48 protein-coding genes (1 of these 48 only partly in view) are annotated in these 57,671 nt (G+C 34.0%); 30 read left to right on the forward strand and 18 right to left on the reverse strand.

Features of this window, described 5'->3' with window-relative positions:
- Positions 1 to 24 precede the first annotated feature (24 nt).
- The 5 genes from AW729_RS06895 to AW729_RS06915 all read left to right on the forward strand — a co-directional run bounded on the left by AW729_RS06895 (position 25) and on the right by AW729_RS06915 (position 11,624).
- Entirely contained in the window at positions 25 to 1,638 is a 1,614-nt protein-coding gene (locus tag AW729_RS06895; protein ID WP_112124415.1) for a DUF530 domain-containing protein, read from the forward strand.
- Positions 1,639 to 1,656: 18 nt separating this feature from the next.
- The gene (locus AW729_RS06900; RefSeq protein ID WP_112124416.1) at positions 1,657 to 2,151 is read left to right on the forward strand and encodes a helix-turn-helix domain-containing protein; all 495 of its coding nucleotides are present in this window, start codon (positions 1,657 to 1,659) and stop codon (positions 2,149 to 2,151) included.
- 66 nt (positions 2,152 to 2,217) lie between these two features.
- Entirely contained in the window at positions 2,218 to 3,114 is an 897-nt protein-coding gene (locus AW729_RS06905; RefSeq protein ID WP_112125255.1) for a glycosyltransferase 4 family protein, read from the forward strand.
- 870 nt (positions 3,115 to 3,984) lie between these two features.
- On the forward strand, positions 3,985 to 7,236 hold the full coding sequence (locus AW729_RS06910; protein WP_112124417.1) for an Ig-like domain-containing protein: 3,252 nt from the start codon (positions 3,985 to 3,987) through the stop codon (positions 7,234 to 7,236).
- 110 nt (positions 7,237 to 7,346) lie between these two features.
- Positions 7,347 to 11,624, forward strand: coding sequence for a hypothetical protein (locus AW729_RS06915; protein ID WP_112124418.1), 4,278 nt, complete (start codon positions 7,347 to 7,349; stop codon positions 11,622 to 11,624).
- Between the two features lie 80 nt (positions 11,625 to 11,704).
- On the opposite strand, the gene AW729_RS06920 is transcribed toward AW729_RS06915, so the two are convergent.
- Both AW729_RS06920 and AW729_RS06925 read right to left on the reverse strand, forming a co-directional pair.
- Positions 11,705 to 12,178: a hypothetical protein gene (locus AW729_RS06920; RefSeq protein ID WP_112124419.1), complete on the reverse strand. Its 474-nt coding sequence runs from the start codon at positions 12,176 to 12,178 to the stop codon at positions 11,705 to 11,707.
- A 47-nt stretch (positions 12,179 to 12,225) separates the two neighbouring features.
- Positions 12,226 to 12,645 carry a hypothetical protein gene (locus AW729_RS06925; RefSeq protein ID WP_112124420.1) on the reverse strand — a complete coding sequence of 140 codons (420 nt, stop codon included), beginning with the start codon at positions 12,643 to 12,645 and terminating at the stop codon, positions 12,226 to 12,228.
- A gap of 119 nt (positions 12,646 to 12,764) precedes the next feature.
- On the opposite strand from AW729_RS06925, the gene AW729_RS06930 reads away from it, so the two are divergent.
- Entirely contained in the window at positions 12,765 to 13,274 is a 510-nt protein-coding gene (locus AW729_RS06930) for a hypothetical protein (protein ID WP_112124421.1), read from the forward strand.
- Between the two features lie 242 nt (positions 13,275 to 13,516).
- Here the strand turns inward: AW729_RS06930 and AW729_RS06935 are convergent, their stop codons facing one another.
- Entirely contained in the window at positions 13,517 to 14,716 is a 1,200-nt protein-coding gene (locus AW729_RS06935; RefSeq protein WP_162685834.1) for an MnmC family methyltransferase, read from the reverse strand.
- Positions 14,717 to 15,022: 306 nt separating this feature from the next.
- On the opposite strand from AW729_RS06935, the gene AW729_RS06940 reads away from it, so the two are divergent.
- Positions 15,023 to 15,670, forward strand: a complete 648-nt coding sequence (locus tag AW729_RS06940) for a hypothetical protein (protein ID WP_112124423.1) — start codon at positions 15,023 to 15,025, stop codon at positions 15,668 to 15,670.
- 163 nt (positions 15,671 to 15,833) lie between these two features.
- Positions 15,834 to 16,760, forward strand: coding sequence for an NUDIX hydrolase (locus tag AW729_RS06945; protein WP_112124424.1), 927 nt, complete (start codon positions 15,834 to 15,836; stop codon positions 16,758 to 16,760).
- A 36-nt stretch (positions 16,761 to 16,796) separates the two neighbouring features.
- Here AW729_RS06945 and AW729_RS06950 read toward each other — a convergent pair whose 3' ends face one another.
- The 4 genes from AW729_RS06950 to AW729_RS06965 form a co-directional block, all read right to left on the reverse strand.
- Positions 16,797 to 17,441 carry an exopolysaccharide biosynthesis protein gene (locus AW729_RS06950; protein WP_112124425.1) on the reverse strand — a complete coding sequence of 215 codons (645 nt, stop codon included), beginning with the start codon at positions 17,439 to 17,441 and terminating at the stop codon, positions 16,797 to 16,799.
- 90 nt (positions 17,442 to 17,531) lie between these two features.
- On the reverse strand, positions 17,532 to 18,470 hold the full coding sequence (locus tag AW729_RS06955) for a carbohydrate kinase family protein (RefSeq protein WP_112124426.1): 939 nt from the start codon (positions 18,468 to 18,470) through the stop codon (positions 17,532 to 17,534).
- 28 nt (positions 18,471 to 18,498) lie between these two features.
- On the reverse strand, positions 18,499 to 19,383 hold the full coding sequence (locus AW729_RS06960) for a formylmethanofuran--tetrahydromethanopterin N-formyltransferase (RefSeq protein ID WP_112124427.1): 885 nt from the start codon (positions 19,381 to 19,383) through the stop codon (positions 18,499 to 18,501).
- Between the two features lie 11 nt (positions 19,384 to 19,394).
- Positions 19,395 to 20,414 (reverse strand): hypothetical protein, encoded by a 1,020-nt coding sequence (locus AW729_RS06965; RefSeq protein WP_112124428.1) that lies wholly within the window; start codon positions 20,412 to 20,414, stop codon positions 19,395 to 19,397.
- Positions 20,415 to 20,515: 101 nt separating this feature from the next.
- On the opposite strand from AW729_RS06965, the gene AW729_RS06970 reads away from it, so the two are divergent.
- The 6 genes from AW729_RS06970 to AW729_RS06995 are packed head-to-tail and all read left to right on the forward strand — an operon-like array spanning position 20,516 to position 26,513.
- On the forward strand, positions 20,516 to 20,947 hold the full coding sequence (locus AW729_RS06970; RefSeq protein WP_112124429.1) for a DUF1616 domain-containing protein: 432 nt from the start codon (positions 20,516 to 20,518) through the stop codon (positions 20,945 to 20,947).
- A gap of 17 nt (positions 20,948 to 20,964) precedes the next feature.
- The gene (locus tag AW729_RS06975) at positions 20,965 to 21,915 is read left to right on the forward strand and encodes an NAD-dependent epimerase/dehydratase family protein (RefSeq protein ID WP_112124430.1); all 951 of its coding nucleotides are present in this window, start codon (positions 20,965 to 20,967) and stop codon (positions 21,913 to 21,915) included.
- Positions 21,916 to 21,957: 42 nt separating this feature from the next.
- Positions 21,958 to 23,259 (forward strand): flippase, encoded by a 1,302-nt coding sequence (locus AW729_RS06980; protein WP_236951212.1) that lies wholly within the window; start codon positions 21,958 to 21,960, stop codon positions 23,257 to 23,259.
- A gap of 25 nt (positions 23,260 to 23,284) precedes the next feature.
- Positions 23,285 to 24,454, forward strand: a complete 1,170-nt coding sequence (glf, locus tag AW729_RS06985) for a UDP-galactopyranose mutase (RefSeq protein ID WP_112124431.1) — start codon at positions 23,285 to 23,287, stop codon at positions 24,452 to 24,454.
- The gene (locus AW729_RS06990) at positions 24,451 to 25,059 is read left to right on the forward strand and encodes an acyltransferase (RefSeq protein WP_112124432.1); all 609 of its coding nucleotides are present in this window, start codon (positions 24,451 to 24,453) and stop codon (positions 25,057 to 25,059) included. Before glf ends, AW729_RS06990 begins: the two co-directional genes overlap by 4 nt.
- 8 nt (positions 25,060 to 25,067) lie before the next feature.
- Positions 25,068 to 26,513: a flippase gene (locus AW729_RS06995; protein WP_112124433.1), complete on the forward strand. Its 1,446-nt coding sequence runs from the start codon at positions 25,068 to 25,070 to the stop codon at positions 26,511 to 26,513.
- 75 nt (positions 26,514 to 26,588) lie between these two features.
- Here the strand turns inward: AW729_RS06995 and AW729_RS11540 are convergent, their stop codons facing one another.
- From AW729_RS11540 to AW729_RS07015, 4 genes are all read right to left on the reverse strand, one after another.
- Positions 26,589 to 27,086 (reverse strand): transposase, encoded by a 498-nt coding sequence (locus tag AW729_RS11540; protein ID WP_112124434.1) that lies wholly within the window; start codon positions 27,084 to 27,086, stop codon positions 26,589 to 26,591.
- The gene (locus AW729_RS11545; protein ID WP_112124435.1) at positions 27,047 to 27,433 is read right to left on the reverse strand and encodes a hypothetical protein; all 387 of its coding nucleotides are present in this window, start codon (positions 27,431 to 27,433) and stop codon (positions 27,047 to 27,049) included. The genes AW729_RS11540 and AW729_RS11545 overlap by 40 nt, the downstream gene beginning before the upstream one ends.
- The gene (locus AW729_RS07010) at positions 27,396 to 27,893 is read right to left on the reverse strand and encodes a helix-turn-helix domain-containing protein (RefSeq protein ID WP_236951213.1); all 498 of its coding nucleotides are present in this window, start codon (positions 27,891 to 27,893) and stop codon (positions 27,396 to 27,398) included. The genes AW729_RS11545 and AW729_RS07010 overlap by 38 nt, the downstream gene beginning before the upstream one ends.
- Positions 27,894 to 28,045: 152 nt before the next feature.
- Positions 28,046 to 28,780 (reverse strand): V4R domain-containing protein, encoded by a 735-nt coding sequence (locus AW729_RS07015; RefSeq protein WP_162685835.1) that lies wholly within the window; start codon positions 28,778 to 28,780, stop codon positions 28,046 to 28,048.
- 432 nt (positions 28,781 to 29,212) lie between these two features.
- Between AW729_RS07015 and AW729_RS07020 the strand changes: the two genes are divergently transcribed.
- The 12 genes from AW729_RS07020 to AW729_RS07075 all read left to right on the forward strand — a co-directional run bounded on the left by AW729_RS07020 (position 29,213) and on the right by AW729_RS07075 (position 44,324).
- On the forward strand, positions 29,213 to 30,229 hold the full coding sequence (locus AW729_RS07020; RefSeq protein ID WP_112124438.1) for a phosphorylcholine transferase LicD: 1,017 nt from the start codon (positions 29,213 to 29,215) through the stop codon (positions 30,227 to 30,229).
- Between the two features lie 363 nt (positions 30,230 to 30,592).
- Positions 30,593 to 31,588 (forward strand): NAD-dependent epimerase/dehydratase family protein, encoded by a 996-nt coding sequence (locus AW729_RS07025; RefSeq protein WP_112124439.1) that lies wholly within the window; start codon positions 30,593 to 30,595, stop codon positions 31,586 to 31,588.
- Between the two features lie 85 nt (positions 31,589 to 31,673).
- On the forward strand, positions 31,674 to 32,900 hold the full coding sequence (locus AW729_RS07030) for a glycosyltransferase (RefSeq protein ID WP_112124440.1): 1,227 nt from the start codon (positions 31,674 to 31,676) through the stop codon (positions 32,898 to 32,900).
- Between the two features lie 33 nt (positions 32,901 to 32,933).
- Entirely contained in the window at positions 32,934 to 34,076 is a 1,143-nt protein-coding gene (locus AW729_RS07035) for a glycosyltransferase family 4 protein (RefSeq protein ID WP_112124441.1), read from the forward strand.
- Positions 34,073 to 35,242, forward strand: a complete 1,170-nt coding sequence (locus AW729_RS07040) for a glycosyltransferase (RefSeq protein WP_112124442.1) — start codon at positions 34,073 to 34,075, stop codon at positions 35,240 to 35,242. The genes AW729_RS07035 and AW729_RS07040 overlap by 4 nt, the downstream gene beginning before the upstream one ends.
- 68 nt (positions 35,243 to 35,310) lie before the next feature.
- Positions 35,311 to 36,003 (forward strand): glycosyltransferase family 2 protein, encoded by a 693-nt coding sequence (locus AW729_RS07045; RefSeq protein ID WP_112124443.1) that lies wholly within the window; start codon positions 35,311 to 35,313, stop codon positions 36,001 to 36,003.
- A gap of 22 nt (positions 36,004 to 36,025) precedes the next feature.
- Positions 36,026 to 37,180, forward strand: a complete 1,155-nt coding sequence (locus AW729_RS07050; RefSeq protein ID WP_112124444.1) for a glycosyltransferase family 4 protein — start codon at positions 36,026 to 36,028, stop codon at positions 37,178 to 37,180.
- A 137-nt stretch (positions 37,181 to 37,317) separates the two neighbouring features.
- Entirely contained in the window at positions 37,318 to 38,436 is a 1,119-nt protein-coding gene (locus AW729_RS07055) for a glycosyltransferase family 4 protein (RefSeq protein WP_112124445.1), read from the forward strand.
- Positions 38,433 to 39,620: a glycosyltransferase family 4 protein gene (locus AW729_RS07060; protein WP_112124446.1), complete on the forward strand. Its 1,188-nt coding sequence runs from the start codon at positions 38,433 to 38,435 to the stop codon at positions 39,618 to 39,620. The genes AW729_RS07055 and AW729_RS07060 overlap by 4 nt, the downstream gene beginning before the upstream one ends.
- 108 nt (positions 39,621 to 39,728) lie before the next feature.
- Complete coding sequence (locus tag AW729_RS07065) at positions 39,729 to 42,116, forward strand: DUF2206 domain-containing protein (protein WP_112124447.1); 2,388 nt, start codon at positions 39,729 to 39,731, stop codon at positions 42,114 to 42,116.
- 26 nt (positions 42,117 to 42,142) lie between these two features.
- Positions 42,143 to 43,273, forward strand: a complete 1,131-nt coding sequence (locus AW729_RS07070; RefSeq protein WP_162685836.1) for a glycosyltransferase family 4 protein — start codon at positions 42,143 to 42,145, stop codon at positions 43,271 to 43,273.
- 22 nt (positions 43,274 to 43,295) lie between these two features.
- Complete coding sequence (locus AW729_RS07075) at positions 43,296 to 44,324, forward strand: exonuclease domain-containing protein (protein ID WP_162685837.1); 1,029 nt, start codon at positions 43,296 to 43,298, stop codon at positions 44,322 to 44,324.
- A gap of 8 nt (positions 44,325 to 44,332) precedes the next feature.
- Here AW729_RS07075 and AW729_RS07080 read toward each other — a convergent pair whose 3' ends face one another.
- The 6 genes from AW729_RS07080 to AW729_RS07105 all read right to left on the reverse strand — a co-directional run bounded on the left by AW729_RS07080 (position 44,333) and on the right by AW729_RS07105 (position 51,891).
- Positions 44,333 to 45,727 (reverse strand): glutamate--cysteine ligase, encoded by a 1,395-nt coding sequence (locus AW729_RS07080; protein ID WP_112124450.1) that lies wholly within the window; start codon positions 45,725 to 45,727, stop codon positions 44,333 to 44,335.
- 114 nt (positions 45,728 to 45,841) lie between these two features.
- On the reverse strand, positions 45,842 to 47,584 hold the full coding sequence (locus tag AW729_RS07085) for an Ig-like domain-containing protein (RefSeq protein ID WP_162685838.1): 1,743 nt from the start codon (positions 47,582 to 47,584) through the stop codon (positions 45,842 to 45,844).
- Between the two features lie 841 nt (positions 47,585 to 48,425).
- Complete coding sequence (locus AW729_RS07090; RefSeq protein WP_112124452.1) at positions 48,426 to 49,388, reverse strand: glycosyltransferase family 2 protein; 963 nt, start codon at positions 49,386 to 49,388, stop codon at positions 48,426 to 48,428.
- Positions 49,381 to 50,631, reverse strand: coding sequence for a glycosyltransferase family 4 protein (locus tag AW729_RS07095; protein WP_112124453.1), 1,251 nt, complete (start codon positions 50,629 to 50,631; stop codon positions 49,381 to 49,383). Before AW729_RS07095 ends, AW729_RS07090 begins: the two co-directional genes overlap by 8 nt.
- 111 nt (positions 50,632 to 50,742) lie before the next feature.
- On the reverse strand, positions 50,743 to 51,684 hold the full coding sequence (locus tag AW729_RS07100) for a glycosyltransferase family 2 protein (RefSeq protein WP_112124454.1): 942 nt from the start codon (positions 51,682 to 51,684) through the stop codon (positions 50,743 to 50,745).
- Positions 51,685 to 51,891 carry a hypothetical protein gene (locus AW729_RS07105; protein ID WP_112124455.1) on the reverse strand — a complete coding sequence of 69 codons (207 nt, stop codon included), beginning with the start codon at positions 51,889 to 51,891 and terminating at the stop codon, positions 51,685 to 51,687.
- Between the two features lie 131 nt (positions 51,892 to 52,022).
- On the opposite strand from AW729_RS07105, the gene AW729_RS07110 reads away from it, so the two are divergent.
- Together AW729_RS07110 and AW729_RS07115 are read left to right on the forward strand one after the other, a co-directional pair.
- A complete protein-coding gene (locus AW729_RS07110) occupies positions 52,023 to 52,352 on the forward strand; it encodes a hypothetical protein (RefSeq protein WP_112124456.1) in 330 nt (109 codons plus the stop codon).
- Positions 52,353 to 52,360: 8 nt separating this feature from the next.
- Positions 52,361 to 53,461 carry a glycosyltransferase family 4 protein gene (locus AW729_RS07115; RefSeq protein WP_112124457.1) on the forward strand — a complete coding sequence of 367 codons (1,101 nt, stop codon included), beginning with the start codon at positions 52,361 to 52,363 and terminating at the stop codon, positions 53,459 to 53,461.
- Positions 53,462 to 53,464: 3 nt separating this feature from the next.
- On the opposite strand, the gene cobI is transcribed toward AW729_RS07115, so the two are convergent.
- Positions 53,465 to 54,163, reverse strand: coding sequence for a precorrin-2 C(20)-methyltransferase (gene cobI, locus AW729_RS07120; RefSeq protein ID WP_112124458.1), 699 nt, complete (start codon positions 54,161 to 54,163; stop codon positions 53,465 to 53,467).
- Between the two features lie 235 nt (positions 54,164 to 54,398).
- Here cobI and AW729_RS07125 point away from each other — a divergent pair, with 235 nt between their 5' ends.
- Positions 54,399 to 56,153 carry a helicase C-terminal domain-containing protein gene (locus AW729_RS07125; protein WP_112124459.1) on the forward strand — a complete coding sequence of 585 codons (1,755 nt, stop codon included), beginning with the start codon at positions 54,399 to 54,401 and terminating at the stop codon, positions 56,151 to 56,153.
- A 707-nt stretch (positions 56,154 to 56,860) separates the two neighbouring features.
- Positions 56,861 to 57,671, forward strand: partial view of a hypothetical protein gene (locus AW729_RS07130; RefSeq protein ID WP_112124460.1) — the 5' portion only. It continues 80 nt past the right edge of the window; 811 of the gene's 891 nt are visible here — the first part of the coding sequence; the start codon lies at positions 56,861 to 56,863; its stop codon lies beyond the right edge, outside the window.

Below are 57,671 nucleotides of genomic sequence, written 5' to 3' on the forward strand. Positions count from 1 at the left end.
CAAACAAATATAAGGTGAAGTTAAATGAGTGAAGTGCTAGTAAAGCATGCAGAGACGTTTCTTAAGGATATCCAGAAAAAGCCCGTCATAGCAGAGGGCATTGAGGACTTTGACAGTTACATAGAGATATACTCCTATCTTTATGATAACCTCACAAAGCTTCAAAACCTAAGAAACAAGATGGAGATAAGAGGTTTTACCTCACCATTTGCTGCCATTAAAAGGTTTAATAAGGGAGCCAATACCGGAAATGCACCCGAGATTATTCCTGATGATGTCCATGACCAGTCACGTCATGCTCAGTATTTTAGGATTAAGGCATCCAATAAGAAAAATATATTGGATCAAGTTAAATCTGCTATCGCTTCACATAAAATAGCAATCGGACACCTTGAAGAGTATGGTACATTCAAATGCAACGAATGCAAACAAAAATATACAAAAAACCATATCCAGGATTTGTTAACATACGACGATGACTACGATGTAACCGGATTCATGTGTGAATGCGGAAACAGTGACTTTACATTTGAGGAGACAGTCAGTGGTATCTGCCGACTGGAATTAATAAAATACCTGCCACTAGGTGGAGAATACCTTCTTAAAAGATCACAACTTACCCGGTATAGCCTGGAAGCATACCGTGACATTACAAAGATTATGAAACAGGAAAAAAGAGGTCGTGTAAAGAGTGTTACAGTCATTGCTAAGGTAAAAGATGAAAAAACAGGCAAATGGGTTAGTAAAAAGGCAAACATTGACTATGCAGATGAACACAACTATGAATTAGAACTTCGTAAAAGATACGGATCCAATGCCCGAATCGAATTATTGCAGTTTAATCATAAAAAGCCATCACTGATTAACGATAAATACGTTCAAAATGCCCTGGCCATAGCATACCTGCAATATACCGAAAATATAGTGAACAACCAGATTGATGACATCATACCCCTGCACATCCGGAATATGGACAAGGTAAACAAATACAACAGAATACTTGAACAGGCAAGAAGCGATGCCAGCAGACTGGCAAGGGAAGCTGATGAACGTATAGAACTGGAAGAGGAATTAAAGTACCTGAAACTTAAAAAGGAGAATTTGATTAATTCAAACCATGAATTGGACAGGGGACTTAAAGAGGATCTGGCACGAGAGGTAAAGATTAGAAAACATTATTATATTGATACTACAAAGACAATCATACTATGGGATTTGTTCAAGTATTACATGACAACATCCGAAAACAGACGAAACAATTACTCGGGACCATTTCCCAACCTCAGGCCAACTCTTGACTCCAATCAAATAAAAGTCTTCGACAGGGTATTTTCAAAGGACATCATCCAACTATTACATGACAACGATGAAAACATAGCCATCATTGAAAATATGAAAGAATGCATACAATACAAACAAGACCTGGAAAACAAACGTAAAAATCTACACTTAAAGTCCAATCAAGCAGCCTGTGGAGCGGTCGTCTTAAATAAAAAATCAAACATATCCCTGAATAAAGCTGCGGATTTATTATATGTTGATTATGAAGAGGCATCCAAAGAAAAAGTTGAATTAAACAGAATTGAAAAGCCTAGCACGAAAAAAGCTAAGAAATTCCTAGAATTAATTAACAAGTAATTATTGAAGGTGATAACCATGGCATCAACAGTACATGTAAACAAACCATTATCATCCAAATATATTTTAGAACTATTAGATGAAAATCCGGACTTGGAAGTAATAGAATGTCCTCAAAGTCTATATGAAAGAACATCAGACACCTATTTAGATGCTCTTCGTGAGTTAGACATTGAAATAAAAGTGCTTGAAAGCAGGGGTAGACCTAAAAAATACGACAGCAGCTTGGTCAAGAAGATTAATGAAATGATAAACTCAGGATTATATCCAAAGGCAATAGCTAAAAGGTTACATATAGACTTGAAAACTGTTTATTACCTTAAGGATAAGAAGTTAAAGCAAGGCCCTAAATCAAAGTACTCCGATGATACGAAACAGGAAATTGTAAAGTTAAAAAATAAGGGTATCAGTGTTAAGAAGATTTCATCAATGATGAACATACCAATAAGAACAATATATCATATACTTCAAAAGGAAAGAGAACTGATAAACAAACAAACAAAAGGAGTGTAGACATTGCTGAACAATTCCACCTACCTACTTGTCACTTCTGGTATATGTGGCCTGGTAGCATTTCTAATGACATTCGGAGTAATGCCTACCCTGATTAGAAGACTGAAAAATGCCGATATTGTAGGACGTGACATACACAAGTTTACCAAGCCAGAAGTTGCAGAGATGGGAGGTATTGGAATACTCTTCGGATTTGCCATAGCAATAATGCTGGGAGTATACCTTTATCCGCAATGGCAAAGCCAGCTGACAATAACCCTGATAGTCATATTGCTGGTGGGCATCATCGGAATGGTGGACGACCTTATAATGCTATCCTCCAAGGAAAAGCTGGTCCTATTATGGATAGCGGGTCTGCCTATAATGTGGGTAACACCACCCAACGTTAGCATAATCTATATGTTAAGCATTCCAATAGCAGTTACTGTTGCATCCAACCTTACCAATATGCTGGCGGGTCTGAACGGTATAGAAACAGGACTGGGCGTAATAGCCTTGACATCACTTACCCTAAGCTGTATAATAATGAACAAATATGACGTGGCCATAATATCATTTTCCATGCTTGGAGCTTTAATAGCATTTCTATTCTATAACAAGTATCCTGCAAACGTATTTCCGGGTGATGTTGGAACCCTTATTATCGGTGCAAGCATAGCGATTATAGCATTTATAGGTAGGGTAAAGATTATCGCATTTATCGTACTTCTTCCCAACATTATAGATGGAATACTAAAGTTCAGAAGTGCAGGTGTAATGGAACGACAAAAACATAAGCCTACACAGGTAAAGGAGGACGGATTGCTTGTAGTACCGCAGGGTGGATTCAACTCACTCATCAGATCCATACTGAAAAAGCCTATGAAGGAAAGCCAGGTAGTTCATATCATATGGCTAATCGGTATCATATTTGGACTTATAGGAATAATAATAGCATACACGGCAAGTAATGCTATTATATAACATAATATTGGAATTGTATTGTCCAATATTACCTTCACCACCCCTCACACAATTTACTTTATAATACATACTTATTTTAGAGATAATTATATACTGTTAGTTAACCTTTATTCAAATCAAGGTATGAACTGATTTTAGAAAGTTATCCCCAAATCATTAATGAAAATATACGACTTATTTTGCCATACAAATTATATGCCTTATTAGCATATATCAAACAGGATATCACTACAATTAACACATATCTACACAGTAACAACTTCATGAGAGTCCTAAAACTGAATTTTTAAACACTTTTTAATAGAAAAAAAACATACAACAAACACCATACTCTTATTTTAGAGATTAAACAATGATTTTTAAACAATAGCATTTAAATAAAATTTTATGATAAGCATATGCCAAAAAAGTAATTTTAAATAATTCTAATAATTTTGAATAAAAAACAAAATATAATAATTACCTTTTAGATAAACATATACAGTAATGAAGATTTATATCAATTTATTAATTGATTTAAAAATACATATAATCAAAAGTATTAAAATATTAAATATAATCTTTAAAAATTTAATATACAGTCATACGTTGAATTATAAAGATTATCTTGGCATCGATTAACGAAAATAAATCCTCATTACTACTCAAATAAGATAATGATGAAAATGTAACAATCACGTGCATATGTGAAAAAAAACATATTCAACATCACATATACTAGAACAATGTTTCTATATCTGGTAAAACATCTAAAAAAACAAAATCAATATAGAAAAAATAAATTGTTACACATTATCCATCATAAAAACAACCTATTAACCATATAAAAAGTATATGATTAATAAAAAAATTCAAAAATGGTGACACATAATGAATAAAAAGAATATATTCATATTTGTCTTAATACTACTTGTTGGTATGACAGCAGTTAGTGCAGCTGACATTGAAGACGATGACACGACAACAGCAGCAACTATTGAAACGCCACAAGTAGAACAGACAAATACAGAACCAATAGCACAACAAGAAGTGCAAGAAGTAAAGAAAGAAAAAACATTGAAAGAAGACTCAAATGATGAATTACCCGCACCACGTGTAATTGATTCGGATTTAACAATTGATGATGATAATTTTGCCGATTTCAATAATGTTAACTGGACTGTTAATGGTCAAGTTACAGTAAATGGTGCAGGATATCAATTTACTAATGTAGCAATAAATGTTGTAGGAGATTATGTAACATTAAACAATCTTAAAATTACTACAAATAATGATACAAAGTTAATTGATGCTACTGGTGTCAAAAACCTTACAATAACTAATTCAATATTAAATTTACGAAACGAAGGAACATCTAGTAACAACCAAGCGATAGGTATTGACTTAACTAATACTGAAAATATTACAATTAGCAGTACAACTCTTCAAGTAGAAGCACCATCTCAAACCCAACAGTGGTACAATACCACCCCCGAAGACTGGTATAGCGTGCTTGAAGTTTCAGCCATACTAATAAATAATGCTGATAATGTAACTATTAATCAAAACACTATTCGAATAATAAACACTACTGAAAAGGTAGTTAATTCAACAATGCCCGCTATTACTATTAAAAATGGTACAGAAAACATTAATGTAACATTTAATGATATATACGCAACTGGAGCTCACTTCGTTTATGGTGTGATGATGAACGATGGTGTGACAAATGCTGCAATAAAAAACAATACTGTTACTTGTGTTGGTCCATTATATGTGGCTGGAATTGATGCTTCAACAGCAACTGATTCAGTAGTATCAGGAAACCTAATAAATCCACAAAGTACTGGTCAGGCAACATATAATCCAGACAACAGTGAAGAATCATTAGCATATGGAATAATTTCCAATACTTACATTACAGGCAACCAAAACAATCGAATCTGTAAAAACACCATTAATCCACAGGCAAATGTAATATATGCAATTGAAGTATACAGAGGAAATAACATCACAGTATGTTCAAATCATATTAATGAATGGTATAATGCTGTAAAATCCATTGGTGTGGCATTTGCATTTACCAACAACAGTAAAATAATCAATAACTTTATAAGAGTAGACGGTACAACAGGAACTACTCATTCATTCTATGAAGAAATAGCCCCGGTTAATACTGGAGTAATATTAACAAACCAATCAAATAATAATTTGATTCAGGGGAATGACATTCGAGTTACCGCTATGGGTGATGCTGCTGCCAGAAGTGTAAATATTACAAATGACACAGGCAATACTGTAACTGATAATAGATTAGAATATCAAGTAAACGAAGGTATTAGTGTAGGTAGTGAAACTGCCCTAGTGGAATCAGGAAATACAATTTCCAATAGTGTAACTCCAGTATTATACCCTTGTGATTGTGGATGTATGAGTACTGAAAACCAGAATATGGGAATCACTGAATTCAAAAGAATATCAGTCAAAAAATCATTGAAAAAAGATTTGCCTGATAATTTACCTGATGATGTGACGATAATTGATGACAGTAATATAAGCACATATGCAATGGTTATGGATTGGAATCCAGTAATCAGTTTTTATAGTGCTAATGCAATAAGAAATAAAAAAATAATTTTTAATATAAGTATGGATAAAAACATAAGTTTTACGGGACTTTCTTCAGCCAACTGTACAATATTAGGTGACTATTCAAATGTTAGTAGAACAATAACCATTGGTGGTGCAAATATAGATAATTTTTATGGGCCTAAAGTTACACTCCTGCAAGTGTACAATTTGACAAATTCAGTAATTGGAAGTGTAGCTAATTTCTATGGTAGAAATAATATTGCTGAAAATAATACAATTATCAATAATAATCTAGGTACTTCTTTAGCAATTAATTCTTATGACGTTAACACAAAGAATAATTATATAGTACGTATTAATGGAAATACAGTGCAATTTTCAAAAGGCCTTCGAATTAATGGAGACAATAATACACCAACTTATGATGATGGATATGCATTGAATAATAGTAACTATGATACATATTTTGACGAAACAAATACCTTAAAAAGTGAATATGCAGATTCTGTTTTATTTGCAACTGAAACAATTACAAAACCAGTAATTATTAACAGTAAAGTAACTTTATCCGCTTTACGTGATGTTGGTGGATTTTATAGTGTAACATTTATTGAAGGATCAGATTATTCACTAGTAGAAGATGCAACAATCAATAAGCTTACATTAAATGGTGTTAATAAAGTCAATGTTAATCACAATACATTACTTGCAGATGATAGCAGTATAGAACTTATCGGATCAACAGATTGTAACATTACAAACAACATAATCAACACAAAACTTACCAATACAATAACATTAGACGATGATTCATTCAATAATATCATTGAAAATAATGAGTTATATGCTAGTAGTTACAAGGGAGATAAAAGTGTTAGTGCTGACAGAGAATCCAATACAGTTCAATCAAACATCCCTATACCAGTACCAGTATTAAAAGTTAATACATGCGAATTTACTGTTGGAAGTACTGCCACTATTAGTGCTAGCATCACACTTGATGATGAAGTAGCAACAACTATTAATAAAGGAAAAGTAGTATTTAAAGTAAATGGTAAAACCTTGAAAGATGCTGATAATAAAGTAATCTACGCAAAAGTGGTAGATGGAACTGCAACAATCGAAAACTTTGAAATTCCACAGAGCTGGTCTAAAAACGGTACAACAATTACAGCAACATATAGTGGTTCAACCCAATGTGAAAAACTAACAAGTGATGCAACAGAAATCACCACAACATCAACAGAACCAATAATTTCTACAGAAGACATAACTACAACAGCAAACTCACAAATCACACTCACAGCTACAATAAACGATGGTAACAAACCAATAAATACTGGAAAAGTAGTATTTAAAATCAATGGTAAAACAGTTAAAGATGAAAACGGCAAAGTAATCTATGCTAAAGTAACCAATGGAATAGCAAGCATACCTAACTATACACTACCAGAAACATTTAAAACAGGAACATACACAATCACAGCAACATTCACAGCACCCAACTATGAAAAACTCCAAACAAATAGTACTCTAACAGTCACATCTTAAACAATCAATTGTTAAGGAGGATATAATTATAACCTCCACTATACTTTTTTTATAATAAACAACCAATTAAACTAAGTTTACTTAAATAGAACGAAGGGGGTTAATCCATAATGAATAGCAAGAAAATAATACTATTTTTAATTATATGTATTATTGGAGTAAGCATGGTTAGTGCAACAGATGATAATACCACATTTGAAGATAAGAATAATTTTATTGATGATTCAACAAGTAATGATATTATTGAAAATTACAATATTGAAAGTAACACAAATACAAATAATATCCAAAATACAGAATCAATAGAAAAAAAAGACAAAAGTATTAAAAAAGATTCCAATCCTAAAACAATAATATTAAACAGTACCACTTTCCATGAATACATTACAAATGAACGATTTAACGACAAAGTAAATAACGGTGATACAATAGACATCCAAGGAATTCTTGATGGAAACTTCACCATTAAAATCAACAAAGCATTAAATATCATCTCCTCGACCCATGATGGATTCATCAATATTGAAAGATATAGCGAAAGTTTTGGCGGTACTTTTAATGAGTTTGACATATTAACAGAGGGATCAGGAACAAACATTAGTGATATCCGACTTCATAATGCACATATCCTACTCATCAATACCCATAACATCACGATAAATAATCTAACCGCTTCATGTGATATGAGTGTTGGTATGGGAAGTGGTATGATATCTATACGTGAAGGTTCAAGTCATGTGACAATAACCAACAGTTACTTTGAAACAAGCAGCAACGGAGGACATAGTAATGTAGTTTATTGTTTTGCACGTGATTGCCTATTTGAAAATAATACCGTTATAGGTCATGGAAATGTAGGAAATATACTTTATCTTACTACTTATGGTGGTGTTGATGCTAGTGGTGAGATAAACGAGACCTATGGAAACATTAATATTACTGTTAGAAATAATATTATAGACGGAATGGATGTGGATCCACAGTCCCCAATCTGTGTAGGACTTGTCTATGAAGGAGCAAACCATACATTTAAAAATAATTCCATTTTAAGAGGATCTAGAACAACCATGATTCAACACAACGATTATGGAACAAATGTATATAATATTACCTTTGAAAACAATTACATACCATTTACTGGAAGAGATTATATAACAGATAACAATTTTAACAGTTATGGTACTCTTGACTCTGAAGGAGTATATACATTAGCTAATGACACTTCCAATAAAGCATTCATCATCAATGCAACTAACATTTCTACTGTAATAAACAATTACGGTTCTAGAATCTATGCATTAAGCTCCAATATACAAACCTACATCACAAATTATATTGATAATGAAACATATAAAATAGATAATTTATATGCTCCAAATACTACTGTAATTATAAATCGTCCACTTAACATTACAAATTCCATTGTAAAACAATTGAAGGTAAACACATCTGCAAACATTACAAACAACATTATTATAAACCAATTGAACAATACTATAATTTCAAACAATCAAATAAACAGTACAGTAATAAAAGACAATTATTTACTCTCTTATAATAAAAAAAATATTACTTATGGTGATGACACAATAAGCTTTAAAAATGGTACTGTAATAAATAACGGGCCAAACCTAAATGGAGTCCATCATTTGACAAATGAAAACTATAATGAATTATTCAATGAGAATTATACATTAAAAGAAGGTATAAATGGTACAATAATAGCCTTGGATAATCTTACAAATCCAGTTATAATAAATAAAGCAGTTATATTAAAAACTGCCCCAAACATAAATACCAATTTCTCCATTGTCAACAGATTACATGGACATCCTGGAAAAAATCCAGTTGAAGACTTCCTTGGACGATATATTTACTGCCATACATATGACGCTCAATATTATACAATAAATGGACCAATATACTCATATTCAAACATAACCTTCGTTAATGGATCAGAAAAATCCAATGTTACTAATATCATAGCCCAAAACATACAGATAAATACAAACAACATCACAATAGAAAACTCATCATTATACGGAAAAATAACTACAAATAACTCCAACAATAGCAACTTAATAAATAATGTGTTATTCGGTAACAATTCTTCCATTAACATTATAAACTCAAATAACAATAGATTGAAAAAGAATATAATAAACAATAATGAAGAATACACAATAATAGTGGACGAAACATCCACAAATAACATCATCACAGACAATGACCTGATAACAGGTACATCTAAGGGAGATTTCTCAATTCATTATACAAATAGCAATACTGTCAAAGATAACTTACCTCTAACAGAAGTCAATATATCCATTAAAACAAATTCAACAAGAGTCATGTATATAACCAACTCCAGTAATTCAAATCAACAACTTGAATATGATGTTATTTCACCAGGAAAAACATATGAAATACGAGCGAATGTTACATCAAATGAAGGAGTCACCCCAAAAGGACATGTATTAATATTATTCAACGGTACACAAATAGGCAAATATGAGTTAGAAAATGGAACTGCCAAAACAAACATGACAGTTACAGATTTGAATCAGGGATATCTAAGAGCATGGTATCTTCCAGAGGATAACTTATATGAAATGACATCAACAACAAAATTTATAAAAAACATGCGTTTAAATACGAACACGACAATCACTGCGAATACTACGAAAATCGGAGAGAAAATTACTGTATATGCAACTGTTATGGATGAATACAATGAAGCAGTACCCCATGGCACATTAAAATTCATAGTAAATAATGTTGAATATAATTCTACAATAACAAATGGAACTGCAACATTTACTGCAATAACCAATGAAAGCTGGAATAATGGAATCCGTGCAAAATATTATCAATCTGCAGGATATAATGAATCAACAAGTAACATTATTAAACTAGAAAAAGGTGATGTGTTATTCTATATTAAGCAGAAAATAGAAGGAGAAAACCTTAAAATATCAGTAAATGTAACTGATATTGGAAATATACCTGTTTCAACCGGATATGTGAGATTTAAAATCAACAAAACCACTAATGTTCCGATAAATAATGGAAACGCCGAATATGAAATAGCTTTAGCTAACATAACTGAAGGACAAGAAATGTCTATAACATTCACAAGTAACCCTGCATTCAACACAAAAACAGAAAATATAACATTGTCACTCGATCCACCGACAATTACACAAATACAAATAGAAGACATAGTAGGAAAAATAAACCAGCCCACAGTTATAACAGCCACGGTAACTGCTGAAGATGGTATAACAGTCAATGAAGGAAGTGTTACATTCACAACAACGGACTACACAGAAACTGTAAACATCATAGAAGGAGTAGCCCAAACCACACACACATTCACACAAAGCCTGATAGATACACTGCAAGCAATATACATTCCGATCACATCCAACTACTATGAATGCACCAATACATGCACCATCATCATAAGCAAAGATCCTGAAAATGTGACAATCAACTTAAATGCAATCACCGGAAGAATAAACGAGGAAGTCACCCTAACAGCCACAGTTATGACAACAGACAATATGCAAGTAAGCTATGGAAATGTAACATTTACCACAATAAACTTCAATGAAACCGTTAATATCATAGATGGAACTGCAACAACTACCCACATATTTACAGATGAAATGGATGAGCTGTTAACAGCCACGTTCATTCCAGCAAACCCAGATGACTACAACCCATCAAGCAATACAACAACTATAACAATAAAAGGCATTGAATATTCATTAAAGGTAGACACGACAACATTCACATTACTAGAGCCAAACAACATAACAGCAAGCATATATTATGGGGATAACCTGGCAAGAAACATAAGCAAGGGAAAAGTCACATTCAAGGTAAACGGCAAGACCCTAAAAGACTCAAACGGAAAGGTAATCTATGTCAAGATAGTAAACGGTACAGCCACGATAGAAAATTACATGATATCCGATACTTGGAATAAGCAGACAACTATACAAGCAGTATATTCTGGCTCAGTCGATGTAGAATCACTAAAATCAGAGAAGGAAAATATCACAATAACAAAAGCAGCACCTACAATCACACTTAGTGACGTTACAGCAACACAAGGTCAATCTATAGAGATAAACATGCAAGTAACACTATTGCAAAATCCGGTAAACACTGGAAAATTAATAATCAAAATCAATGGCAAAACAATCAAAGATGCCAACGGTAAAGTAATATTTGCAACAGTAACTAATGGAATGGCAACAATACTTTACACCATACCTGAGTCCATGAAGGCTAAAGATTATCCATTAACAGCAATATTCACATCAACCGATTATGAAAGAGCAGAAGCCACAAAAACACTGACTGTTTTAAGGGATTGAATAATAAAGATTGGAAAGAGTATTTATCCACTCTTTCTATCACTTTTTATATAATTAACCATTCTTATTTTTGAAGGGAATCAGATCCATCTGACATCTTCACATTCTATTTCATAATTATCGGACAACGCGGGAGTGTAGTATATCCCGTTTTGTTTTTGTTTGAATGTGTTTGTTATGCTGCGTCTTGTGTAATAGTTTATTCTTGAGGATATGATGTATTTCTCGTTGTATGTTAGTTTTGTATTTGAATGAGCGTATATCTCCAATATTAACCTTTTTTCACCGTTTTCTCGTAGGGTTATGTTTATTATATCTATATCGGTTGGATGCAGGAGTCTTGGATAGTCGCTTTGATAGTAATTGAATGTATCGTTGTAGTATGTTGCATATGCATTCTTGTCGGCTCCTTCCTGTGCTCCCATTCTTGCACTGTCGATTATGATATTCTTTTCATTTTCATCCAGCAAGGTGCCGGCTATGAATATTAACATGACTATTATTATCGTTGAAAATAGAATATATTCTAGTGAGATTTGTCCTTTATTATTCATAATAATCTACCTGAAAATTATAAGATAATCAGAGTTATTTTTAATATTTATCCATAGATACATATTACTCCATTATTATTAGTAAAAGTATATGTATCACCGGGTGTTAAAATTATATTTTTACTTTTTTTGCCGTTGAATGTGATATTATTTGGAATGTATTCATCCTTTGTTATTTGATAATGGGAGTTAACATAGACTCCCGAAGAGTTTATCTGCATGATGTAACTTTCATTGTTAATATGTTCGGGCAGACGGTAATTCTCTGAATAGGAGTTTCCCTTAAAGTAAACTTCATTTATTATATTGCTTACCCGCATTGTTTGTTCTTTTGCCTCTTGTCTTGTATGTGTTTCTGATATTGAATCAAATTCAGTGCTCGCTATTGAGATTACACTTGAAAATATTATAATAAAAAGCATAAATGTTAACAATAATTCCAAACTTACATTAGCTTCATTATTCATATATCTAAATTTATTCCTTTTATGATATATACTTTTTAATGATAAATAATATATATAAAAAATTATATAGTATAATTATATTTTTATTATACAATGTTTAAGAGGTAAGAAAGAATATTATGAAAAGAAACAACAAAGAGATATTGATAAAAATCAATAAAACAACGGACATAAACGAAGTAGATAATCTAATCTACACAGTACAGGACAAAATAGACCAAATAGATAAAAACTACTATCTGAAAGAATCAGAAAGCCCATTCATATACTTTTTGGAATATCCAAACCCCAATGAATTAATTAAAAAGATAAAAATAAGTGATGAACTAAACCCGTTACTGGAAATCATACCGGTTACATGTGTAATAAGTAATTCAAACTATGTACTATCAACAATCCTAAAGAAAATAAGACATAAAATCACATACAACGATACATTTAACATAACCTGCCACAATGACTATCCCTACCCGACAGACAAGAAAACAGAGACAGAACTAACAGAACAAATAAAAAACATTACAAAAATAGAGGAAAACAATACATGTCCCAACTGGGACATTAACCTATATATTATCGGAGAAATAACCGGAATAAACATAAAAAGAAAATACTATAACCAAATGTAGATTAATAACGTTACGTTTGTAACCTCCTATTAATCATTTTCTTTTTAAAATCAAAAGAATATCCAACTTCTAATATGTGAAAAAACAAGCAATCATCTGTTTTGATGTTAAATAATTAGTCAGTACCCTCCGTATTATCCGTCAAGAATTATTTTTTCAAACAAGCCCATTGACAGGACATAACCTTCAAGACAAAGAAGTGTTAGATGCCACTATAAAAATAGCTTTAAAGACCAGATAAATTAACCCAATATTCTATGTAAATTATCCTCAAGTGCCAGAATCTGGTCACGACTGGACAAATTAGGATCAATATTCAATATATCATGTATCCTATAGTCATTTATTGACTCAAATCCCATAGCATTAACATAACCATTTAATTTTTCCCTAAGATTAACATCCTCGATGCTTTCAGGATCAAGTCCTATATAGCGGGGAAGCTTACTGGATGATGGAAATACGCTTACACCCCTGATTTTTTCACGGGTGCTTCGTCTTCTGTTGACTATCGTATCATAATCATCATTCAACTCGGGATCAATATATGGAACGCCGACATCACTCAAGGCTATTACCTTCTCGTCGCTGAATGATAATGGCGTTGTTATCATATCCTGACTTAATGAAGCTATGGTTCCACCACTTCTATGAAAACTAGGACCTTCGCCCAAGTGATAACCCGCATGAACCAATGCACTTCTAACCGGACTGGCCGCGGTATAGGTCAATATCAGAGAATACTCTTCCAAAAATTGTTTAATCCTGGAAAAGAAATCAACAGTATACAATTCAGGACTTTTTGATGGACTATAAGGATCCAAGAAAACAGCATCATATTTGCCGTGAGCCTCATTTTTAATAAATTCCCTTGCATCACACACATGGATATTGATATGAATATTTGAAGGAACTGTACTTAAGACCTTGTTAAACTGCAGATAACCCTTGTCAATCAGATAGGTTTCCACTTCCTTTTTTACATAACTGTAGGCTTTTGATACATCAGGAATAAACAGTATGGTGGCTAACGTTTCTATTGATGATTCGACCATGTCAATTTCAATTTCAACATCTTCATCCTTAAGGTAAGTCAACAATGCTGTTGTATTGTATCCTATGCCACTGCAAATATCCAAGACTCTGATTGACTTTTTGTGCTGGGCAATCTCCAATAAGTTAGATGGTTTGACAAACTTCTCATATGACTCTGAAAAGGCACCATATTTGCTATGTAATGTTTCTGAATCTCCTGATTCCCTTTTGTCTGATGATAATGTGAAAGATCCGTCATCGGTACGGATGAAAAATCCTGCAATTTCATCATGATATAATTCACGAGCATCCTTATGTCCATCCTGCTCCAATTGGAATAACTCATGAATAAGTAATTTATTCTGTTGTAATAATTCTAGTCTTGAATGTGTATCATCATCAATCATGGTGTCCACCATTAAAATTTAACATAAGTAAATATATCTCGTACAAAGTATATATTATTTTAAAGAAAATACAAATAAAAAAAATTTTCATATGTTATGACCAAATAATGGAAAATACCCAATTAAAAGTAAAACGGATATCGAATAAGAGCAACAAAAGGTAAAATTACATTAAAATAATATGATATGACACGTCGAATAATATTAATTTCCCGTTAAATTAATATTTTGCCATTTTCAACAAAACAAAAAATACTCTTAAAATTAATATATTACATTTGATAAATTAAAGTAATAGGTGATATGATGAATAAAAGAAAGATTTCAATTATAGCTGCAATCGTTATTCTTGCAATTGTCGCATATTTTGGAGTAACACAATACCAATCATATCAGGAAGAGGTATTGACTGAAAGCTTTAATAAAAACCTGCAGAACGCCAGTGCCATTGAAGCCAATCTAATCAGTTCAACTGAAAAATTCAACAACAGGCCAAGTACTGATGTGGATGAACTAATGAATACTATAAACAATGATATGTCACCAAAATATGCTGAAGAATTGAATGTATTAAACAAGACTTATGAATCAACAAACAATGATACGAAAAAACAATATATAAATTTACAAATGAAAAGAATAGAATTAAGCTCAAAAAATTTAAATGGTACAGTTACAACATTAAATGCTATATCACAACTTTATAAAGGTGAAAAATCACAAGAAGATGCACAGACAGCAATAAACAATGCAAATAAAGACATAACCGACAGTTCCAATGAATTAAATAGCGTATTAACAGACATCAAAACATTGTTAAAACAGAATCCGGACTTTGACCAAAGCCTCAGAGGATTGCATCTTGAAAAATCATTCTATGGAGAAACACAGCAACAACCACAAAACATTACAAATACAACTAATACGACGAATACCACAAACAATACACAATAATTCTTAACCCCCATCACTTTTTTAGATAAAAATAATTTTTTAGAAAAATAACTAAAAACATATTATAATGTTAGAATATACTATTATACATAGTAAATAAAATAAACTTAATAAAAGATAATCGACAATTATAGTTAAATGAATTAAATAGGATGTTTAAAAAATGAAAACATTTAACATGTACGTTAAAACACTTATACCGAACGAAAAAGGAAAGATATTGCTAGTTAAAGAAAAAAGGATGGATGAAAGACCTAGATGGGACTTGCCCGGAGTAGCACTTACAGAAGATGAAAGTTTTGATGAAGCCGTTACAAAAGGTATTCAAAAAGAGATAGGCTACTATGTTTATCCGGGTAAAATCGTAGGAGTAAAGGATTTCGTAACACATGATGAAAAGGAAATAAATGTCATAATGGATGCAAACATATTGAATGGCGATATTCTCCTAAATGATCATTACGAAAAATACTCATGGGTTAGCATGGAGAGAATCACGGAATATCCATTAGTGCCATGGTTTAACGAGTATATGAAAAGAAATAAAAGACCATTCGAAGATGTTGAGTATGAAATAGAACAAATCAATCAACGCCAACACAAACGTAGAGAGTTAATCCAGGAAGACATCGTTTCAAGCAGAAGTGATGACAGCATATATAAAATTGAGGATAAGGAAGTTGGTGAAAGCGTAAAGAATTCATTTGGTTTACTCAAGGACACAATTATCAGAACATTCCATCCAAAACAGGCCAATGTTCGCCGTACACAGCCTAAGGAAAACGTCATCTATCAAACAACAACCAGCAGTGAAAACGACATCATACCAGAAACAAGCAGTGAAAACGACATCATACCAGAAAGACACGATGATGATGAAATAACAACAATTTCCACCGAAAAACCAAAAATCAGGAAGATAAGAGAAAACAACAGGCCTTATATCAGAAAAGTTAAAGAATCAACGGAAAAAATTAGTTTCAATACCAACAGAAAGGCATCCAATTGGAAGGAAAAGTTAAACAACATTAATAAAACCCCTTCCAATAATGAAAGAAGACCTGCTCCTAAACCAAGAAGAAGACAGTAGAAAGGTAAACATTTAAACATCCACCTTATCCTTTTTTTAAATGAATGATAACAGATAATATATCACATTTTTAATTATTTCAACACCTATGTATCCTACCGATGCGAAATAACCCATTGTAAATATACTTGCGATATAACCCAATATCAGCAGATAACTGTCATCCTCCAGACAACTTACCGACAAAAGCAATATGGATACCGCCGGGATAAAATCCGTAAATGGTATTGGCAGTGGTAAAAACAACAATAACGCCAGCACTATGATAATCAATGAGTTTAATTTATTTAGTATCCTGTTTTTTGTCAGATCACCCCGTGGCTTGGATATCTTTTCTATATAACTCATTGCCTTATAGAGTACCTCAAAGAGCTTATTCATTGACTCCTCGGACAACGTGTACTCGGATACCATCTTGGGCAAAACCAGTTTCTTATTAAACAGTACAGATAATTCAAGCAGTATAATCAAGATTCCAAAGGGTGTGCTGCTACCTGGAATAGAAACAGGGATTAAAAATGGAGCTATCAATATGATGACCATGATATGAATACCATCGGCCAGCAGTATATCAAGCAGTTCCTTAACTGACACGTCTCCCATATCAACGGAGTCCTTAATAACATCAATCTTCTTAGATGTTGCCAGGATACTGTTTTTAAAATCAAAATCATATTCCAAGAGAATGCACCTTCAACGATTTTATTATTTTGTGAGTGATTATTAGCCTAATAACTTAGTTTATTATTATATTGTTTTTTTTTTCATTTGTTATATTTTTGAGTTAATTATTTCATCAATGTCTATCTCATCAATTGTTGGTATTGCCTCCGTAGCACCGGTCTTTGTTGTTGAAGCTGCGGCAATGTAACTGCCGATGACCGCGGATTGCTTAAGAGTGTAGTTGTTTATGATTCCATATAAGAATCCTGCATTGTATGCATCTCCGGCACCAGTGGTGTCAACGGTATCGACGTTGAATATTCCAACATGATACTCCTCATCATCCTTTTTAATAAATGAGCCATTGGTTGACCGTTTAACTACAAGTATATCCACTTTGGATGATACTTCCTCTACTGCCCTGTCAAAGTCATTTAATCCCGTTGCTATCAGCAGTTCATTCTCGTTGATTAACAGAATATCCGTTAAGTCTATGAGCCTATCCATAAATTTCTTTCCACGATTTACATAGAGCATCCCCGGATCGAATGATACTGTGACATCGGAGGATAATTCCTCCAACAGTTCAAACTGGGTGTCTATGGAGGGATCATCAGGATTTAATCCTACAAATGACGTTAAATGTAATATTTTGGTATCGTTGATGTATCGGCGATTTATATCTTCATTGAAGATTTTATCATTTACCTTTGGTGTTACATATAACTTACGATTTCCCTCATTATCAATAAAGCCTATTACCTCTCCTGTTTCATCATTTTCATCAATGATTAAATGGGCGGTATCGACATTATTCTCTTCCAGGTAATCCTTCATCATCATCCCATTGGAGTCCTTGCCTATCTTTCCGATGTATCCTGCATTTAATCCCATTTTACTGGTTGCTATAATGGTGTTTGATGCTGATCCACCACATGTTTTTGCTTCCTCATAAATGAATGTTTCACCATCCTCAGATGCAAATTCATTCACCTTACACAAACGGTCAACATTCAATGCTCCCCATCCTATTATATCAAAAGTCATGTTATTACCTACAAAGCATTAAATATAATTATTCCAGCATTTTTTTCAAGTAGAACTTGTATTTACCAAGATTTCCCCCATAATTACCTGCAGATACCTTAAGAACACCTTCAACACCGTTTAATGCATTTATACCTTCTATCAGTGAATTTTTAGCATCCTCCAGTGTCAGTGCATTTATAACTATTTCCGGAATGTAATTTACGCCGTCTTCCACCTTGGACTCATCACCTATTTTTTCCTTAAGTGATGGGCAATATGGATGATTTGTTGTAGGACCTATTTCAGGATAATTTGTTTCAACCTTTGAACCGGCAGAGCAGATATCAAATGGAGTACATATTCCATCAACTTCTGCAAGTGCATCCAATGACTTGTAACCGGCTTCAAGTACAGCTTCTTTGCTGCTGCAGTAATACCAGAAATTAACTCCCATTATTCCTTCCATACATCCAAGCTTTTGTTCAATATAAAAGTCAGGTACACATATGGGTACTCTTATCATGGTACGACCATATATTTCCTCTGTCCATTCATATCCATCTCCGCAGTGGCCTACATGTTCGGTTGTATCTATATAATCAAATGGGTCTATTGATGCATCGAATATCTTAACAAATGGCTTAACCAGTATGTCCTGTCTTATTCTGAAGGACAATTCCTTATCGAATTTTGCCAGGTCCTTGGTGTTATACCAGAACTGTATTAACACCCCCGGCCTGTTATCCGGTGTCTGATCGGGTGATAAAAATTTTTCAACCCCTGACTCTGTTCTTCCTATAACCGTTCCGGGTGTTGCACATGCATCATATGCTATCTTTTCTATTGTCTTGTCATCTTCTGCCGTTACAATCATCCTTACACAGGTACCAATAAATGCTTCACAATATGTATCTTCTATATCAAAATCCATAATATCAACTCCTATCCTAAATCTCCAATGTTTTTGCCCCGTATTTTATTACGGGTTATTTTTACCTTGTCATTTAATTTGTCCACATTTTCATCATCAATTATATCTATTGATGCTTTGGTAAGTAGTAATTCCTGGGTGATACTTTCATCAATGGAATAGTCCAGCAATGCTTCCAAGGGATTTTCGTTATATTCATGAATAAAATCATATACCCCGGCGGTCGCCTTGTTATTGAATACATCGGCGATGACTGCCAGTATAAGATTATTTTCTGATGCTATGCTGATTGACGCCGATTTGATTGAATGAATATTGCCGTTGAATGATATGCTTACTCCACCGTTATCCCGGGCATAGGATAATGCTTCCTTGTCAGTTATGCTGTCACCGCTGTACATCAGATTTTCAGCTTTATAATCGTTTTTTTCAATTATGTCAATTATTGCCTCATATTTACCTATTCCACCAATAGGCTTGACGGATTCTATCAGTGAATTAATCTTCATATTACCTATCACATTTGAAAAGAGATTATCGATATTTTCAAAGCTTGAGTCAAACAATATGTTTTCACGCATCTCAAGCAGTTTATCCGCTTCTTCTGTGGATAATACATATTCATCCATCTTTAATATTGTAGAGTAGGCATTCTCATAATTGAATCCTGTCTTGTCACTTAAAGCCTTTATATACTGGTTATAACTGGTACTTACAATATAAAAGGGCATGATGTTCTGAACATAACTTATCATGGAGTATGCTCCGTCAATCATGTTAATGTTATCCTGTGAAAATTCCACCAGGTCCTTTTCTGTTAGATTATATGCCTTGAAAAAGGGTAAAATATATTTCAATGTACTTCCGGTAAAATGAGTATCAGGATACTTTTCTGCTAGCAAATCATCATAATTACTTAAAATACTGAAAAATTCACCGCCTTCTGGTATAAAATAATCAGCTATTTCATATGCATTATCATTTATTGATAATGGTCCTTCACAATCAGTTACATAAAATTTTTCATTCATGAAAAAACTCCTCTTTATATAATCCAAAGAATTACTTCGCTATAATTATCTATATAACTAAAAACATAAATAGTAATATACATCAAATTAATGGACTTACTATGAAAAGAATAAATAAAATAATTAAGGCATTGTTACTTGTAGCCTTAATTGTTGCAATAATCTCTGTAATTTATCTGGTTGTAATACATAATCCCGGAGAGGATTATACGGAATTCTACCTTTTGGATTCCAATAACGATACGACGGATTATCCTACAAATGTTACACAGTATTCCATTGAAAAGATAATAATTGGAATAATAAACAAGGAACATAAACAAGTAAATTACACAGTCAAAGTTAAAAAGGATGGCTATTTACAAGCCGAATACAACTACACATTAGACAATAATGAAAAAATCGAAACACCCTATTATCTCAATAATGCAAATGTATTAGGAAACGATCAGTTATTAGTAGTGGAATTATATAAAGACGATATTGATGCACCATATAGAACATTGAATCTCAGATACAATGTAGTAAAATAATACAGGAAATAAAGAACATGAAGCAAAAAAAATGTATAGTTACCGGAGCAGCCGGATTTATTGGTTCACATATTGCCCAATCGCTCTTGGATGAGGGAGCAAGTAAAGTAACTATTATAGACAATATGACCACTGGAAACGTTGAAAACTTAAAAGAGTTAGATCATGACAGAATAGAGTTAATATGTGCAGACATAACAGAAACGGATTTGAACCACGTGTTTGAAGGACATGATTATGTATTTCATGAAGCGGCATTAATAAGTGTTCCCGAAAGTATTCAAAAACCGGATGAAACCAACAAAGTTAACATTGAAGGTTCTTTCAAAGTACTCAAGGCCGCATGCCAAAGCAACATCAAAAAGGTTATTTCAGCATCATCAGCCGCAGTCTACGGTGAAACAGAAGTACTGCCAAACAGTGAAGATCTTCCGTTGAATCCACTATCACCATATGCAGTATCCAAATCAGCACTGGAGTTATATTCATACACATTTAACCAGACATATAACCTTCCGACGGCATGTCTAAGATATTTCAACGTATTCGGTCCAAGACAAAACGTTGACTCTGCTTACAGCGGAGTGATTCCAAAGTTTATCATGGCACTGCTTAATGATGAAAGGCCAATAATATTCGGTGACGGAGACCAGACAAGAGACTTTATTTACGTTAAAAACATAGCGAAAGCAAATATCCAAATAGCAAAAAGTGATGTGACGGGAGTATATAACATAGCACATGGAAAACAAACAAGCATAAATAATTTACTCCACCAGATATGTGATTTGATGGGATATGACTTCAACCCAGTATATGAAAAGTCACAAGTCGGTGATATCAGACATTCCGTAGCGGATATTGCGAAAGCAGAAAATGCCTTTGGATTTAAAAGTGAACATGACTTTAAAGAAGAACTTAAAGAGACAATCGATTACTTTGTTAAAAAATTCGATGATGACAATTAAAAACACCTTTCCTTTTCTATTTTTATTTCGGGGATTAATTATATGATTTCAAGAATTACAGGTTTATTTAAAAGAAATGAGTATAAGACCATTCTCGAAAACATGCTTTCATTAACCGGCCTGCAATTTGCCAGTTATATCCTGCCACTGATAACTCTACCCTATCTGACGTGGACTTTAGGTCCGGAGTTGTTTGGACTGACACAGTATGCCATCAGCCTGATAACCTACTTCCAATTCTTTACGGATTACGGCTTTAACCTATCTGCCACAAGGGAACTTGCCATTGTAAAGGAGGATAACGAGAAGGTATCGCGGATATTTAACTCGGTAATGTTTATAAAGGTTATGTTGTGTATAATAAGCTTTATGATTACATTGCTGCTTATAACATTCATAGCAAAGTTCAATAAAGATGCCATGATATATCTATTGACGTTTGGGATGGTTATCGGTTATATCCTATTTCCTACCTGGCTGTTTCAGGGCATGGAGTATATGAAATACACGAGTATCCTGAATATAATTGGAAAGGTCATATTCACTGTACTGATATTCCTGTTGATACACCAGAAAGAAGATTACATCCTGGTGCCCATCATCAATTCATTTGGACTTATAGTTGTTGGAGCAATAGGATTATACATCGCCATTACAAAGTTTGACATCAAATTAAAAATTCCATCAAAGGAGGATATCCTATATCATCTGAAGGAAGGATGGCATGTATTCATATCTACAATAGCAATTAACATGTACACTACAACAAATACATTCCTATTAGGTCTGCTTACAAACAATACCCTGGTGGGTTATTATAGCATTGCCGAAAAGATGATACTAGCCGTCAATGGACTTTTAAATCCGATTTCACAGGCATTATATCCATTTATCAGCAGAAGTGTCAATGACGATAAAAAGACAAGCATAATCTTTATACGAAAACTGACCAAACTTATGGCGGTTGTGGGATTTATATTGAGTCTGGGATTGTTTATATTCTCAAAGATGATAGTCCTGACATTATTCGGCCCAAGTTATGCCTCATCAACAATACTGCTGCAGATAATGTCAATAATTCCTCTTGCCGTATCACTCAGTACAATATTCGGTATAGAAACCATGCTTACATTCAACTATAAAAAAGCATTTACCACCATTGTGATGCTTGGAGGATTGCTTGATATTATACTGGGAATAATACTGATATACCTGTTAAAAGAAGTGGGAATAGCAATTTCATTTACAATTACTGAAATATTCATAACAATAGCAATGTTTATATTCCTACAAAACAAAGGGATTAAAATAATAGGAAAATTAAATAGTAATAACAAGGATTAAAAATAAATATAGTGAGGTGGAAGTATTGGCATATGATTTTATTATTGTAGGTGCCGGAATTGCAGGTATAACAATGGCCGAACAAATAGCAAACATGCTTAATAAGAAGGTCCTGTTAATCGACAAGAGAGACCATATAGGTGGAAACTGCCATGACTACTATAATGATGACGGGATACTTGTACATAAATATGGACCGCACATCTTCCATACAAACAGTACAAGAGTATACAACTATCTGTCATTATACACGACATGGATTAGCTACAACCATAAGGTACTGGGCAAAATCGGGGACATTCTCGTACCGATACCATTTAACCTGATAAGTATTGACAAATGTCTTCCGGACATATCCAATCACGTTAAAAGTGCCATACTGGATGAATATGAAGTAAACCAGAAAGTGCCGATACTTGAAATGAAAAAATCAGATAACCCCTCAATTGCAAAACTGGCACATTATGTCTATGAAAATGTATTCCTACATTATACTGAGAAGATGTGGGGATTAAAACCAGAACAACTTGACGAATCCGTAACCGCCAGGGTTCCCGTGCATATATCATATGACTGCAGATACTTCCAGGACACATATCAGGGCATTCCGCGTGATGGTTATACGAAGATGTTTGCCAATATGCTATCCAATCACAACATCAACATACTATTGAATAAGGATTATCATGAAATACTTAGCATTGACTATGAAGAAAAAAAGGTATATCTATATGATGAGGAGTTTACCGGAGAAGTAATCTTTACGGGTATGATTGATGAATTCTTTGATTACAGGTATGGACCGCTGCCATATAGAGCCATGGTATTTATGGATGAAACCTCCGATAAGGAAAGATTTCAGGAAAATGCCACCATAAACTATCCCAATGACTACCATTTCACAAGAATAACGGAGTACAAATATTTAACGGGACAGGTAAGTGATAAGACCACGGTACAATTTGAATTTCCAGAACAATACGATTACAGGGATAAGGACGCCAACATACCTTCATATCCAATACCTCAAAAGAAAAATGAGGAATTATATAACAGATATAAGTTACTGGCCGATGAATTTGAACACGTCACGTTTCTTGGCAGATTAGCCGAATACAAATATATGAACATGGATGTTGTAGTTGAAAAGGCGTTGAATTTAATTTCCGATAAATTTATGGGTGAAGAATTTTGAACATTAAGAAGATTTTGAAAGACAAGGTGGAAAATGATCCGAAATCCTTCATCTCCAAGAGGATATTCCAGGCATTTAGGGTACTTCATGATTTGAACATCTACCTTATCCACTTAACCGGCAATGTACCCTCCCATAGATTCAGGGAATTCATGTACAGGCACTTGTTTAAGGTAAAGCTTCCCAAGGATTCAATCATATACTGGAAGTGCAACTTCTTCAGGCCATCAAACGTACACATAGGACATAACAGCATCATCGGAAATGATGCATTCCTTGACGGTCGCGGGGGATTATATATAGGTTCCAACGTTAACATTGCAGGTAACTTTCAGGTATATACCATGGAACATGACATTACAAGCCCCACATTTGAAAGCACATCCGGCGAGGTAATTATAGACGATTACGTTTATATAGGTACAAGAGTTATGGTCATGCCCGGAGTACATATACATGAAGGGGCCGTCATAGCATCAGGTGCCGTCGTTACAAAGGACGTTCCGGCATGGTGCTTGTACGGAGGAGTGCCTGCAAAGTACATTAAAGACAGGCCGGTTGTTAAATATACACTTAATACTAAGATAAAGGACTTGTTCAGGTAGGATTAATTATGAGTACTGTTAGAACTTTGGTAAAAAACACGGGAGTATTGTTCTTATCACAACTTGTTGGTTACGTTCTTGCATTCTTTTACACTTTATACTCCGCAAGGTATCTTGGAACAACAAACTTTGGAATAATATCATTCGCCACTGCAATATCGGGGCTTTTTGCAATATTTACTGATTTGGGATTATCCACCCTTACTATCCGTGAGGTAGCAAGAGACAAGGATAGGACCTACAAGTATATGGGTAACCATGGCAGTATAAAGCTGATACTGTCCATCATTACCATGATGATACTCGTGGCCTTTGTAAATATAGGTACATTTGATGAAACAACAAAAATGGTAGTGTATCTTGTAGGTTCATCGGTCATTATAAATGCATTCAGCGGAACGTTCACATCAATGTTCCGGGCACATGAACAGATGGAGTATCAGTCAATAGCCGACATCATTAATGCTGTCTGTATGTTTATAGGTGTATTGTACTGCGTATTTACAAAGCAGTCCGTTATAGCGGTATCCATGGTTTATCTTATATCCTCTCTTGTGATGCTGACATACAGCTTCATCATCTGTACGAGAAACTATGGCTTAATCCACTTCCAGTTTGACTTTAAATTCTGGAAGTACCTGATATACCATGCATTTCCACTGGCCATTACCAGCATATTCGCATTGATATCCTTTAAGATGAATACCATACTGCTTAATATGTTTACAGGTAGTGCCGTGGTGGGAGAGTATACCGCGGCGTTCAACCTGATGCAGGCATTGATATTCATACCGACGGTTTATTCAACCGCCGTCATGCCAATATTTTCCAAGTTCTATGTTGACAGAAAGGACCTGCTTGACTATTCATATAAGAAATCATTGAAATACCTGACGCTTCTTAGCATACCTATTGTGTTTGGTACGATGATACTCTCGGATAAGATTATAATGTTTATCTATGGGCCAAGCTATGTTAACACCATAGAAATTTTAAGGTTGATTATATGGGCATTACCTGCAATATTCTTAAGTTACATCCTCGGTATCAGCATTGCATCAATCAATAAGCAGCATGAAACCGTAAAGGCAACATTCATATGCCTGATTTTAAGTACCGTGGGTAATTTAATATTGATTAAACTCTTTGGCGGTATTGGAGCGGCTATGATTACCGTGTTAAATGAGGTGAGCATGGTGGTCTTCTACCTTCACATAATGCACAAGTATGGATATGACGTACCGTTCAGGGATATCCTCGTAAAACCGTTTATTGCAAGTATCGTGATGAGTGTTGTGGTTTACTACCTACACATTGACTTGTTTACAAGTGTGGCTGTGGGTATAGTGGTTTATGTAGTGATGATACTGGCCCTTAAAACCTTCGGGGAAGATGATCTTAAAATAATCAAGCAACTGCTTCCGGAAAGGATTATTAAAATCTTAAAGATATGATTATATCCTATTTGACCGGGATATCAAATGGAGATAATGATTTTCATTAATATAATATAGTTTCTTACCTAAAGTTTATACCATAAAATACTCTGAAAGCCAGTTTTCATAGAAAGTCGTATTATCCACTATTTCATAAAATAACCTTTTAAATATGTCAATCAATTCATCCAATGTTTTATAATTGGAATTATATATTTTTCTTTTTATTGTTCTCCATACATCTTCTATAGGATTTAAATCAGGACAATAGGGTTCTAAAAAGATTAATTTGAGGTTTAATATGTCACATACCTTTTCTATAATTTTTGCATGATGTATTTTTGCATTGTCAAGTATTAGGTAAATAGGTTTTTCTTTAGATAATAAATCCTTTATTTCAGTGTTTTGTAAGTTATTTACTATTATTTCTCGTTGTAAATTAGCAATTTTTTGGGTGTTGTGTATATCCTCTTTTTTACAGATCTTTTGTATTTTTTCTATTGATTTTTGTTTTGAATTTTCATTATATAATTCATCATTTATTTTATTTATTAAATCCTTAGTTGATAACTGGTTTTGATGTAAATTGATTGTATATTTTCTATTTTTAAATTAGGGTTTGTTATTGCTTGTTTAATTTGTTTTATAACTTGTTTGTTGTTTGTATTCAGTGCTCTGAAGTTACAAAGTGTTTTTAAAAATGTATATGCATTATTTTTTGTATTTTCTTCCATGTATGAATTACAATTTATTCCTTGAAAGCCTACAATGTTTATTCCAAATTTTACAGGAGGTTTAATTATAATATTTTTTGTTCCTGGTTTATATAATACTCTTGATGTATTTGGTACATTTTGTGATCTTGTTTCGTCTAATATTGCGATTTTGTCTGTTTTTGCATTAATGAACTTTGTTTTTTTTAAGTTTTTCTTCTGCATTTTTTGGTCTTGTTGAATATTTTAACATTGGTTTTCCATAATTAAGGTTTAATTTTTCTCTTGTTATGATCCAAACTTGTTTATCACTGTATTCTATATCAAATTCATCTTTAATTAATTTTTTTACTCTTTTTAAGTCATAATTTTCTTCATTTCCTGTAATTTTATCATATAAATATTGTTTTTGTTCATTAGATAATAATGATTTTCTTCCACAATTAGAATATTTTGAAGTTAATCCATCAAAACCTGATTCATTATAGTCTTTTATCCATCTTTCACCGGTTTTACGAGATATATTTAAATTATCAGAAGCTTTAGATATGGTTTCACCTTTGTAAACCATTCTAATTAATAATAAATGTCTGTATATTTCATAGGAGTCTCTATACTCTTTTAATAAGTCATTCATTTCATTTAATGATAAATGATTTTTGACTTTTTTATTTTCAGTTTTCATAGAAATATATATGTTCATAAAATGGTATATACTTTTGGTAAAAAACTATATTTAAAAATAATATCCCGGGTAACGGCAGTAAAAGTTTAAATTTTTTAAAATAAGTAATAATAAAGGGATTAAAAAAATCCCAAAGAAATAATTTTTTTTGATTACAAATCAACCACAAATGTGCATGAATCATCAAATTTTGAGGTACATTCTACTTCTTCAATAAATATTTCTTTTTTAAAGTGTTCTTCTAAAATTCCCTTGAGAATACCTTTTGTAATATTACATGTAGGTAAGTTATATTGTATATTGAAACATTCCTGGCAAGTATTGTTTTTAAAGATTAACGGATCGGTACTTGATACTTTTATTTCACCGATTTTCAATTCTTCAAACTTTTCTCTTATTAACTCCAGTAATTCATCTAATGTTTCATACTTGAAAGAAGAATATAAGTGACTTCCTATTTTTTGACCTGTTGCTACTTCTAACGGTTCTAGTTGTAAACCATGAATCAATAATGTTGACTTGAATTGCTTTAACAGTTCAACATACAATTCTTCCCTAGTATTTATTTCGGATTCGAAATCTGGAGACTTATAGATTATCCTATCAGGATAAATCTCCCCTATATACTCCGCAACTACGTAGAACAGCTTACTTCTACGATCCATTGGGTGTGCTTTATAGTTTATAATACCTTCATCTATCAAACTTTTCAAATGAACAGATATAGTTGATTTAGATTTTGCAGTTGTACTGACTATTTCAGCTTCGCTGACTTGACCATCCAACATACTTAATATTTGAATCTTTATAGGACTATCTACAATTTTAATTCCTTTGCTTGTAGAATAAATTTTAATTTTTATGTCACTATAATTAGTTATAGGCATCATAATTATTTTTATGTTTAATATAACTATATAAAGTTTTTCTATAATAAAAAATAAAAAGATATCATAATTATAAAAACAATGGATAAAATTTAAAGGATATTTTACTTTATACTAAATATATAATACTTCATAAATTAAATTAATAGTAATGATAGTTTTTTTTAAAAACAAAATACTAATGATAATAAAATAATACAAAATAATAATACGTTGGATAGTTTTATTTTGTTAAAAACAATAGAATAGATAGGAGAATTTTATTACAGCATTCCACCTCGACTATTGATGTTTATCTTAAACTTGCAAAACAAAAGTAATAGCTTCAAAATAATAATCAAAATTACAATTTTAAAAAAAGAGTATCATAGATAACATTAAATAATATCCATTACAAATAAGTATAATTAATTAAAGCCTAGGAGCAACAACATGGTCTTCATATTATCCAAATTATATGGTCTAATGCCAAATTTCGTTAAAAACAATTCAAAAGTCATACACATGGTTCAAACATTCAATAACCATAACAAACTCAAGGAACTGGAAACCCATTACAAAATGCTGGATTTGATATTCAGCAGCTGTGACATCAAGGCAACCGGCGTTATGAGAGAAATACAACTTTTACTTCTGGAATTGCTCAGATTATTTGACAACATATGTAAAAAACATGACATTGACTATTGGTTAGACTATGGAACACTGCTTGGTGCAACCAGACATGGAGGCTTTGTACCATGGGACGATGATTTGGACATTGGCATGCTCAGAGAAGACTATGATAAATTCATAAGGATATTTCCAGAAGAAATAAATAAAATACCCGAAATAAAGGACAATATAATCATATCAAAACTAACAAGGCCCCATGAAAACTTCCCTGAAGATGCCAATGTGTTGGATATTTTGAATGAAGGTACGTTCATCCTCTTTTTCCAATGTGCCTATAAAAGACCTTACGTTCACTTTGACGTATTTCCAAAGGATTACATTGAAGATGAAGGATTAACTGAAAAAAGAAATGAAGTTCAGCAAAAACTGCAGGTAGAACTAAGGGATAAAATAGCAAGCGGCCAGTGGACATTCGATGAAGGACTGGAAATACAGAGCAAGAAGATGAAATTCACCAGAACTAAGACCAACCAGTTATCCGATGCAATAGATGGCCTGCACAATAACATATGCAATAGGATATATCCGGCAGATTACATATTCCCATTAGATAAGATCGAATTTGAAGGCTATGAATTTAAATCGCCAAACAACGTTGAGGATTACCTGCCATTAATCTATGGACCGGAATACATTCACATTCCCCACATAGCACTGGACCATAATACCACAAACTTCGTCAAAAGCCAATATGCCAATATGAAGGATTTGAAGGAAGACTTTGAGAAGGAAAGACTGAAACTAAAGACTATTAACGACAACTTCAAGACATAACACGATACAAGTGGGATTTTGTATCTTCAAACATTTTAAAAACATTAACTCCCGTGATTTTAGAAGTCAATCTTCTATAATACATTACATTACTTTTTTTATTTCATCATCATAGCGATACAGAATATATAAAATTTTGTAACGGCAACCTCATTGATTTAGCCAAAAAATGTATAAACGGTAATTACTCATTTATTTTGAATTTTACACGTATCTTTATAATAATATAAGTTACTGCTTTAAAATATTATAGATGCTTTAAAAGCATATATTTTAATATTAGAAAATTTAAATAAGACAAAAAAGAAATATAAATATTATATATATTTAAATAAATATAGGGGCAAATAGGAGATTTATAGAATGGACATAAATAGTGCATATGAAGGAGAAACCATATTAATTACCGGAGGAGCAGGCTGTGTTGGAAGTAATTTGACTAAAAAATTAGCCGAATATAATCCTAAGAAAATTATTGTTCTTGATAACTTATCATCATCTTATACATGGAATATTCCAAAACTGGATTGTGTTGAATTTATCAAGGGAGACATTTGTGATGATCAGGTTCTTAAATGGGTATTTAAAAGCAAACCAGATTACATATTCCATCTGGCAGCTCACTTTGCTAATCAAAACTCAGTTGATAAGCCAGAAAAAGATTTAAAGGTAAACGGTTTGGGGATATTGAAAGTATTGGAATATGCACAGTTGACCGGCGTTAAAAGATTTGTATATTCTAGCAGCGGATGTGGAGTATACGGCTTAGATTCAAAGATGCCGTTTGAAGAACATGACATCAGCATCAGCTTACACACCCCATACCAGGTTACCAAACTGCTGGGTGAATTATATACCAATTATTTCCATAACCTGTATGATTTACCGATAAGCAATGCAAGATTCTTCAACGTGTTTGGTCCTGGAGAAGTACCGGGAAAATACAGAAACGTGATACCTAACTTCATGTATTGGGCCATGAACAATCAGGCCCTTCCAATAACGGGGGACGGAACAGAAACTCGTGACTGGACATACATCGATGACATACTTCAGGGATTAACCAGACTGGGTGTTGTTGAAGGTGCAATAGGAGAATCAATCAATCTTGGTTCAGGTAAAGACCATAGGGTTATAGACATGGCCAATAAGGTAAATCAGTTATGTGGCAACGACGCCGGTATCGAATACAAACAAAGAAGAGACTGGGATGCCAAGAACAAATTGTTATCATCAATCGATAAGGCAAAAAGAATACTCAAATACAAACCGCAACATGACTTTGAAGAAGGACTGGAAAATACCCATGAATGGTTTGTAGAAAACTGGGACAACATACAAAAAAGTGCAGAATTTTAAGTAAAAAAATAAATAAGCAAATATTCTTTAAATAAATAAGGATTTAAACATATATAAAATACAACATGACATTAATGGTGATAATATGAGAATACTACTTGTACAGGAATCGGATTGGATCAAAAGAAATCCTCATCAACAACACCATTTAATGGAATTGCTTGGTAGGAGAGGTCATATCATACACGTAATTGATTATGAAATAGACTGGAATCAGCAAGAAAGCAGTGAATATAGATTTAAATCACCACGAAAAGTATTTAAAGGGTATAAGAAGGTATACAATACCGATAACATTACAGTAATCAGACCGGAATTAATCAGACTCCCTGTGCTAAACTACGTATCTGTAGTGCATTATCATAGAAAAGAAATAAAAAGAGAGATAGAAGAATTCAAGCCGGACATAATCATAGGATTTGGAATATTAAATGCAAATATAGCATCAAGACTGGCAAAAAAACATAACATTCCATTTGTATACTACTTCATAGATGTTTTATACGAATTAATTCCGGAACCTGCATTCAGAAATCTGGGAAAACAAATAACAAAAAATACGATAAAGAAATCATCCTATGTTATGACCATTAACAGAAAGTTACATGAAATAGCCATAGAACTAGGTGCAAATCCACATAAGATGAGCATTATCGGTGCCGGAATAAACCTTAAACGTTTCAACTATGAAAAGAACAATGGATTTAAGATACGCAGCTATTACCATATAGATCCAAGAGATACCGTTCTGTTCTTCATGGGATTTTTATATGAATTTGCCGGCCTTAAGGAGTTGGCAAGATATCTTGGTAAAAACAAGGAAAAATATCCACATATAAAACTACTGATTACCGGTGATGGAGATGCATATGATGAACTGAAGGCAATACGTGATGAATACTCCATGGAAAAACAATTGATACTGACTGGAAGACAAAAATACACGTTGATGCCTGATTTAATTGGTGCCAGCAATATATGTATCCTACCTGCATATAAAGATGAAATCATTATGCAAAACATCGTCCCAATCAAGTTATATGAGTACATGGCCATGAAAAAACCGGTAATAGCAACAAGACTCCCCGGATTAGTTAGTGAATTTGGAGAAAACAATGGTCTGATATACATAGACAGACCGGAAGAGGTAATTAAAGTAGTTAAAACCTTGTTAAATGATAATCAAAGTATAAACAAGATTGGATGGGCCGGATATAACTTTGTAAAGGATAACGATTGGCGCAAACTTACGGTCAAATTTGAAACAATCCTTGAAGATTTAATACTGGACATGCTGTTAAAAGAAGTATAACCTCCTCTTTAAACAATTTTTTTTAGTGATATTATGAATATATTACAGGTAATACCCTACTTCGCATTTGAACGTGGCGGTGACGTAAATGTATGCTATAACCTATCAAAACAATTGATTGACAAAGGTCACACAGTAACGATACTTACCACTACCTTTGACTACAATCCAGAGGATACTGATACTATAGAAAAATTAACGATGATTCCCGTTGAATATAAATTCAACCTGGCATTATTTATCTATTCGCCGAAGATGAACGAGTGGCTGGACAAACACATAGATGAATATGATATAATACACTTGCACGAGCTTAGATCATATCAAAACAACGTTTTAATAAAATATGCAAAAAAACACAATATCCCATATGTACTTCAGCCACATGCATCCACACCAAAACACGTTGATAAAAGGATTATAAAGGAGACATATGATCTGTTCTATGGAAACAGAATTATGCAAAACGCTTCATGTACCATTGCCGTATCTAAGGAAGAGGCATACTATGACAGACAGATGAAAGCCAGGAAAGTGGAAGTAGTATATAATGGTATGGATTTGGATGAATTTAAAACGCTTCCCGCCAAGGGATGCTTTAAACAAAAATATGATATCGACTCACCATACATACTATATCTTGGCAGAATGGATAAATTGAAGGGAATAAACCATGTGATTGAATCATTTGCCAAGCTTCCCGAAAAATATGAGGATTACAAACTAGTCATTATCGGAAAGATAACCGACTATAAAAGCAAGTTGGATGACATCATAAGCAAATACAACCTTGAAGATAAGGTGATATTCACCGGATTCATATCAGAAGACGATAAAATCATGGCCTACCATGATGCTGAGGTATTTGTTAATCCGGTAAGGTATATGGGTGGAGTTTCAATAACCGTATTTGAATCAATACTATCAGATACACCGGTTGTTGTTACAAAAGAATCAGGCGAACTGGTTGAAGAAATTGATGGTGGAATAATAGTGGATTATGGAGACATTAATCAGATATGTGGTGCCGTCACGACATTGCTGGAAGATAAGGACCTTGCAGATAAGAAAGTGGAAAAGGCTAAAGAATACATTAACTCCAATCTGAGCTGGAGCAAGGTATGCGATAAGATAATAGAAATATACAATAAGGCTATTGGAGAGGCAAAATCATGAGGATACTAGTACTATGTCATGACATTCCATCGATGAGCGTTGGTGCAACCATACCCATCCACTACATGATAAAAGAGCTATCAAAAGTGCATCAATTGGATTTAATATCATTCAACTCACATAAATATGACATCAAAGCACTGGAAGGCTACTTGAATAACTATAAAAGTATTGATATCAAGGAATACCACTCCATCAAAGACCAGCTCATATACACCACAAAAAACATGCTGTCATCAGATAATCTTAAAACAAGAAGTATTCTGAACTATTACTATGACAAGAATATGAACAGGCTGATACAGGAGAATATCCAAGACCATGACTTGATAATTGCAGACTTGCCAATGGCATTCTACGTTAAAAATGTCGATAAAAAGAAAATCGTATATGCATTTGATGCCGTAAGTGACTATAACTACCAGATGTATAAGAAATCCGACAGCCTCACATCCAGGATATACTGGTACCTGAATTATCTTAAAATCAATAACTATGAAAAATGCTATGACAAATTTGACAGATGCATAGTCGTAAACAAGAAGGATAAAAAGTTACTTGAAAAGAAATTGAATGTCCAGGTAGAAGTGGTTGCCAACGGTGTGGATACAGAGTACTTTACCAACAACAGCAGTGATGAGAACGTTAGGCTGGTATTTCTCGGTGATATGAGCACTCCCCCCAACAATGATGCAGTCAAATACTTTACGGAGGAGATATATCCACTGGTTCTAGCCGAAAATAACATTGAATTATATATTGTCGGCAGAAACCCAACAGAATACGTCAAAGGATTAAACAATGACAATATAATAGTTACCGGTTCTGTTGATGATGTCAGAGATTACCTGACAAAGAATGCCATATTCATCACGCCAATGATTTCAGGTACTGGCATTAAAAATAAGATACTTGAGGCCATGAGCATGCAGCTGGCGGTTATATCAACCAGCTGTGGCATTAGTGGAATAGATGCAATAAATGAGATTGAATACCTTTGTGCCGACAATAGCATGGACTTTAAGGATGCCATCATTAAACTATGTGATGATGCGGATTATAGACATTATCTTGCTAAAAATGCACGGATACTCGTTGAAAACAAATACTCATGGAATTCATCAGCAGAAAAAATCAATCGAATAATAGAGGAAATATTCCATTAAAAAGTAAATAAGAATAAATACATAAATATATAGTAATTATTGAAAATTATCATAAGGGAATGTGTAATATGAAAATATCAGTTGTTATACCGGCATTGAATGAAGAAGGAATTGTGGGAAAAACCATTAGAAGCATACCTGTAGATGAGTTTAAAGAAGCGGGATATGACTATGAGATAATCGTCATAAACAATGACTCCACCGATAACACGGCACAAGAGGCCAGTGATGCTGGTGCAACAGTATTTCTTGAAAAAAATCGTGGATACGGTAATGCATATATTCGTGGATTTAAGGAAGCCAGCGGCGATATCATCATCATGGGGGATGCCGATGGAACATATCCACTGGAGCAGTCCATGGACTTTGTCAATCTGATTGTCAATGAAGACTGTGACTTTGTTATCGGATCCCGTTTTGATGGGGGTATAGAAGAGGGTGCTATGCCGGCACTGCATCAGTATATTGGAAATCCTATGCTTACAAAGATGCTTAACATATTATTTAATGCAAACTACTCTGATACTCATTGTGGTATGAGGGCATTTACAAGAGATGCAATAGACAAACTTGAATTGACGGCACCCGGTATGGAATTTGCTATTGAGATGGTTATCGAGGCTTCCGAGAAGAACCTGAAAATTAGGGAAGTTCCTATTTATTATAGAAAAAGGGGTGGAGGAGAAGCTAAGCTTAGCTCATTCGGTGATGGATGGAGACACATAAAGTATATGTTAACCAGAAAATTTATGGGCAAGTAATTCTTATTCCGGGAGAATTCTTATGAAGATAGCATTTGTATACGATACTGCATTTCCATGGGTTACGGGTGGTGCAGAACGCAGAATATATGAAATAGGTACAAGACTTGCAAAGAGGGGTCATGACGTTCATGTTTACTCGCTTGGCTACTGGATGCAAAGCGATGAATATAAAGGCCAAGAAGTGATTGAATACGATAATATCACCTATCATAGTGTTGGAGAAGCCAAGAACCTGTATAATGAGAACAGTACTCGCTCCATTAAGGAGGCACTTTATTTTTCCAGAAAATTATTGTCAAAGGCCGACTTTAAGGATTTTGATATCGTTGACTGCCAGAACTTCCCATACTTTTCATGTTACACTAGCAAGATAAAGACCATGCGTAACAAGGCCAAGCTGGTAATTACATTGCATGAGGTCTGGAATGACTACTGGTATAAATATATGGGCAAAAAGGGCTTTTTCGGAAAAATAGTTGAAAAGGGAATATTCCATTTAACAGATAATTACATATGTGTATCTAAGTTGACGCAGGATAACCTAATCAAGAATCACGTCCCAGGTAATGTTAAAATCATAGCAAATGGGGTGAACATTAGAGAAATAACTTATCTTAATCCCAGCGATAATTTCAGCGATGTGCTGTATGCTGGTCGTCTGATACCTGAAAAGCATGTTGAATTACTCGTTAAGGCCATGAAGGAAGTTACAAAAGTACATCCATTTTCCAAATGTTTCATCGTTGGTGAGGGCCCATCAAGAATTACGTTGGAACGATTGGTAAGTTCATATGAACTGGAAGAAAATGTCATATTTATGGATTTTCTTGAGAATCAGGAAGATTTATATAAGTTAATGAAAAGTTCATCGGTATTTGTACTTCCATCCGAAAGGGAAGGCTTTGGAATAGTTGTTATAGAGGCCAATGCATGTGGTATTCCTGTTATTACCATGAATAATCCCATGAATGCCGCCAAGGATTTGGTGACGGCAGATAATGGATGTGTCATCAACAACAATTCGGATAATCTGGCCAAAATGATTAACTACTACATTGAAGAGGGCTTGAATAAGGACATCAGAAACAATTGCAGGCAATATGCAAGACATTTTGACTGGGATTATATCACCACCGTTACCGAAAATTATTATTCGGATATTTTGAATATATAAACTTTAAACTCCCATCCCTTTTTATATTGATATTTTGAAAATAGATAATTATATTCTTTTAAAAGACCATATTATATAATAGTAAATCATCAGGTTATAGTGTGTGATGATTAATCAGTTTTATATGAGGTTTTAATTTGAAGATAATTCAGACTCCCGTTAGATTTTATCCGTTCATCGGTGGTGTTGAAAAGTATGTTTACTACATTAGCTGTGAATTGGTTAAATATGATGATTGTGAAGTGGAAGTAATTTGTGCAAATGAAGCAAGTGATGTAGATGAAGAAGTTTATAATGATATAAAAATAAGTAGACTTCCATATACTGGAAAGATTGCCAACACAAATGTATGTTTATCTCTTCCACATCTTCTTTACAAGAAGGACTTTGATATTATTCACACACATATTCCGACTCCGTGGAGTAGTGACTGGAGCAATATTATATGCAGGATAAAAAACAAGCCCCTTGTCGTAACATACCACAATGACATTATCGGAAGCGGTGTAGCAGACCTGATAGCAAAAACATACAACAGCACGGCACTCAAATTGCTACTAAACAAGGCAGACAGGATTATCATAACGCAGGATGATTACATAAACTCCCCACACCTGCAAAACTACAAGGATAAAATCGTCACCATACCCAATGGCGTTGATACCAGCATATTCAAAGCATCCGATGAGAAAAAGGAGGAAAAGCAAATATTCTTCCTGAGTGTTCTTGATGCATTCCACAAATACAAGGGACTGGATTATCTTTTAGAATCAATAAAAGAAGTTAAAAATACAATACCCGATATAAAACTGATTGTGGGTGGAAAGGGCGAACTGCTGGATTATTACATTGAAAAAAGCAGAAAGCTCGGCATCGAGGAAAACGTTGAATTCAAAGGATATCTTACAGATGAAGAGGTAATAGATTATTTCGCAAAATCCACACTCTTTGTACTTCCATCAATATCCTCCCTTCAAGAAGGATTTGGAATAGTAGTACTTGAAGCGTTGGCATGCCAAACACCAATAATAAGTACGGATATTGTCGGAGTAGCAGATGACGTTAAAAAACGTGAATGCGGCATAATCATAGAACCAAAAAATACTCAAAAGCTAACGGAATCCATAATTAAAATTATTTCCGACAGGAATCTCCAAGAGGATATGGGAATACGTGGCAGACAATTGGTCCAGGAAAAATATGAATGGAAATCCATCGCCAAACGGATACATGATCTATACGAGGAATTACTATGAAAATCTGCATGATAAGCAACCTATATCCACCAAATGTACTGGGTGGAGCAGAGATAATCGTGGACAAGCTTGTGCGAAAGCTTGCCGATAAAAGGCATGAAGTTGTAGTCATAACCTGCAGCGTGGATGATGAGGAAAAAATTCAGAAAGAGGACAACATCACGATATATCACATAAACAAAACGAAACTATACCCCGTATACAGACAGACGGAAGCAAAGGGATACCTGAAGCCATTATGGCACCTGTTCGACTTATGGAATGGCAACTGTCAAAAGGAAATAATTGAAATACTAAAAAAAGAAAAGTGTGACATCATACATATAAATAACTTCAAGGGACTATCATTGTCCTGCTTTGAAGTAGGCAAAAAGTTAAACATACCTGTTGTATTTGAATCACATGACTTTTCACTGATATGTCCAAGGGCAAATCTGATAAGGGGAAATAACACATTATGTAAAGACAAAAACGCCATATGTACTGCATATGTGAACATTCAAAGAAAACTATTATCGGATAATGTGGATATGATGATAGCTCCATCCAATTTCATGATAGATAAATACAGGGACAATAACTTCTTCAATGACACCACCTGTATAAAAATCCCACTGGGAATAGACTTTGAAAGAAAAAAGACAATCAAGGACTATGACTTCATAGACTTTACGTACATAGGAAGTCTTGGAAAGCATAAGGGAGTGGACACCCTAATAAATGCATTTAAACAGATAGATAATGATGATATACGATTGAATCTTATCGGCAAGGGTTATGATGAGGAGGAATTCAAACAACTGGCCGGTGATGATGAAAGAATCATATTTCATGGATTTGTAGATAACAGTAATATTAAAGACTATTATAAGTTATCAAATGTCGTTATTATCCCGTCAATATGCTATGATAACTCCCCTCTGGTAATATATGAAAGCTTTACTACGGCAACGCCTGTTATAGGAAGCAATATAGGAGGAATACCTGAGCTGATTGATGATGGAGTTAACGGTTTTCTTTTTGAAGCGGGTGATGTTAATGACTTGAAAGACAAGCTATTGAAAATAATTGACAACAAGAAATCACTCACTCAACTTGAAGAAAATGCATTTGAAAGCATACCCGAAAAATCACTTGACATAATGACCGATAAAACAATTGAGGCATACAGGCAATTACTATAAGAAGTGATTGAAAGAAAATATATCATAAATCAAGATAATAATTAATAAATAGAATAGGATAAATTAATTTATAAGAAGCTTTAAAAATAAAAGGACAGGGTTGAGAATATGAAGTTTAATAATGTGTTCACATTAAATGACTGGAAATTTAATGAATTTGCAACGGTAATAATAATAATCCAGGTATTGATGTGGATTGTAGGTCTTCTATCATTAAATTCCATCCATATACCTGTATTTAATGACATAGTCACATTGCTTTATCTGGGATTTGTTCCGGGAATAATCATACTCAGAATCCTAAAATTGCATGATCTTGGAAATACGTTTACAACCCTACTGAGTGTAGGCTTGAGTATTGCATCGGTTATGCTGATTGGACTGTTCATGAATCAGGTATATCCCCATTTTCATATAGCCAAGCCAATAGAACAGATTCCCCTACTGGTAACCTTCACCATATACAATATGGGCATGTTATATCTGGCATATGTTAAAGACAAGGAATATCATATAGAAAGCTCATCCAAGCTAGGCTTTGAGATAATATCATCCAATCAATTCATATTCCTATGCTTATTGCCGCTTATAGCCATAATAGGAGCATATACCTACCAGTATTATTCAAACAACAACATTCAAATATTACTGCTTTTGATTATATGCGGCGTTGTTCTTGCAATGGTGGGAGGATATCTTAAAAAAGAATATTATCACTTTGCAATCTTCAGCATAGCATTGTCCATCCTATACTATAGCGTTATGATATCAAACCACATATGGGGTTATGACATCTTCTTTGAATACCAGTTTGCAACATATGTCATCAAAAACGGAATATGGGATCACACCTGGCCTCACGCATATAACGCTATGCTTAGTGTGGTGATGTATGCACCGATATACAGCAAACTGTCGGGCATGACATTGACATGGGTGTTAAAGTTCATTTATCCGTTCCTGTTTTCACTGATAAGTATTGGATTGTACAAGATATTTGAAAAACATACCGGTCCAAAGATGGCATTTCTTGCGGCATTCTTCTTTGTGGCATATAATGGATTCAGTTATGGCTGGATGGTACAGATGGCCAGACAGCAGATAGCCGAAATATTCCTGGTACTATTGGTATGGTTAATGATTGACCGTCAGATACCGCAGAAAAAACGTAAGCTTCTGTATCTGATATTTGGTGTGGGATTGATTCTATCACATTACAGTGTAACATACCTGTTCATGTTCACACTTCTTGCCACAATAGTCTCATTAACGCTGATATCCGGTGGATTCGGCAATATCCTGAATAATATCTTGCTTAAGTTTGGTGTTGATAACAAATACTTCGGAGATTACCTGAAGATTGAAGACCAGACAATCAGCCTGCCGCTGTCGATATTCTTCATTGCATTTATCCTCGTGTATTATTCACTGACGGCAGACAGCAAGCCAATTGGATCACTGTTTGATGCTCTTCGTATAGTGGGTAAGAATGTTCAAACGATTGTGCTCGGAGGCCGTATAAGTCCAGTTATATTATTGGCGGCACTTGGAGTATTGTTGATATTGGCCGTTGTATTATACAAGGCGTATAAGCGATTTTCCAGGGACGTTGATGTGGAAGAGGTTAAGACATACCCCTTTATCAAGAATATCGTGACAAAAATCAAACACTTGAGTCTGAAAAGAAAACAGGCCATAATTGTCATTATTCCTATAATAGCCTTTTTAAGGATTTGGTGGCCATTTTCATTTATGACTATTGTTAGCATTAACGCTCAAAGGGTAATTCTTCTGTCGGTGGCCTTCATATTGATAGGATTCATAATGAACCTTCTTAACAGGAGATATTTCCACTTTACAACTGAATATAATGCATTTGCAATATTTAATATGATTATACTTGGTTGTGGATTGTTTATACCAGCCTTCGAGGGACAATTAAGTCTTCAAAGAATATATGAGGTGACATTTGTAGTGCTTTCACCATTCTGTATTATTGGTATGTATTACATATTCACATCGGCGGTGGCATTGGTTAAAAACGTTCACCTGAGCAAAAACATCAGGATATCATTCTGGGCTATGGGTATCTTTTTGGTGTTGTTTTTCATATTAAACACCGGATTGATTGACCTGTATGCCGGTCAGACTTCAACGTTGCCGCTGGATAATTCGATTGACGCACCGATATTCAGTCAGGGTGAATATGCAGGTGTTGCATGGTTTAACGAAAATAGACATGATAACCACACCGTCTATTCGGATGCGTTCAGTAACATATTACTGTACTGGCTAAACGATATACGAACATGTAATCCACATAACATGTCGGAGATGGCTCCCGGTACATACATGTTCCTGCGGGGCTATAACATAGGCCATGACACCTTCCTGTATGGAAATGGAATATATATCCCTACAAAGGAGGGCACCAACAAGTCCAGTAAAATCTATGATAACGGTGACAGTCAGATATATAAGCGTGTACTTGAATAAAAATATAAATTGAATTGAAGATGCAAATGGAGATTGATGGAGGTTTAACTGTGACCAAGATATTATTCATACATAACACTCTCATGTGGTATCGTATGGAATTTTTCAAACTGGTAAATGAAAGATATGACCTGGAATTGGTCTTCAGCCATATGCAGGTAATAAAAGACATCTATGATGGAAGTGCCGACAGCAATATCCGGTCACTTGAGGATGTGAATGTTGAAATTCTTGATAACAGACATGGATTTGCCAGGGGATTAATCTCCAAACTCTTTGGCGACTATGATGTGGTTATCGGTGGAAGCTGGGATTCTGTGCAAGAGCTGGTTGAAAGCCTGTTTATTCTCATCATAGCAAAGCTCAGGCGTAAAAAGTTTATAATATGGAGGGAGGACTGGGATTGGCCAAGAAACTCCTCCATTAAACAGAAGGTTCTTGACGTGTTTATCAGGTTACTGACAAAAAGTGCCGATGCAATACTTGTTCCGGGTAGCCTTCACAGGGAGTACTTTGAAAAATTCACGGATGAAGACAGGATATATATAATGCCGAATGTCAGCAATATCTCATCGGACATCAAGAAAATCGACAAAAAGGACAACAGGCAGATACTCTATGTCGGCCGTTTAATCAAACGTAAGGGAGTAATCTATCTTATAAAGGCATTCGACTTACTCAAAGAAAAAATAGGTGATGCCAGTCTGATTATCATTGGTGACGGCCAAGAAGAAGTCAATCTTAAGGAGTATGTGAGAAAAAACAAAATAGAGGATGTCACATTCACCGGTAAGGTGGATAATGATGAACTCAAAAACTATTACATCAACTGCAATCTTGTTGTAGTACCATCGGTTAACTATCAGATGGGTGATCCATGGGTATTTGTATTGAATGAAGCCATGTACTATAACAATCCCATGATAGTTACCGATGCGGTTGGTGCAAGCAAGGATATGATAAGGGATAATGGATTTATTGTAGAAGAAAAAAACGTGAATCAATTGTATGAGGCCATGCTTAGGATAATCGGCGATTATGATTTGCAGCGTAGCATGAGTGAAAATTCATACAATATAATTAAAGACGAGTACCAGTACTCTAATATGATCAATTCGTTTGTTGAATGTGTTGAATCGGTAAATAATAAGAAATAGAATGGAAACCTTGGTTGATAGCATGAAGGATTACATAGTATTGGATTTAGAAACTCCTAACCGTTATAGTGATGGGGCTTCATCGATGGGGATAGTGATTGTTGAAGACGGATGTGCCGTTGAACATAAGTACTCACTGATTAATCCCGAAACACACTTTGATGAATTTAACATAGCTTTTACAGGTATCGGACCGGAGGATGTTGTGGATGCTCCAACATTTCCGGAGTATTATGATGAGATTAAGGATTTGCTTCAGGACAATATAATCGTTGGCCAAAACATAACATTTGACTTGAGTGTTATCTCTAAGACATTGACTAGATATGGGATGCCTATACCGTCATTTAAATACTATTGTACATTGAATTCGGCCAAGCGTAACCTTGATTTGCCATGCAATAAACTGAGTTATATTGTGCATAACGTATTGAACACCACTTATAATGCACATAATGCTATGGCCGATGCAGAAATGACCAATGAATTGTTCAAGTTACTTACAAATTATGAAAATCCGAAAAACTACATCCAGACATACTCCTATAGGCCAAACTGCAAGAGGGATTTTGACAGAAAGCTTGATTATAATTTCAACTACCTATATGGACTGGTACAGAAGGCAAAAATAGATGATGAAATTACGGATAACTACTATGACCTATTATACAGTTGGTATGTGAACAACAAGTGTTATAATAATCATCCGTTGCTAGAAAATGTACTGTTGAAGCTAGAGTATATACTGGATGAATCGGAGTCATTGAAAAATAGAAAGGAGGTTGCTGAATCGTTCAGGCAAATAAAAAGATCTCCCAAATATAATGCGAGCCTGTTAAAGCTACAGGTATTCAAGGGAATAATAGACTCCGTTTGTTGTGAAGATGAATTAAAAGAGGAGGATATTGTCTTTATTGAAAAGTGGATTGATTCAAACAACATCAATGACAAGTCATTCAAGAAATTTAAAAAAGAAGAGAATAATGATGATGTGGATATGAATGAATGTCTGATGGACTATTCCGACTTTTTAGAGGGATATCTCCAATAGGTTACTGTTTAAAGATCACCCTTAAAACCTATTTCATATTCCTTATCATCATAGTATCCTGAATTAATCCTCTCAAGGCTTTCTTTTTTATTGTTTTTAGCAATTTGAACCTGCGTATTAATGTAACCCTCCCCTTTGACAAGATTTAATAGTTTACTTGAATATAGGTTTTTTGGATTATCTATCCTGTTTTTGAATGTTTTAAGTTCGTTATCGAATGTCAAATTTAGTTTGTCATTTATTGACTTCATATTGTCATAGATTATGTTTAGCCATTGATTAATTGAGACCTTTTTGCCGTCTTTAATCAGTTCCAAGTGTTCTATTTGGCCGAATTGTGCCACAAGCTCCTCATTTAGTAATGATTCCTCCTGCCATTTATCATAATCGCTTTCATCAAATATCAGCAGGAATATTATGAATAAATGTAGAAAGTTCATATCCTCCTGTGACAATCCGCATATGTCAAATGAGTTAATATCAACCGTTCTTATCTCCAGATAAGATATTCCATCCTCTGATAATGATTCCAGTAGGTTATTTGGATTTTTTGACTTCATTCTTATTTGGGTGTATAATTCCTTAGCCTCGGATAGTTTGCCTTCGTCTATGTAACTATTGACGTCGGATATGAAGTTTTCCAAACTGTCATATCTTGGAAATAGCTTTATCAGATTTTTATATCCGCAACTGGCATTTCTAAAGGATACCCCTTCTGTCGTATAGTATTCCTCCAGATGTTTTGTATTCATTAACTTGATGCAGTCACAGGTGAATGACTCGTGGCTTGCTATGCTGCAACCGGTTATGTATATGATTACCCATTTGTATCTTAGATAATTTCTTACTATTTTAAGGTATAGTTCGTTCTTGAATTGCTTATAGGATTTGTTTGAATTGTTTATTTGATATAATTTTCTTATTGTGCTTTCCTTGAATGAAAAATTGTAGTGTATGCCTGAAATCAATTGTTTTTTTGTTCCGTATTTTTTAGCAAGTGCCTGTCTGTATTTGTATGATTGTACTGATTTTTCATCATTGGCGTATTGAGCTATTGGAATTTCATTGCTTGGGGGCAATATGCATGGTATTGATTGGTTCCATATGTATTCATCGTCGGGTATGTATTTGTTGACGTAATCTGTCAGGTATAATAGGAAATCATGTGCTTTTTTTGTAGTGTTGAATGTCGGAGTAATCATTTCGACTTGGCTTTCAGAAAAATCCGTGGTTATGTTTGGATTTTTTAGTTTATCGCCGAATATTTCGGGATGTTCTGTTAAGGATAACCTTCCATCGGAGTGTACCCGTAGTCCTTCCCTTTCTAATCCAAAATTGGCCCCTAATATTTCATCACTTGTAAATTGTGATTTGAGTAGTTCAATGTTAAAAAAATCTTTCATATTATATTATTTGAATTTGAAAGTATAAAAAGTTAACATTGTTATAATTAAAAAAAGTTGTACATATATAAAAAAATGACAACAAAATTAAAAAAAATAATAAAAGATTGAAAATTAACTTATCGCTTTAATAAATTCATTTACAATCGTGTCCACATTATTAGTGAACGAATACTTGTATCCATGAGACAACAGATAATTTGAAGGATTAGCTATTCCTTTAAAACTACTAGGACTATAATTATCATCCCATGCCCTTTCAAGCCATGACAAGTTTCTGAAGTCCTTAGACGTTTCGGAATTAAATGCCAAATAAAGCACCCTGTTTGACTTGGCCCTCATGAAACTTCTAGTAGACATGTCATAGAACATTCCTGAGTCACTACCACCATATATTGACAGTTGAGCCGAATTGATGGTCGTATTTTTAGCCCATATATTAACATTATGCATATTTGGTCCAATACCTACAATTGTAACCGTGTATCCCTTAGCCTGAAGTTTAGATTTGATACTGTTCAAAAATGCCATATCCTTAGTCTTGGAGTAAATGTTATCACTAGTTAGGTAAATATGCCTAACCGTGGATTTTGACGGATGCAATGTACTCCATGGATAAACTATACAGGACTCAACAAAGTAAGTCTTGGTAGAAACATCCAACACCTTGGACAGACAGTAAATCACGTTATAGTAACCCAAGTTACCACCGGACGTACTGACATATGTCGGTGCCTTACCATTATAATCAATATAGTTAATTAACCGAGTACATATTGAATATACATCACTAGGATACATTGTGAACGTTTTTACAGTATCCACCTGTGTTGACGGTGCCTCACAAGCCTTATAATACAAGGTTGATGAAGCCTTACCATTATAAAGATTAGAAATGGCATTGGCAACAAGATAAAGATATTCCTGAATTTGCAGCTTGGATGAACCGATACTGACCTCCTTGATTACCTGATTCTGTTCATAATGATTTCTGACATATACTGCAGCACTGCGAACCTCATCAAAGGTATATGAAGGTTTAACCTTAATCGTTAATGTTGCATTGTCACGATATTCAGAGTATAACCTATTAGCCCCATATACCGTTGATATATAATATTTACCGGCATGCAAATTACTTGCATCATATGTAATTTGAGCCTTACCACTGTTTATTTTTGCCGTTCCAATTGTCTGACCATTTATTTTAAACAGCAGTGTCCCGTTTGTTATGTATTTGTTATAGTGTTTATCAACCACTGTAGCCTTAAGAAGCACCTTGGTTTGATATGATGTCACGTTGACCGTGGCTATCTTTACAGGAAGAGGCAATAACTCAAGTATACCCTCGGAAGTTGTTTTACTTGACGCATACTTTCCTTCACCACCATATGTCGCTGAAATCAGATAAAATCCAGCAGACAAATTCTTGGTATTGCATGTATAATATGCCTTTCCATTTTTTAGTGTGGATGATCCCACACTAATTCCGTTTAATTTAAATACTACAAGTCCACCATTAGCATAAGTGTTTGTCTCTTTATCAGCAACTGTAGCAATCAATTGCACGTTGGTCGTGATGTATCCTGTCCTATCACTTACTGATATTTTTGTTCTATGCTGTGATTGTGCTTTTACATTAGTTGTATTTGCATCTTTTGTTATGTTTTTTGATGCAGTCACTACATCCTCTGAATTGTCTGTTGCAGTATTTGTATTTATATGTGTTTTTTCTGTATTAATTATCTCATCACTACTTGAGTGAGCAGATAATTGTTGATTACTATCGGCATCACTTATCGTATTATTATCAGAAGCACTTGCCACCGATAATGACAATAGTATTACTAAAGCCAATAGCAATCCATATTTTACCTTAATATTAACACCTCTGTTTTGATAATAAGAAACTTCAATTATTTTTCTTATTAACTACAATAAAAATTTATTGTTGTATATAATATTAGAATGACTTAATATAAAATACTTTATTTTTTTGGTGATTACAAGGACATTCAAATAATTAACTTTCATAGTCTTTTAACATGATTTTATCAACATCATGTTTATGATTTTATAATTAATCCACCATTTTGTCCAGTACATATAGTTGAAGCATTATACACTTCAGATGACAAATATATATTATCACATCATAAATTATGTTAAAAAAAATCGATTAACTATCAAACTTTTGTATATATAACCCCTACGGCATTTTCACTATGTTTCCGGGTTAAAAATCTTTTTAGATAAAGCCGAATAAAAAAAATAAAATAGAATGTTAATGATTAAATCACTTATTGTATGGATTTAATCATTCACCCCCCTCAATTATATTTATTTTCATCAAAAAGCGTGCACAACAATTATGAATACTGTGCATACTTGTTATTTGCGGCTTATTTAAATTTGTTATTCTGTTTTTTTTTTTGAAGTTTTAAATGAACTATATGTTATTATTTCTGGTTAATTACCCTGTTTTTGTACTGGTGTGAGGAGTGTTTGTTGCATTTATATTTTCCAATCTGATTATAGGGTATTGTCTGTTTTTAGTGTGTATTTCTTGTATGCTAATCAGGATATTATCCTGCTTATCTTTGGATTTTTTTAGGTAACGTCCGTGTTGATTGTTTTTTTGGGATATTTACGATGTACAAGAATAAAAAATAGGTGGTAAATAGGAGGATGTGGAATTTTAATCTGTTAATTTATTTTTTATTGCCTTTAAGTATAACACTGCTATCTGGCATAGGTATTTTGGTAGATTCAGATAATAGTTCTTTTTATGTTTTTTGATAAATTGAAGGTTTGTCTTTATATGGTTGTATTCTGTTTTTAGCTGGGTGTTCTTGTGTCGGCTCATTCCTACCTTGTGCCATATAATTGAATCTGTTACGGTTACTACCTTATATCCCTTGGATTTTACTTGCATTGCCAAATCAACATCTTCACATCCAAAGAAGAAGCTAGTATCCAGGTATCCTACCGGTATTGCTTCCTTTTTTATCAGTAATCCTGCACCGGATACCCAGTCGCATTCTATGACTTTTTGTGTTAGATCATAGCTTTCCTCTTCCATGATGCTATGATGACCGGGGAAATGATCCAGGTCCACTACACTGCCGATACACCATATCTTATCATGGGCATTGTCATAGTCGTAGTAGTAGAATTTCGGTCCCACTATCCCTATGGATTGGTCATTTGAGGCCACGTTAATCATATTTTTCAGGAAGTTGGCATCGACTATTGTATCATTATTCAATAGCAGTACGTAGTCTGGATTATCATACTTTAATGTATAGTCTATTGCTATGTTATTTCCCCTTGCAAATCCATAGTTTTCATAATTTTCTATAAGAAGAAGCTTCTTTTTATCGGGAGTACTTGTGTAGTCGACTTTCTTTAATTCATCTTCCCTTAAACTAGTTAGTTCTATGGGTTTGTTCTCACAATACTTCGTGTATTCTGTTTGAACGTGGATATTGCCCTTTGCGTATTCGGTTATTTTGTCTATGGAGTCGTTGGTTGAGTGGTTATCTACGACTATGACGTTGTAGCATGGATAATCTATCTGGTATAATGATTCTAATGCCTCCAGTGTATCATCATATCCATTCCAGTTAAGGAGTATTATTGTTACTAGTTTTTCAGTCATTTTCTTCCTCTTTTTCAAGAATTCTTTCTATGTTTTTTATTAATCTTTTACCTGCATGATCCAGACTCCAGAAGCAGTCTATGTATTTGATACCTGTTTGTGATAATTTTTCCCATAGTTCTTCATCATCAAACAGCAGTTCTATTGCGGCGGCGAAGTCCTTTTCATCCCGTTGTGTTAGCAGTCCGGTTTTCTTATGAAGTACTGTTTCTTTTATTCCTCCTTCTTTGACTCCCACTACCGGTGTTCCACATGCCATTGCTTCCAGTGGCACGTAGCCGAATGGTTCTAGGTATGGTGAATATACTACTGCTGTTGCCTTGTTATATAGTCTTACAAGATCTTCATCCGTTATCATTGTCTGGATTGTCAGGTCAACGGCGTTTTCATCGGCTAATTTGTTCAGATAGTTTACCCATCCTTCGTCACTGCTGTTTCCTACTATTACCAGTCTTGGTCTTTTTTCTATTACTATGTGTGATATTGCTCTGATTAGGAAGTCATAGCCCTTTGGGGGGATGCATGTTCCGACGGATAATACATAGTCTTCCCTTTTTAGGTTGAAGTTCTGGAATTTATCGGTATCCAGTCCAATATATGATACGTATGCATTTTTACCGTATTGTCTTAGTATGGATTCATGGCTGAAGTAGGAGTTTGCAAGTATGTTGGTGGCATATTCTGCCAGCTGTTTGTCCCTTTCATAGTCTTTTGTTTCAATATAGTTGACAAAGTAATTGGAAAATGGCCTTATTAATGGGTTGTTGAAAAAGCCTATTTTCTCTTTTTGGTCGTTTACCTTTTTAAGTATTTGATCTGTTCTTACTGGCTGTTGGCAGTAGTATACATTGGTTTTTTTCAGGTATTTTAATATGACGGGTGTCATGGTATATTGGTCCTGTTCACAGTAGATTATATCATAATCGGAGTTGTTTAGTTCTTCGGCTATTTTCTGTTCTGTCTTGAATACGTTGCTTACTGATACTCGTTTGATTATTGCGGGTACGTAGCTGAATATTGAGTATAATTTTTCACGCCAGAAGCTTTTTTTCACCTCATATATCTTCACGCTGCTTGCCACTTCCTCCAATGGGAGATATTCCTCATTTGCTGTTTCGGGTATGTATACATCCACTATGTGTCCATGATTTGTCAAGTACTGTATATATGTGTAGAGTGACCGTTTTGCTCCTCCTGAGGGTAGATTGTGAAATACTGCTATTTTATATTTTTTTTCATCCATAGACTTACAAGCTCCTATATTTTTTTCCTAATTTAATGTATTTGAATTTCTTATTATTAGTGTCTTAGTTATTCAGATATATTATTTATTATCATCTTATCTGCAAAAGTATTATTGTACTTTCTTTAGTCCTGCCATCAATCCTTTGATTAGTACTTTTGAATATTGCCTGTTTTTCAATATATTTGTAAGTGATTCCTTGAGTACATACAAGACCATGTAAATAATGAATTTATGATACCTATTCCTGTCACTATGCTTCTTCATAAACAATATCCTATTGGCTGTATGATAGTATATGCGAGATAGTGATTTTATTGATGAACCTTCCTTATGATATATACATCCATAGTCCGAAACTACCAGATTATAACCTTTTTTATGTGCCACCGTTGACCAGTCCACATCCTCCCAGTACATGAAGTAGTCCGTGCTTATTGGTCCGACCTCCCGTAAAACAGCAATCGGCATGAATACACATGAACCTGTTATGAAGTCATATGTATCATATTGATTTTTTTGTCTGACTGCCATGCATTCACCGTGTTTCCAGTCAATTATTCCCCCGCCTACCGTTTGAATGCTATTATTGTCATCATAGTAGTAATGGGTGGCACCTACAAAGGCCACGTTGTCCTCCTGATTGTACTTATCAAAGAGGGCATTTACAAAATCACTGGAAACAACCGTATCATTATTCAACAACAGCACATATTCACATACGTCATATTTTATAAGATATTCAAGTGCAACATTGTTTCCACCGGCAAAGCCTGCATTGACATCATTTAATATAAACAGCAAGTCAACATCATCAGTATAATCATCCAATTTGTTGCTTGTTACCATGGCATGACTATAATAATCCTGATTTTCCAGGTAATCACTTATATATTCAACGGAGTTTCTTTGAGAATTATTATCCACAAGATAAATGTTAAAATCACCATAACCAAGATTTTTAAGTGAATTTAAACATTCAACCGTGTCTTCATGACCATTCCAGTTTAAAAGAACAATAGATAGCTTTGATTTAATAAGAATCCCCTTCAATCAGTCAGTGTCATCAGTTAAGTCATTTATTTTAACATCAATATATTCCTTCTTGTCAGCAGGTTTGTTAATCAAATCACGAGTCCTATACCTTATTTGATCAAGGGAATCATCCCCCACAAATGTCTTAATTAAATAACCTACTGCCATTCCACCCAAAAATAATAGAATACTTCTTGTCATTTTACCAAAAATACCCTTTGACATATCTTTCACCACAAATTACATTATATTTTTTAATCATAATAAAAAAAATAATATTTCACTATTAACAATTAATTATTATATATGGTTTTTAAAATATATTAAACAGATGACAAAAAAATTGAGGAATTGACATGAACATCAATGACAAATATCATTATAGATTTGAAGATCTTAAGGAAAATAAAGGAATCAGCAAAGTGGAAATAATATTACACGACGATGATGACATGACCATAGAATATAGTGGTAAAAATGGATTCAACACGGAAGGATTTGACTATCCCTTATTCAACAGAAAGGAAAAGGATGAAGAGACATCCTGGTTTTTATATCGTGTAGAGGAAATTATAGACATGGAATTTGAAATACTCGACCAATTACGTGACCCAATTGAAGCCGATGAAAAACAGATGACACATATAATTAAAAAACAGGTTGAAATATATTGCTATAAGGAATAATGGTTTAAATGAAAAACTATACGTGCATATTTCCGGGCTTGTACAACTACAACTTAACAAAGGATGTGGGCATGATTCCCTACACATTATCAGATAGATACGATACGCATATAGCCACCTATGATAATGACGAATACTTTTATCTGGAAGACGAACTTAAATCAGATAACTTTAACCTCGAATACCTTGACAATACAGGTGATGAAAAAGGGGACGTTCTTAAATATTTAAAGGGTAATTCCAAAAATATTGACATCCTACAACTATATCATTTGAAGTATAACCTACTGGCCAGTTACATTACAGCATATAAGCTAAGAAACAGGAAGGGTAAAATATACCTGAAACTGGATGCCAACAATGAAATCATTGACTTTTTAATCAAGCGTAGAGGATTGTTACCCTCCCTCAGACGATTGTATGCAAAAATCATTTTCAGCAAAATAGACCTTATCAGTATAGAAACCAGAAGAAACTACAATCTGCTGAAGGATTTTATATCAGAGGACAGATTACTCTACATACCAAACGGCATAACAAAATCAGATATTGGCCTGGAGGATAAAGAAAAGACAATACTGTATGTGGGATATGTTGAAAAGAAGAACAAATCCATAGATTTGCTCATGGACGCCTTTGGCAAATGCGTTAGTGATGATTGGAAACTGGTATTGATAGGTAAAATAGAGGAGGATATGAAAGAATTTTTAAATGATTTCTTCAAAAAGAATCCGCAGTTAAAAGACAGGATAATATTGAAGGGATACATATCAGACAAGAATGTATTGTCAACCGAATATGCTAAAAGCAGCATTTACTGCTGTACTTCACGCTCCGAAAGCTTTGGAATCTCCACATTAGAGGCGGCATACTTTGGAAATTACATTATTTCAACGGATGTTGGAGCCTCAAAAGACATTATAGAAAAAACAGGTTATGGTCAGATAGTCGAACATGAAAGCGAATCACTCGAAAAGGCCTTGAAAGATACCATGCTTAATTGGGAGAGCATAACGGAAAATCCATACGCTAAACAGTCCATAGTCTATGATAACTTTAATTGGGAGAGCATATGTGATAAAATAGTGGAAAAAATAGAAAAGAAATAAGATTTATTCCTTTTTGAACTTAATGATGCTGGTTGAGAAGTATTTCTTATTGTCTACAAATCCATGGACGATATTCTCATCCTTCATTGTACAATTCTGTACGGACACTATCTCCTTTTCTCTTGGATCGTTATTTATACATTCCTCCAGTACATCAAGGTGTCTGGATGTTTTCATTGCAACGACAGTATCCACGTACGGTAATATTTTTGCTAACCTGTCATCCACCTGAGGCACTACCACCATTATATCATCCTGTTCTGTTAGCTGTATTCCGGCCGTTGTGCTGCAGGCAGTCATGGCTGCAATACCCGGTACCAATACCACCTCTACACCCATCTTCTGTAATCTTTTTGACACGTAGCTGAATGTTGAGAATATTGTCGGATCGCCCAAGGTTACAAATACAGCGTTTAATCCCTCGGATAACTTTTCAAACAACATCTCTGCTGCTTCATCCCATGACTTGTCCAATTCCTCTTTATCTTCGGTCATTGGAAACAATGGTTGAAGTATTTCACATTCTGTTTCTCTTTCATCGATTATTCCCTGTACTATATTTAATGCTACGCTAGGCTTACCATTTCTTGACTTTGGTGCGAATATGATATCCGTCTCTTTTATGATTCTTGCCGCTTTTATTGTTACTAGTTCTGGGTCTCCCGGTCCTACACCGACTCCATATAATTTTCCTATTGCCATATCTTTCATCCTTTGAATTTTTTTTATAATTAAAAAAGTAACATGATAAGTAAAGTAAATTTTATTATTTATTTAATACCTTTTTATACTATTAATATAACCATACACATATATATAATTTTTAAGCTTATGATTAAAGTCACATGAACTTATCTAAAAGTAAGTTTTAATCAATCATGAAAATTATCCCCATATCCAAAAGAATAAAAAATAATGAGCGATATATATTATAGTTATGAATACAATATTTTGCCCAACATGTGGAATGATAAAAAACAAGTGCGTATGCTCTAAAAAGGCTGATGAGAAAAAACAGTACAGCTCGCTAATAGAAAGGCCAACGGCTGAAGAAAAAGAAAAACTGCAAGCCAAACATCCTGAAATAGATGAGGAAATAATTGAAAACTTCCCATTTAAAGAGGCCAGACACAATCAACTGGAACTGATAGAAGAAATCCTGAATGCATTTGACAACGGAAAAAAATACATCATACTTGAAGCAGGAACCGGTACTGGTAAATCGGCCATAGCCGCCACTCTAGGTCAAATATTACAGCCGGCATATATCCTTACCATGACAAAACAATTGCAACGCCAATATGCCGATGAATTCGGTTATCCACAAGTAAAAGGAAGAAACAACTTCTCATGTCTTGACAGCGGATCCTTAAACAAATGTGATCAGGGAACCTGTCAAACCATTAGAACAACCGAGGAATTTTCATGTCCATATGGCATTAAAATAGAAAAAAACAATCAAAAGGACATCAACGAATATGACCCGGAAACATTCTATAATGCACCGTTTACATTCAACTCAACAAATAAATGTCCATACTGGAATCAAAAGGCAATAGCAATCGAAGAGCCTGTAACCCTGCTGAATTATGACTATGCATACCTTGAATTCAACTACGTCCAGCACTTCCAGAAAAGAAACCTGATGATACTGGATGAAGCACACAACATAGAAGACAAGATCATGCACAAACTGGAATTAAACCTCTACAACAAACAGCTGCAAAAAGACATACAGGAAAGCATACCAAGAGAAATGATGACATACACAGATATAAAGGACTGGATTGCATTTTTAGAGGCAATATTTGACTCATATAATTCCATCAATGTCAATAACCTAACCAAACAAAAGGGAGACCGTATCGAGCATACAAAAAGAAAAATCAAGGAAATAACGGGAAATATCAAGAAAAACCCCTCCGATTGGGTGGTGTCAACCGATGAAAGTTCAGTATCCTTCAAACCGCTCAAAGTGGATAAGTATGCAGAAGAAACCTTGTTCCAATACGCCGACAAGGTACTTTTCATGAGTGCAACAATACTGGACAAGGACCTGTTCTGCAAATGGCTGGGATTAGACCCCGAAGAGGTATACTACATTCACAGTGAAAGCCCCTTCAAGAAGGAATATCGGCCAATACACATGAGACTTGTCGGGCCAATGTCCAAAAGGGCACTATGGCATACGGCACCAAAGACCATACCCGTACTTAAGGAGATAATGGACAAACACTTCAATGAAAAGGGACTGGTCCATACAAACAGCTATAAATGCCAGCAGTACATCATCCAACACATCAGAGAACAGAGAATACTATCACATGACTCCAAGAATCGTGAACAGATACTGAGGGAATTTGAAAAGTCAAACAATCCATATGTACTTGTAAGTCCATCAATGAGCGAGGGAGTTGATTTGCCATATGAAAAATGTGAATTCCAGGTAATCTACAAAGTACCATACCCCTACCTCGGTGATAAACAGATCAACGAAAGAAAAAACCTTGACCCCGAATGGTATGCATATAAGACCATCATGACATTGATGCAGGCATATGGACGTGGAATGAGGGCTGAAAACGATCACTGTGACACATACATTCTGGATAAGAACATTCAGACAATACTGAGAAACAAGATGTACCGCAGACTAATACCTAAGTTCTTCAGAGAAGCAATAACCACCTAAATTATTTTTTTATTAAAGCAACAAATGAGCCAAATAAAGCTAAATTGTATGTATCCGGATAACTGACCATATAATATGTAATTTTCAACGGATATTATAAGTCATATCCATATTCTAATTTTATTTAGTTAAAACAGTTGAAACATGAAAAAATATGAAATTACCCTCCATATGAGACTTGGCCAAAGGTATTTTAAAACAAAAAAAATTATATATCCGGATGTCTTGGTTATAATTTGATTTTACTTGGAGAGTCTCTCCCACTTACACAATCGTTCAAAATCGAAACCAAGTTTACATTTTAAAAATATAGAAATAATCAAAGAAATGAATTACTAATTATGGCAAGATCTTCCACCAACACCAGACATAGAAACAAAAGAAGAACTAGAAGCATTTTTAGAATATATTAGTAGAGAACCTACAAAAGAAGAAAAAGAAATGGAAAAACAAGCCAGAAAAATATACAAAAATACCAGACTAAGAAATTAATCTTTACTAATCAAGGTGAATAGAATATTATAAATCAGATGGAATAACAATGTCAAATAAAATTGTAAATTACGAGTAAAAATATTTTCTGAGCGTGTTTATTCTTGATTAGTGTTATTTTCAAAATCTTCATCATTTATATTATAAACTTATTATGGAACATATTAATAATTAGAATAGATAAATTAATTATAGATATTTTATGGGAGTCAATTATGAAAAAAGAGAATAACATTATAACAAAAAAGGAGCAGGAGATATTGCGACTGACTACTCCATTAAAATTTGTTGATTCTTCCTTATATGATATTGATGGCAATCAGGTCAAATTAACAGAATCACTGACTAAACTAGAGTGCAATTTGGAGCCTGCAAAAGGAATTCTTGATGATAAGGAAATTCTTAAGTATTCTCCCGATTCACAAAAAGCTTCAATAATCAGGATTAATAACAACATAGCAAACATGAATGACTTTAAAAAGGCATATTATCCCGTTATAGGAAAAATAATATTATATTATATAATGTGGATAATGTTGATTGTTCCAATAATATTCCTAAATAATAACATTATAATATTAATATTTATCGCGTTATTGTTGCTTCCAGCCTATAAAATCAGAAAAATTATTAAAGTTAGAAGAGCCATTAAGTTAGATAAAATAAAAACGTATATGAATTCCAAAAACAACGAGTATTCAAATATCAATCCAAAATTTATCGAATATGAACGGCAAATATTAAAACTGAAACAGGAATTTTCGTATAAAAAGAACAAGGCAACCGAACTTATTGAAAAGAGATTTGCTCCACCCCAAATAACATATGACAAATTCATTTCAACAGTGGAAAATGTTGACAAGGTATTTGTGAGTGAATCGGAGACTGCACTGGATATGCTTAGATATTCAAATGAATACTCAGAAGATATGGATGAACAGATAAAAGTAAGAATTAAGACACTGAAGTTATTAAGTAAACAAATTGATGAGTTGACAAATGAACTACTCATCACTATGTCCAAGG

The sequence above is a fragment of the Methanosphaera sp. BMS genome (assembly GCF_003268005.1).
Classification (GTDB): Archaea; Methanobacteriota; Methanobacteria; order Methanobacteriales; family Methanobacteriaceae; genus Methanosphaera.

Bases quoted from the DNA above. Each gene is read 5' to 3' on its own strand.
- AW729_RS07090 (WP_112124452.1), bottom strand. From the start codon at position 49,388: ATGACTGAAAAACTAGTAACAATAATACTCCTTAACTGGAATGGATAT.
- AW729_RS06920 (WP_112124419.1), bottom strand. From the start codon at position 12,178: ATGAATAATAAAGGACAAATCTCACTAGAATATATTCTATTTTCAACG.
- AW729_RS06955 (WP_112124426.1), bottom strand. From the start codon at position 18,470: ATGACTTTTGATATAATAGGATGGGGAGCATTGAATGTTGACCGTTTG.
- AW729_RS07115 (WP_112124457.1), top strand. From the start codon at position 52,361: ATGAAAAACTATACGTGCATATTTCCGGGCTTGTACAACTACAACTTA.
- AW729_RS07040 (WP_112124442.1), top strand. From the start codon at position 34,073: ATGAGGATACTAGTACTATGTCATGACATTCCATCGATGAGCGTTGGT.
- AW729_RS07095 (WP_112124453.1), bottom strand. From the start codon at position 50,631: ATGGATGAAAAAAAATATAAAATAGCAGTATTTCACAATCTACCCTCA.
- AW729_RS06930 (WP_112124421.1), top strand. From the start codon at position 12,765: ATGAAAAGAAACAACAAAGAGATATTGATAAAAATCAATAAAACAACG.
- AW729_RS06965 (WP_112124428.1), bottom strand. From the start codon at position 20,414: ATGAATGAAAAATTTTATGTAACTGATTGTGAAGGACCATTATCAATA.
- AW729_RS07050 (WP_112124444.1), top strand. From the start codon at position 36,026: ATGAAGATAGCATTTGTATACGATACTGCATTTCCATGGGTTACGGGT.
- AW729_RS07045 (WP_112124443.1), top strand. From the start codon at position 35,311: ATGAAAATATCAGTTGTTATACCGGCATTGAATGAAGAAGGAATTGTG.
- cobI (WP_112124458.1), bottom strand. From the start codon at position 54,163: ATGGCAATAGGAAAATTATATGGAGTCGGTGTAGGACCGGGAGACCCA.
- AW729_RS07110 (WP_112124456.1), top strand. From the start codon at position 52,023: ATGAACATCAATGACAAATATCATTATAGATTTGAAGATCTTAAGGAA.
- AW729_RS07080 (WP_112124450.1), bottom strand. From the start codon at position 45,727: ATGAAAGATTTTTTTAACATTGAACTACTCAAATCACAATTTACAAGT.
- AW729_RS07020 (WP_112124438.1), top strand. From the start codon at position 29,213: ATGGTCTTCATATTATCCAAATTATATGGTCTAATGCCAAATTTCGTT.
- AW729_RS06925 (WP_112124420.1), bottom strand. From the start codon at position 12,645: ATGAATAATGAAGCTAATGTAAGTTTGGAATTATTGTTAACATTTATG.
- AW729_RS07060 (WP_112124446.1), top strand. From the start codon at position 38,433: ATGAAAATCTGCATGATAAGCAACCTATATCCACCAAATGTACTGGGT.
- AW729_RS06905 (WP_112125255.1), top strand. From the start codon at position 2,218: ATGACATTCGGAGTAATGCCTACCCTGATTAGAAGACTGAAAAATGCC.
- AW729_RS07035 (WP_112124441.1), top strand. From the start codon at position 32,934: ATGAATATATTACAGGTAATACCCTACTTCGCATTTGAACGTGGCGGT.
- AW729_RS07065 (WP_112124447.1), top strand. From the start codon at position 39,729: ATGAAGTTTAATAATGTGTTCACATTAAATGACTGGAAATTTAATGAA.
- AW729_RS06935 (WP_162685834.1), bottom strand. From the start codon at position 14,716: ATGATTGATGATGATACACATTCAAGACTAGAATTATTACAACAGAAT.
- AW729_RS07070 (WP_162685836.1), top strand. From the start codon at position 42,143: ATGGAGATTGATGGAGGTTTAACTGTGACCAAGATATTATTCATACAT.
- AW729_RS06945 (WP_112124424.1), top strand. From the start codon at position 15,834: ATGAAAACATTTAACATGTACGTTAAAACACTTATACCGAACGAAAAA.
- AW729_RS06915 (WP_112124418.1), top strand. From the start codon at position 7,347: ATGAATAGCAAGAAAATAATACTATTTTTAATTATATGTATTATTGGA.
- AW729_RS06910 (WP_112124417.1), top strand. From the start codon at position 3,985: ATGAATAAAAAGAATATATTCATATTTGTCTTAATACTACTTGTTGGT.
- AW729_RS06970 (WP_112124429.1), top strand. From the start codon at position 20,516: ATGAAAAGAATAAATAAAATAATTAAGGCATTGTTACTTGTAGCCTTA.
- AW729_RS07015 (WP_162685835.1), bottom strand. From the start codon at position 28,780: ATGCCTATAACTAATTATAGTGACATAAAAATTAAAATTTATTCTACA.
- AW729_RS06895 (WP_112124415.1), top strand. From the start codon at position 25: ATGAGTGAAGTGCTAGTAAAGCATGCAGAGACGTTTCTTAAGGATATC.
- AW729_RS06940 (WP_112124423.1), top strand. From the start codon at position 15,023: ATGAATAAAAGAAAGATTTCAATTATAGCTGCAATCGTTATTCTTGCA.
- AW729_RS06995 (WP_112124433.1), top strand. From the start codon at position 25,068: ATGAGTACTGTTAGAACTTTGGTAAAAAACACGGGAGTATTGTTCTTA.
- AW729_RS07030 (WP_112124440.1), top strand. From the start codon at position 31,674: ATGAGAATACTACTTGTACAGGAATCGGATTGGATCAAAAGAAATCCT.
- AW729_RS07125 (WP_112124459.1), top strand. From the start codon at position 54,399: ATGAATACAATATTTTGCCCAACATGTGGAATGATAAAAAACAAGTGC.
- AW729_RS06980 (WP_236951212.1), top strand. From the start codon at position 21,958: ATGATTTCAAGAATTACAGGTTTATTTAAAAGAAATGAGTATAAGACC.
- AW729_RS07010 (WP_236951213.1), bottom strand. From the start codon at position 27,893: ATGAAAACTGAAAATAAAAAAGTCAAAAATCATTTATCATTAAATGAA.
- AW729_RS07075 (WP_162685837.1), top strand. From the start codon at position 43,296: ATGAAGGATTACATAGTATTGGATTTAGAAACTCCTAACCGTTATAGT.
- AW729_RS06975 (WP_112124430.1), top strand. From the start codon at position 20,965: ATGAAGCAAAAAAAATGTATAGTTACCGGAGCAGCCGGATTTATTGGT.
- AW729_RS06960 (WP_112124427.1), bottom strand. From the start codon at position 19,383: ATGGATTTTGATATAGAAGATACATATTGTGAAGCATTTATTGGTACC.
- AW729_RS11545 (WP_112124435.1), bottom strand. From the start codon at position 27,433: ATGCAGAAGAAAAACTTAAAAAAAACAAAGTTCATTAATGCAAAAACA.
- AW729_RS06900 (WP_112124416.1), top strand. From the start codon at position 1,657: ATGGCATCAACAGTACATGTAAACAAACCATTATCATCCAAATATATT.
- AW729_RS07025 (WP_112124439.1), top strand. From the start codon at position 30,593: ATGGACATAAATAGTGCATATGAAGGAGAAACCATATTAATTACCGGA.
- AW729_RS07105 (WP_112124455.1), bottom strand. From the start codon at position 51,891: ATGTCAAAGGGTATTTTTGGTAAAATGACAAGAAGTATTCTATTATTT.